A 57671-nucleotide genomic window follows, 5' to 3' on the forward strand; every position below is an offset into this window, starting at 1 on the left:
ACCGAGGTGGTGTCCCAGAAGTGCTCACTGATGCCGAGTCGCTCGACAGACACCGTCTCCGTGCCCAGTTCGTCGCGTGCGGTTCGATGCGCTGCGTCGTCGAGTCGCTCGCCCTTGTAGAGACGGCTTCCCGGCCAGAACCACTCGCCTTTCGCCGGTTCGTTCTGCCGTCTGGTCAGCAGGACGGCGTCGTCGTACTCGACGACGAGGTCGACGCATGGCTGGGCCGTGTATTCGAGACAGGTCGCGAACGTCTCGGTCGGAAGGTACTCGTCGTGAACGTCCGTACCAGTGCTCGTCCGCTCCCGGGAAAGGCCTACGCGTTTCGCAACGATTAAAACCGCAGCACTCGTCGGTGCAGTTGCTATCGCACGGGCCGGTGGGGTAGCCTGGTATCCTTCGGCCTTCGGGTGGCCGTAACCGCGATTCGAATTCGCGCCGGCCCACTAAACCTTACGGCCTTTCAGGAGTCGAGGAAAATCGCCAGATAGCGACGGGTTCAGGGTTCGCTTCGCCGCATTGCGCTCCGAGGTTCACACGCACTCACGGCCACAGGCTACGCCGTCCAGCGATTCTAGAGCCGCGACCACTACGCGTCCGAACAGCCACCACACTCCTCGCGCCCGAGCAACCGTGCGCGCCACAGCAACAGCGCTGCCAGGGAGTAACACAGCGGTCTCTCGATGACCATCCTCTCAAAAAGACTCGCAACCTCAGTCGGAAATCGGTGTTAGCGACTGCTCACAGGAGAGTCATGACCAAGAAAAACCCCTATTATGGGGAGTCTCTGATTCAAATTCGCTCAGCAAGCGAGAACATGATTCTAAGATGTCCGCGCTATCCCTGACGATTCGGAAGTATTCGTCGGAACGGAGGTCATGAACAAGGTCATTTCTAACCTGTCTCACATGTGCCATTTGCCCTACCAAGTCACCGGATAAGACCCCAAACCGCTGTAGCATCTGCTCTTTGTCTGGTTGGCTAAGGTTTTCAAGAAACTCAACAGTATTATTTGAGTCCTGATAGAACTCATCGACTAACTCTCGTTCGATGATTTCCACAGTATGATCTTCGATGACAACCTGCGTTAATGTAAGAAAGGGCATCAGTCGGTTAGCGAGGTGGATCTGATATAGTTCTTCAACATAGTGTTCAGTAATTCCTTTTTCAACCCGATGAGCGTGTCATAGAAACGTTCTCAGAGAAGGAAGCAGGGTGTTGGAACTGTGTCTACGAGCGCCAGCACCCTGCAAGACGTAGCTTCGGTAGACGACTTCTTGAATGTCGCGGCTACCGAGACAGTCCCGCTGTTCGAGCACCTTGAGTTCGAGTTTCTGCTGAATTACGACGTGTTCGCCCCCGCTTTGAGGGGCGAACACGAGTGCATCAGCCACCAGACCTCTTTTGCGGCTTTCTGCACTGCTATTACAAGGACATCTACGGAACGCGTCCGGTTGCACGAGAACTCCAACACGGCCTCGTCTGGTACTACTGCGGACTCGACAAACCTCCATCCAGAGACACGGTTGACCGCTTTCTCACCGACCTCGAACACGTCATCGACGATGTCTTCGACAGGCTCGTCGAGCAGGCCGCCTGTCGGGGCCTGCTCGACTCGACGTACTCTATCGACTCAACGCACATTGAGGCGATTCAGTACAACGACGCGGCGTCATGGAACTACGATCCAACGGCCGAAGATTACTACTACGGCTTCGGCTGTACGATTGTCTCAACCGGTCCAAAGATACCGATTGCAGCGGAGTTCACACAGACCAAGCAAGCAGACCAGGAGACGGCGATGCGCGTCACGCGTAACGCGCTCGCCGTCGATACACCAATTTGGATGCTCGGAGACAGCGCCTACGACGTCCTCGACTGGCACGACCACCTGCTGGCCGCAGGGGTCGTGCCAATCACCCCATACAATCCGCGAAACACCGACGACCCGAAAGACATCGAGTACAGGGTCGAAGACCGCATCGAGGAACACAGCCAGGACGTACAGGCTGAAACAATCCCTCTTGGACGAGACGTACAACCACCGGACAGGAGTCGAACGGACCAACGACGCAGTCAAGGACTGCGGCCTCGGGCACGTCCGCGCCCGAGGCCGCGTCCACGCACGAACAGAAGTGTTCCTTGCACTGTGTCTCCGGCTCGTCGTTGCAATCACCAACTACGACCGAGGAAACGAACCGGGCTGTGAGAAGCCATGAGATGGATTCTATGACACGCTCACCCGATCGTTGATGGCTCTCTCCAATTCAGGATCAGAAGGAGAGATGTCCTCATATCCAGAGATATATTCAATCAAAGTCTCTGAATTGATGATCCAGCGGAGGGTGGCGCGGGAGTCGAACACGATCCAGGGTTCGAAGCGGTATTTCTGGCTGAGCGTCCAGAGTTTCTGGAACGTGCTGAGATGGAGGTCCATGTTATGATGCCCAGTCATGACCTCGGCAATAATCGCGCGAGCACCCGGGAGGTGGGCACCGAGGTCAACATTGTACCCGCCGGGAAATGAGACGTAGGTGTTGATGTCTGCGTCCTTCGTGAGAGCGAGATGTAGCGCCGTGGTGCCGACGCCGACGCGGTGCGGGAGGAGTTCTAGCGAATCACCGGTCATTGCGGGGAGGTCAGAGTGGAGATGCAGCATTTTCTTGCCCTTCAGCGTCGGTGCCCAGGAGACTTGGCGGCGAAGGATACGTTTTGTCTGGAGGTGGGCATCGGTCAGTTCTGAGATATCGAACCAGGGGTAGTCGCCAAAGGCATTCTGGAGTTGCCGGTCGTGTTCCGTGAGCGAGGCGTGGAGCGGGTCAAGAGCGCTGGTGGGGATCGATCCGAGGAATTCGGTTGGTCGTGGGATTTTGTCGAGGATTAGGTGTGTCCCGTTCACGAACTCGCCGTTCCACAGACGGACCATCCGTTCAGCGCCTTCCTTGAGATCACCGCTCAGCGTGACACCTGGGCGTTTGTGTGCGGGAAGTTCCCGCGGATCGAGATCTGTGTTCGGCCCATCACTCGGCCGGCGTTTGAAAATCCCCTTGTAGTGGCCAGGGCTGATCCAGACTGCGGTCGCGGTGTCGCCCATCATGCTGTACATCGGGGTCAGCTGATCGAGGTCGTTGCCCCCGACGTTTCCTTTGTCGTACCAAAGGGGGTAGACTCGGGGATCCGGTTCGACCGGTGTTGGATCGTAATCGACGATCAAGCTGTACGTCGCCTTATCCGCTGGGTGGATGAGACGGAAATCGTGGTCGTCGTAGGGGTTGCCAGAGGGCATGATTGGAGGTGGTTAGTTGATGGTCTCGTTGCCGGCTGCCTGCGGAGGACTGCATCGCTGTGTAGACAAGGCGTTGAGAAAAGGGTTAGACCCCGGTATTCGACCGTATTTGGGGCTCTATCCGTGTTTGAGAAGATGGAAACCGCCGGAAATAACGGGGAATTGCACCTCCGAGTTCGGAGGGGCGGGTGAGCCCGATACGTAGCTTTTCTTCGCTCACTTCCTCGGGCGAATTCTGTTTGATTCCGGTGCTATCCCTCGATTTCCATAGATACCGTGAAACGGCAAATGGCCAGCGTTTATACCGCTGTCAAAACTACAATTTGATACGATAGGGATGCTAGCAATAGACATTGAAACGGTACCAGCCGACCCCGATGCAAATGATACCGATCCCGACTTCCTCAACAGCCGGGAGTTTAGGTTCCTGGGGTCGGTCTCGGTGTCCGATCACGCGAAACAGACGGCCGCGAGATCGAGGTGCTCTTCCGCGAAGACATCGACGAGCACTCGGAAGTCCGCCTCCTCAAGCGCATCTGCGACTGGATTCAGCAGTACGACATCGACACCATCGTCACGTATAACGGGACGAGCTTCGACTTCCGACACCTCCTCGGTCGCGCTGAAATCCTGGCGGAGAAAACCAACGCTGAGCAGTTGCCTGCGACAGTCGCTAAGTCCTTATCGCTGCCGTCACATCGTGACCTCTTCCTTGAGTACCGGCGTCGTCACGATTCGTGGGCCTCGCTCGAAGAGGCACTCGACGAGTACGGACTCGACGTGCCAGACCCGGTGTACTGGGACGACGAGAAAGTCACAAACTCGCGGATCCCACAACTCGGTGCTGACTATCTCTGTGGCCGAGCCGGACTGTCCCCCGACGTCCCGGTTGACGAAGCTCGAGGAAGTCCTCCGGGAGTACACGCGACGAGACATCGAACCCCTGTTCGACCTCGCCGGCGAGATGGAAATCGGGCGACTGCAACGCAGGTGGCAAGAGAAAGCCCTCGCCGGCGCCGAGTGGTAAAAGATAGAAAACCAATGATCGCTGAACGTCGAGAACCTCGAGGAACACCGATGGCCAGCTCGGCCGTACCTCGCCTCGAAATCCAGCTACACGCACTCTCACCACCGGACAATGATTGAAACATCGATCATGCCGGCGTCGTCATCGTGCACACGGTCGATCGCGCCGGTCGGGAAGCATGGTACACAGCGAAGCGACATCCGGCCCCGCCCAATGGTGGGCGGGTTGAGGACATCCTCATCGACATCGACGGCACGATCCCGCGGTATACGATAGAACAGCTCCGGGAGCGCGGCATCGGTGTCGTCGGTCCGCGAGCCGCCCGTCCACAGCGATATGCACCAGAATACCGGCACCAGCCGACAGCCAGCGTAATGAGACTGGCAAGGAGAGCACGCGCGCCCCGTGTTCCGACGGGTCGCGGCCTCGGTGTGATCGCAGCGCCGAAGGGTCACTGCGAGTGTCATCGTCCCACTCAGCGTGACGCTACAGATGGGTGAATAGCGGTGACCCGTTCTGGACTCAGATGACGCCTGTCGAAACAAGGATACCGACGATGGAAACGATCAGTAGTAGAGCCGCACTGGCGGTGAGCGACTTGTTCTCCATCGCTTTCTGGTGGACCGGCATTGCGGCGTACTCGTCACGGAACGTTTCCAGGTTGTCGTCATCGTAGAAGTACTTCGTTTTCAGGGCGAAGCGTTCTGTGACGGCGCACCCAGTACAGACTGGGGTTTGTTCCAGCCGTTCGGTCTTAATGTGAGAGGGGCAGTTGATACTCCCGCAGTTCGCGCAATACGTATAAGTGGATGCTGAGTCATCGTCGCAGTGGACACACCGATGAATGCCGTCGTCGTCGGTAACCCGTGACGGGCCCGCAGCGTAGTATTCGTAAGGGTAGGAGTACTGCTGGAGCTGGACGGACTGTCTGATATTCGGGAGATACACTGGCTCGATGGATTGCACTGAGATATCGGACTGGTTGGGTTCGCAGGTCTTGTCGTATGTGACGTTGTTGTCGCCGGTATAGGTGACCGTCGTTGTGTGATAGTCTTGGAGGCGTTCGATGGCCCACTCCTTATACTCGGTTTCAGTCTGTCCGAAGCGGCGAACCTCGATGTCGTCAAAGAGGTCACTGAATCGTTCTTCGTCGAGATCGATCGTTTGGCGAAGATTGCTGGTCACTAACTCTCCGATGTCAGTATCCAGGATTTCTGGCTGCTGACGCTCGGCCCGAACGACGAATGTATTCGTCTCGTTGATTCGGTGGATGACGCCAACAGAGGTCTCGAAGACGGCGTTCGTCTGTGCGGTTATCGAGAGTACAGGTTCGAAGTCGAACTCGAGCAGTCGGCGTGGGGATGTCGTCTGCGTCGATATTTTCGATGTCTTGGAATGCTTCGCGGACGGGAGCGGCAAGGTCGTTCGTCGGGTCGAACGGGCGGAGTGTTTCGTCACACAGGATTTCGATGCGGCCGTTGTAGAGATCGAGTCCAACATCATCAGCGATGTCGCGGAGGTCGGTCCCGTCGATGAGTTCGATGGGGAAGGGGTCGTCGTTTTGCTCAAGTTCTGTTGCGTACTCTTGAGCAGGGTTCGTGAACCGCCCGGTGGTCACGACCATCCCTCGTTTCGGCCCGTCGTAGTCGTAGGTAGCGATGGCAGAGTGGAGTTTCTGGACGACAGGACGACCGACTGCATCGGTGTGTTTGCATTCAACGACGACAGCGCGACGGGTTCCGTCCACGACTTCTTCCATGACGAGGTCGCGTCCCTCGTCGGCTGTCTTGGCGGCTTGATGAACGTTCTCGTAGCCGAGGTTCCGGAACACATCTTCCATGAGGTCCTCGAATTCGAACCCGGAGAAGTCATCGAGGATCGCCATCAGTGTGAACGTTCCAGTTATGTTTGTCCTATTACTTGAAAATTTTCTGTCGCGTATCGTGTTGTATGCGCTTTGATCCTAAGGGTCGAAGAAGAGTACCCCAGATTCGAAGGGCGGAGCCGGTGAACGAGCAATTAATACGCTATATATAATATTAATTATCCATTCAGCGGCTATATTTATTTCTCATCCGGTTCGAATTGACTCTCTTCTTCGGGAATATTCGCAAAGGAACTAGATTTGAACAATTCTCGCAAATCTGGATCTTTGCCTACTCTATCAAGTATTACCAATTGATCTGATCTGAATACCCTGTCATTCGTTTGATCTCCGATCTGGTCTTTTGCTTCTACCCACATTCGACATCCAAACTCGCCGGTATCGTGCTTATGCCTGAGCCTCGAAATTAGGAAAATAATGTCATGATACATCGGGTTCTCTCCCTCTTGCTTCACCTGAACTTTCGGTTTTGCCTGGAACTTAACTCGCCTCTGCTCGTCCGAGTGCATTGGTTCTATTGTAGCCAGGTGCAGCAGAATCGACTCTTTCCATATTTTCTTTCCCCACTGAAAATGTTGTATCGTCATCCTGCTTGTCAGGGAAAATTTCAGTACATAATCGGATATTAGTTAACTCAGAACGTGTGTAGTTAGAGAGCGTCAAAACAAGGAAATCACCATCATAATCAACATCCTCTATTCGAATATCGCCCTGTAGCTCATACCGATGAAGTTTCCGTTGTTCGTCCAATATATTCTTTTGTTGAAGGTATAGGATAACTAATCCAGCACTTAGTAATGTACCAAATGCCGTATCGAAGGCTGTTAGCCCTTCCATCAGAGAAATTGGCGCTTTGGATGGGGTCAAAGTGATTATCCCGAATCCCAGTAAAAGATATATACCAAGACCGATACCCAAAAGAATCACAGCTATAATTAGCAAGAGCGAATTGAATCTTGAGGAGCCACTCATAATCTGGATTTTTGCAGCTTACCTTCAAATAAATGAGTAACCTGTACTGAACACTCACAGATGACCGCTATGGGGGTTGGGAGGCACTTCTATGACGCGCTGCGAAGGTCGCCAGTTTCGGACTCCCGGGAAGGTGTATCATCAACGCTACCGGGAATAGTGGGAGATCCCGTGGAATTAGTTTGAGTGGTTAGTCACGCAGACATCTAACCCTTGAACTTCGACTGGGCGGACGTCTGGCGCGTCCACGACTGCTTGGCCCTTGTCGAAGGTGACAATCTGGTCTTCGTAGTCAGCAGGGATGCGGATACGCTCGACTACCTCAGGTTGGAGACCGAGATAGATTCGGGTGTTCGTCTGTTTGAGGATTTCATCGTCGATGTCCTGCGGATTCTGCGTGACCATGTAGAGGCCGAATTTGTCTTTCCGGCCGCGTTTCGCTGCCTGGCGGAAGTTCTGGACGAGATATTGCTCGCGGGGACGATCTGTGCTGGAGAGGTATTCGTGGGCCTCGTCGACGCAGAGGAGCAGCGGCGTTCCTTTGATTTGGGGATGTTCGACGCCGGTGTCGATCTTGTTCTCGACGATGTGGGTCATCAAGGCCAGGAGAACTAACTTCTCGGTTTCACCGCGAAGGTGGCCGGTCGGGACGACGGTTACCTGGCCGCGATTGAACATATCGTTCGTGTATTCGTCGAGACTGGTGGTTCCGTGGTCGAAGACACGGTCGTAGATGGGGCCAGTGACGCGGCGTTCGACCGCGGCGAGAATGTTGTCGTTATCGACGATCTGGTCACCGTTCAGATCGAGCCAGGTCTCGAAGTCGTTGTACGTCGGCTCGTCGTCGCTGTCGTCGTCGAATCGACCGAAGTACGCGTTGAGGACGTTCCGAATCGCGTTGAACGTCGGGTCTTTCGGTCGTGACGAGAGCAGGAGTTGAGGGCGGTTTTCGACAACGGAGAAGGGGATACCGAAAGTGCGGGTGTCATCGAGTGTCGGCTGGCTATTCGCTGTGACTGGTGCGAAGACTTGGAGATCGTCGTCCAGACCGCCAACGGCGACGCCCTTATCCTCAAGTTCTCGGGCCTTTTCCAGAGAGTTCCGGGTTGTCATCACGCATTTCGACGTATTCGTCCTCGGGATCGATGACGAACAGATTCAGATAGCGGTGACGGATGTCATCGTCAATGCCGAACGCTTCCTGCTCCTCGGGCGGGACTTCGATTGGGTATTGTTTCGAGACGGCGCACTGCCGGAGGATATTCTTCGAGAAATGCGTTTTCCCCTTCCCAGTGCTGCCCGCGACGAGGACGTGGCGGAAGATTGCGGGTTCGCCTTCGTCAGCGGTTCCGTCTGTTGAGTTCGGGTTCGATAGAAGGTACGTGAGCGGGTTCTCATCGTTGGGGACGAGGTCACCGCTAACGGCCATGTCGCCTATGTAGATGCCGTCACTGGGGATATTGAGGCCGACGCGGAGAACTTCTTCGTCCTCAATAAGATGGACATCTTCTCCGGGTTTCGGCGGTCGATCGACGGTCTGTCTGGTGAGGGCATCTTCGACGCGGTCGTGCTCGACGATGGCGATCGGGTCGAGATGGGAGACGTAGGCGAGGTTTTGTTCGCCGAAGTCACTGTAGCCGCCGCCATCGACCCAGTCATTGATTTCGGTGATCGGTCGGTATTCGAGGCGGTCAATCGCGGCGAGGAGGACTTCGTCTTCGTTCGGCTCGGTTGTCGCGTCAGGGTAGGGGATGCAGACGTAGTTGCCGACGCGGAGACCGTCGCGTTCGTGCTGGTCGATATAGGCGATAATCTGCATTTCGCTCCGCCCGACGAACAACTGTGAGTCTTTGAGCGCAACGTGTCCAAGACTGTCGTCGCCGAGAACAGGGTCTGCCATCGCTTCGTCCTCAGGTTCGGCCGCAATACTGTTTTGGTCGCCGTACTTTGCTGCGATGTCGTCTGTTGAATCAGTCATTGTGGATCACTCCTGGTTGTTGAGGTCGTTATAGCCGCGGAGCTGATTGTAGGTGCGAACCGATGTCGCGTGTTGGAGTTCCCGCCGTAGCCGCTGTCGGTTCTCCCGGCTAATTGTGGCAGCTTCGTCTGCGGCTTCGATCGCAAAGGGAATGCTTCGAGTCGCGGCGATTTCAGCGAGAACTTTCTGTTGGAGTCGCTCACGGTCTGTTTCGTCTCGAACCATCATGAGCGGGGCTTCGACGCGGACGACGGTGTTTTGAAGCGGGATGCGAGCGTAGAAGAACGCCGTCTGGTATTCGGCGGCATCACCGCGACGGAATTCGATGCCGTCGAGACCTTCTAAGGGGACGAACGCGCTATCCGCCTGCGCGGGTGACATCTGGCGCTGGACGAGCCACGTCGTATAGCTGATGACAGCGCCGTCGTCACCGTACCAGTCGTCGGGATTGTACAGAGCGCTGAAGAACAGGTTATCGTTCCCCCAGCGTAACGGCGTGTCTACCTCGTCTGGCGCTTTTGCCTCGATCGCGGAGACGACTTGGGTGCTGGTCGGGGATTTGACGATCCCGGCGACTGGGAGGTCGGCTTGGTCACGGCCTTCGACGACGCGGAGGTAGTTCGTGACGATGTCGTCGATCATGTCCGGCCAGAAGTCGAGCGGTGTCTCTCGGGAGTCCGGGGTTTGTGCGAACATCGTCCAGAGCAACACTCGACTCGGGTACAGCGGGCCGTCGATGAACAGTGGCCCGTTGATGTCGTCTAGGTGGCGGCGGGCGTGCCACCCCTCCGCGTACGTTCGTGCGATCCCGGTCACCCAGTCGGCGAGGTCACGCTGGCGAGACGAGATCGTTGGGAACCGGAATACGTCGGCGTCAACGTTGTCGTACTCCGCGCGGAGGTCATCGATGTCGAATTCCTCATTGTCGAAGTAGACGACGGTCGTCAGGGTGCTTTCCTTGGCGAGGTCAGCACGGTCAGTCCGGCCACCGATCCCGAGTTTGGCGTTGGCAGCCCCGAGTAGGAGGCCGTTGCTGAATTGGAGCGGCTGAGTGGTACTCGCGTCAACGCCGTAGGTCACCGGCCACGGATCATCCCAATCTTGGACGTTGTCAACGAGTTCGTGGTTGATGGCTGGTTGTTCAAGTGCCTCAATGTCGCCTCCGGGGCGGGCAACGTATTCGAACAGATCAGCAGCGGGGCGTTCCTCTTCGTCGGCAGCGTCGTCAACACGACCATCGATGGAGCTGAAGACGTCCCGGAGCGCACCGAGTGTATTCGGATCAGTCATCGTCTCCGGCGACGCCTTCTGTTCCGGACTTTCCGTGACTCGGCGTGACTGTACTCGCATCCTCGGTGGGATCCTTTTGGGCGTGGAGCGCAGCGTCCGCGTTCTGGATGAGCCGGTCGTTGTGGCTCACGACGAGGATCTGTGGGACGTTCCATTCGGAGATTGCTTGGATGACGGAGTGGAGTTCGTCTACGTGGTCGTCGTCGAGGAAGCTTGTCGGTTCATCGAGGATGAACGGTGGGAGACGGTCGCCCCCGGAGCCATCGCGTTTCGCCACAAGGCGGTAGACGCCGGCGCGTAGCGCGAGATTGACGACTGTGCTCTCGCCCCCGCTCGTGACTTCGGGCTTCATGTGGGCGCCATCGCTGGTCACGAGGCTGATTGTGTAATCTTGGTCGATGTGAACGCCGGCGTAGCTCTGGTTCTGGTACAGGTCGTTGAAGACTTCGTTCGTGTAGGCGTTCAGCAGTTCGACGTTCTCCTTGCGTAGGCTGGGTTTTGACGTCCTCGTAGCCCGCGATGATGTCATTGATATCCTCGACGACGGTATCGCCCCATTCTTTCTGCTCGGTGAGTGTTTCGACGCGCTCCTCCTGCTGTTCGACCGTATTGAGCGCCGCATTCTTGTCCGCGCGTTCCTGGACGAGCGTTTCGTGTTCCTCTTCAGCGGTTTCTTTCTCCTCGGCAGCGGCTTCTCGGTATCCTTCGTACTCCTCGATGTCCGACTCCAAGTCCTCAACGTCGATGTCCGCCAGCTCGTCGTCTATCTCTTCGATCTCGTCTTCGAGGTCGTCGATGTCCTCGAGAAGCTTGCGCCGCATTTCGCGGGCGTGTTCGATATCTTGCTCATATTGGTCGATGTCTCCCGCGAGGTCCTCGATCTTCTCGTATTTCTCGCAGGCTTCCTCGACGGGCTCTTTGATGCCCTGAAGCTCCTCGATCTGATTCTCGACCTCTTCCAGATCTCCCTCGAGCTCTTCGACGCTGTCCTGAGCGTCTGCTAGCTCTTCTCGGGCCGCTTCGAGTTCTTCTTTTGCCTCCTCGACTGCTGCCTCTTGGTCTTCAAGTTCACCCTCCAAGCGCTCGATTTCCTCTTGTATATCCTCTAAGTCATCCTCCAGGTCCTCAACGGCTTCTTGCTTTGCCAGCGCGTTGTTGACATCCTCTCGGAGGTCTGAGAGCGCGTCTCGTTGCTCACTCAGTCGTTCGCGTTTCTCGTGTAGGTCTTCGATGTCCGACTGCGTGTCAGTGAGCGCCTGCTCGACGCTCTGGCCGTCGGCTGTGTGTCCACCCTCATGTTCAGCGCCACAAACCGGGCAGATGCCATCGTCGCCGAGGTCGCTCAGTTGTTCTTCTTTAGTCTGGAGGCGCCCAATCTTGTTCCCGAGTTCTTCGCGCTCGTCGGCCAAATCGTCACGTGCGTCTGGGATTTCGTCGTCACGAAGCGTTTCCAACGCAGCATCCTCTGGGACGGGGAGGTCAGCAGTTCGTGCTCGAACCTCGTCAACTGCGGCTTCAGCTTCGTCCTCGGCTTCTGCAATCTCTGACTCCAGCCGTTCTTTCTCCTCACGCTCTGCTTCCAGATCCTCTTCGAGCTGCTCGAATTCGCCTTCGACATCGTCCAAGTCTTCTTCGCGCTCGTCTTTCTCACCCTCCAGACGCTCAACCTCCTGCTTCGCGTTTCGGAGGTCGGCATCGATGCCTGCTTTTTCTTCCTGCTCGTCGCTCAGCTCTGATTCGATGTCTTCGAGCGCCGCTTCGGCCGCCTCAACTGAAGACAAGTCGTATGTATCAATGGCATTGTCGAGTTCTGAGATTCGCTCACGTGCCTCCGTCTGTTGCTGTTCGGCCGTCTCTTTGTTCTCCTTCGCTTCTTCCAAGTCTTCGCCGAGGGACTCGTATTCGCCGCGTTTCTCTTCCAGCTCGTCTGCCAGTTCTTCGCGGTCGTCCTTCAGGTCGTCAACTGTCTCGAGTTGCTCGCGCCAGTCCTCTAACTGCTCATCGATCTCCTCAATGTCGTCTTCATACCCCTCAATCTCGGCTGCCTTCTCGTCGATTTGCTCGCTTAGTTCAGCAATCTCCGCTTGGAGGGTGTCTTTATCAGGAAGGTCATCGAGCTGGTCACGCGCCTCTGCAAGGCGGTTCTTCGCCTCGTCACGCTTGTTTTTCGCCTCCCTGCGCGCCTTGACTGCGCGGTCAATCAAGTCATCGACGCGACTCAGACCGAGGAGGCCGTCAAGAATCTCCTTCCGGGTGTCTTCGTCAGCGTGAACGAGACGCGCAATGTCACCCTGCTGGACGTAGACGCTGCTGACGAACGACGACGCATCCATCCCGAGAAGATCTTGGCTAATTGTGTTCTCGACCTTCCGAACACCGGATACTGGTTCGGTTAGTGCTTCCGACTGGAGTTCACAGGAATCCGTGCTGCCATCGGCGTCGATGACCCACTCGACGGTGTAGTCCTGCCCACCGGCTTCGAACGTGAGCTCAATGCGGCCCTGATCTTCGTTATGGCGGACGAAGTCAGCGAGATTGAAGTCCGCCCCAATCTCGTGCTTGCCGCTCTGGGGGAAGAGTCCGCCGAACACGCTCCGGAAAATCGTCGATTTCCCGGCGCCGTTCTTCCCGTAAATGAGCGTCTCGCCGTCCTCGAAGTCGATCGTTTCGTGCGTGTAGCTCTGGATGTTCTCGATGGTGAGTTCGCGCAGGAGCATTACGCATCACCCTCCGTTTGCTGGCCGTCCTCGATGTCGTCGAACTGTGCTTCGCGCTCTTCCTCGAGAATCTCTGCGACATCATTCCGGACGTGGGATTCCTTGGTTGCGTCCGTCGCCCGAACGACTTCCTCGATGCGTGAACTCGTTGGTTGGATGTCTAACTCGCTAATCGTCTCGTCGATGAGTGATTGGATATCCGCGACGTCAGTTTCCCCACCTTCGAAGTCGAGATCGACGCTTGCGCGGCGTTTGTCTTGGACGTGGACGACGCCAGCGCCCCGAGAGTCAACCAGCTCGTAGACATCTCGCTGGGAAACCGTCGTGTCGTCCCCGTGTAGTTCGACGACGACAAGCTGCTCGTCGAGGACCTCGTCGGGGCTGAGCGCTTCGTCAAGGCGTTGCTCGACGAGTCCGAGGCCATCCTGTTCGCCGAATTGCACCGGGACTTGGAGGAAGTCACGTGGCGCTTCACCCGCCGGAGTATCGAGTGTACGTCGCCGGATCTCGAGGTCACCGGATTCGACTTCGAGCATCAGGGCACCCCGTGGCGCTGATTCCTTTGTGGAACAGCGCTCGGTCGAGCCGGGATAGAACGCCTGGACGCCGTCTACTGTTTCCTCTGTGTAGCCGTGATAGTCGCCGAGTGCGATCGCTGTCGGAGTGATATACAGTCGGTCGATGACCTCTTGGAGTTCGTAGTTCGCCTGTTGCGGCGGGACAAGTTCCTCGAAGAGGTGATGCATACAGACGATAGTCACGTCGGCTGAGGCCGGTGGCTCCTCCAACTTGAACTCGTAGGTATTCCAGGATGGCGCCCGGATGGCGTCGATACCGTAGAGGGCGACGTCGTCGTTCACGAGGATTGGTGTCTCGTCGAGATGGTGAACGAGGTCAAAACGGTCGATGAGGTCGAGCCACTGCTCGTCTAATTTGCGTTCGTGGTTTCCGACGATTCCGTAGAAGGGGATGCCGGCGTCGTTCAGTTTGGCGAGCGTGTCGAGACACCGGTTCACATCTGGGACGCCTGGCTGTGGGTCATCGAATAAGTCGCCCGTGTGGATGACGGCATCTACCTGTTCACCGATGGCGAGGTCGATCGCTGCGTCGAAAGCGTCAGCGAAGTCCTCTCGACGGGTGTCATCGCCGTATTGGCGTTTCCCGAGGTGCGTGTCGCTAACGTGGAGGATACGAGTCATGACTCTTGAGTGGAATAACAAGTAGTAGGGTCATAATGCTGGTCCAATCGGAGTGAAAGTGATTAGTATCATCAATTGGCTTCTTACTCGGCCGGTGGGGCAGGCTCAGAACCCGGAGGAAGATGTCTCCGGAGTGATGCAGAGCCACTCCTGGAACCGGTCTGAGTTTCCGATGACGATTGAACGGCCACGACGCCAAACGCAGATGTCCTCTCAGAACTAGCTTCCATCGAATTCCTTCTTGGCTTCTTCTACCGCTGTCGTGATTCGGTCGGTCAACTCCTCTTCCCACTCTGTTCCGATACTTTGATCGTAGAGACGAATCAGTCGGAAGAATCCGAGAAGCATTAGCTCAGATTCCGTTTCGTCCAGAAACTCGTCTTGACTTTGGGAAACACCTCCAGTAAATTCAAATCCTCCACTGCCCCGACCATCCCGAAATCAACGAGAGCCGCTGCAATGTCCCGCTCTAAATGAGTATGGCCTGGGTGATCCTCATCAATTCCATCTTCTAATACCTCGCTTAGGAACTCTATAGACCGACCACTCAGGAATCCAGTTCGGTAGGTTGTCGTCCTCGGCGGTACGCTATCGCCCTCTGAATCATCTGTTAGTGGTTCTCCACACTGACCGCAGTAGTAGTGGGCCTCTTCAGTTTCGTTGCCACAGTTCGTGCAGTACGGCATATCTGGATATAGGATGATTCAGACAATGATGGTTATCTCGCAGAAGGGGAATAGCGTCAATAGAGGGTCGTGGTGACTGAACCGAACAGTGAGGACCAATACACCAGGCTGCCTGAGCTCGTCCCTTGAGTGTGGAACCTATTGCTCCCAGATTTATGCAGCTGTCTCCGAATTATGAGCTATGAGTGGCGGGATTCCGTATGAGACAACGCTCACGATGCAGTCATATGTGCAGATGCGCGACAAAGCTGAACTTGATTTTTTGGATGTGTTCACTCCGTCAACACGCTTAGAACGGGAACTTGGTTGGGACATGGAGATTCGGAATTTGAAGGGGGTTGTATTTCAGTTCAAGCGGCCGAAACTCTCGAAGGATGGGACGCGGCGGTTTTCTATACGTTACTCCAATCAAAATCCGCCACGCCAACTCGCTACTGTCAAAAACTACGCCGTAAAGTACGGGGAAGACATTGCCTATTATGCGCTGCCGCTTGTGACAGAGCATGACGAGTTAGAGGCGACTCTTCTCCGCACAGCCTTCGTGAAGGCGCTTGCAATACCCGAGTACACCTCCGTTATCCATATCCCAAAACAGTATTGTCAGGACGGGAGTCGGAATTCGAACGAATCGATTACGCTATTGCAGTTACCCGTGGGATACGGACACTCGCTGGAAAGAATCGATTGCACCTTCAGATGTTTTCGGCTGGGAGGACCTCTACGAACGTATCGAACGATGTGACGTCGGGTTCAAAATCCGCTATCATAACGAATCACAGAGAGAAAGGTATCACGACGATCATCGATACCTTCCGCACAACGACGAAGAGCACTGGACTGACTATAGTACTGAGGAACTTTTCGGACTTGCCCAAGAGAGTGCGCCGTACATTACACGGTTTGGGTCAAGTGAGGACGTATTTGGGTAGCAAATCTTTGATTGTTTGGTCGGGTGAGAGATCGATAGCCAGTGATCTCACCTCTGGCTAATCCAATTCACGCCGTCCGGTGTTTCATAGGCCGTGGATCCCACACGATGACCCATTAACATTTAATCATAGCCGATTCTTGAATCGGGCTATGGATTCACAGGCTGATAGAAGCCAATTTTCTGACGTACCTCCATCCTCTGAGCGCGACGCGGAGCAACTGATAGAGGAAATACGCGGATATCGGCAGGCTCAGCGTACGGCGACACCCGACGAGGAAGTTGCGAAGTTCCAACGGATGCAGGAAAGGATTTTGGAGAGTTTAGACGACGCCTCTCAGGTCATCCCCGAACTGCTACAAAATGCAGACGACGTGGGTGGAGACTGTACAGAGGCTACTCTACAGCTCACAGATGATGCATTGGTCGTTACCAACCACGGTGAGCGAATGACTGAAGCCGAAATCGCTGCGCTCGGGGAGTTCACAAGAAGCACCAAGCACGATCTTTCTTACATCGGCCATTTCGGTATCGGCTTCAAGACCGTTTTCAGTGTAACCGACAGTCCACGCATAGAAACCGGATACACGAGCTTCAAATACGACAAGTCGGATTCGGAGCTGCCGATTTCAGATTCAGGCGAGTACGTAGATGGTACGCGGATACGGCTTCCATTCGCTGACGACTTATCAGAGACGCGTTGGGAAACGCTCAGAAGCAAACTGGAATCGATAGACCGACTTCTGCCATTCCTGAATAATCTGGAATCCATTCGTGTTGAGGTTGATGGGGAAACCAGGATCTACGAACGTATTGAGACGGGAGGTAATACCCGCACTATTCAAGAACGAGTCCCGGAGGACAATTCCGTTCGTACCGTTGCCCGATATCGACTCTTCTCGGAATCATTAACGACCGATTCTGAGGTTTTTGAGATGTTGGCAGACGAACGAGAGTTCAACGCCGCAGATCTTGAGGAACGAAACGTAGAATTGGAGGTCACAGTCGCCATTCCGGTTTCCGATGAGGGTGCCCCAGTGTCACACCAAGATAGTCGGCTCTTCTGTTATTTCCCTGCCAGCAATGATACCCTTCTCCCGTTCGATGTTCAGGCTGATTTCCTATTGAAGTCTAATCGAGAAGAGATTCGTCCGGGACATCCGTTGAACGAACGGTTCCTCTCAGTAGCAGGGGGACTCGTTGAAACGGCAATCTCTGAATTCAAGGCTGATGATATTGCCCCTGAGGCATTGCTGGAACTGGTCCCGGACCTTGCAGAAGACCGGCCTTCCTATCTCGACCCGCTCCTAAAGCGAACCAGAGAATCTGTCTCAAGACAGGAAATCGTTCCTGTTGCATCTGGAGATGTCTACCGACCGGAAGACGTAGTGATCCTTCCAGAAGAGTTGCGCCCGCTTCTTCCGCTCGGTGAGTTTGCACAAGCGTATTCTGACGCTGAGGTCCACCCGGAAGAGGATCTTGAAGACCGATATTACGAACGCTTAGAGGTGCTGGACAGGACTCAATCGCTCTCGATGGCGGAAACGCTCGAGGAGCTTTCGGATATGGATCTCTTGCAGAGCCTCGAAGTGTCCGACATCGTTGGTTCTTGGCCGCGGTCGAGAGGTATCTGGATGGTCTTAATTCGTATAGAGAGGAGGAAAAAGCGGAGATCGAGCGGACAATAGCCGCTTTGGAATCGCTGCCAGTATTTTCATTCCAAGGACGGACCGAGTTGGAGGGGCGACATACGCTGACCGAAGCAGGAGATACTATATATCGGCCAGCCCGACAGGATGAATCGGTTTACGAAGCGTTCTATGACGAGTTAGACCTGTTGAGTGGCGATTTGGTTGCAGAGCTGCGTTCTCAAACCATCTCAGACACAACGACAGGACGGGTTCAGGACCTGCTTGCGGATCGATTGGGTATTGAGGAACTCACTCATCGAGATATCGTTCGAGACGTCATCAACGAAGCGTTTTCGAGCCCCGGAGAGCTTCCCGATGAGACGTTAGATGATTACCTCGAGTACGTCCGTGACCATGCTCGAAGACATCTTGACGCTTCTGAGATCAGGCTACGAGCGAACGATGGCACGTATGTAGAGCCTGAATCACTCTATCTCCCAACCGCGTATAATGAAGGCCGCTACCGCTCAACTCTTCTCTTCAGTACTCTATCTGACAAAAAGGCTGTTAGTGAATCCTACCTTGAGCGAGTCTCCGAGGAAACAGAAACGGACACGGAGAGTTGGCGAACGTTCTTCGTTGATCTTGGAGTTCAGAACTATATTCCGGTTTCCAAAGACGCCGACCAGTGTACGAAAGAGACATTCCAGTCGGCCGCCGAGATTCGTGAATTCCTGACCGAACACGACGATGAAGGAACTGATGTCCGGAAAGACAAAGATACGGTTCCGTATGGTGGACGGGGCTGTTCTTGGATGCGTTCGACGGATGCTCGTCATGGACTCGTCGATTGGGCCTTTTCGAGTTCGTTCGAGAAACGGTTCCAGGAAGTGGTCAAGGAGAACCCGGACTTAGGGGCTGAATTCGCTAGGATGCTTGATGCGAATTGGGAAGAGGTCTACCAAGATGCTGCGTATCGGGAGTATTACTTCTCGGTCAGTGATAATGGATACGCGACGAGGACGGAGACAAGCAAGTGCCCGACGACGTTCACTCGCTTCCTACGATCTACCGAGTGGCTTCCTGGAGAGGATGGAGAACTCTATCAGCCGAGTCATCTATTTGAGCATAATTCTGTCACAGAACGAGCGGACGTAACGTTGCTCGCTGAGTCCGTTGCGGACATCTCATCGGAACTTTACAATCTATTGAACGTAAGAGATGATGTTGGGATCACTGAACATAAAATCGGCATTGAGCAGGCGGTTGCCGAGCGCACAGAACGAGATTCTGATGCGGTTGATTCTGAGATTCGATCGCATCTGCATTCTTTAGCCGATCAGGTAGAAACAGCTTCTGAGGACGAAAAATCGCAGTTATCCGATGAGCTTCAGGATTGTCCATTTATTTACATCCCTGAGGCGGATCCGGAATTCCGGACGCCCGAGCGAGTTGCATGGAGCGAGGGGTTGGGAGAGTATATCGTCCCAATCAACACCTACTACCGGGGTCTACACGATTTGCTGGTAGAGGTACTTGATATCCCGCCAGAGCCGACACTGGACACCTATATTGAGTTCTTCCAATACGCCGACGAGCAGCGTTGGTCGGCTATCGAGGAGGCGTGGCGCGAAATTGTTCGTCGGGTAGTCCGTGATGACTCTCCCGAGCAGGATGCCACGGATATTGCTACAAAGCCAGGGAAACAGGCTTGATCCCAAATGCGAATGAGTCTCTTGTTCCGTACGACGAAATCGAGTATGTTGCTCGACGGGAAGGAGTAACTGAGAGACTCCCCGATTCAATAGCAAATGCTGTTGCGTTTCCTTCATACGACCAACGGTTCGATCGTGACGAGATAATTGACTCCTTGACGGCGATCCTTGATGCTGATGCATTGGAAGAGGCGATGGAGCAGACTGTCACAGATCCGCCATATGAAGAAGAAAATCGAATCCTGTACGATGATTTCGCCCAAAGTCTTGAGGTCGGGAACAGTGTCCTCAGGGATCGAGATGCGATGCAAGCGGCAGAACGTCTCGTTTCTGTCGCAGATTACACTCTTCAGCAGGTAACCCGCATCACCTGTGAATACCGTCTCAAAAGCCAACAGCGAGTAGACGGGCATGAAGTAACGGTCTACATAGATGAGGAGAATGAACATATCCTTATCAAGGATGCAGAGGCTGCTCGACTCGACCTCGTCGATGCGCTTGCAGCAACTCTTGACCTGACAGGCGCTGACAAGAACGCGTTTGTTGAATTTGTAAAGGGGGCTGTAGGTAAGCCTCCAGAGCTAATCGATGCATATCTGGAGGGTGAAGATATTTCACGGATCCCAATTGCCGCTGATACGACTGAAAGTTCAGAGGCGAAAAAGAACGAGGAGGTCATGCGGCAGACAGAGGAAATGGCTGGAGATGTTGAAGAAGAGACCAGCCAAGGGGCTAATTCTGGTACCCTAATAGACGATACTTCCGACCGGAGTCCTGAGGTCGAAGATACTTCGATTCAAGTGACCAATATCACCACTTCAAGTGGTTCGCAGGATTCGGTTGAGATGGGAGATGTGACCGCCGAAGTAGAAGAGAGAGACGACACGAAGAAGGAGGGATCTAGTTCCGAGGAATCGACGGGTACTAGTTTCGATGAGGATGATCTCAGCCCAACAACGCCCACGGACCAGGGGAATTCAGGCGGGGGTGGGACGCGAGCGAATACGGTTGGCCGTCAAGGTGAAGAATTCGTTATGGACTATTTGAAGGAGCTACTCGAGGAGGCCTTCGACGCGAACCCAGAAAGTGAGGAAATCCAGAGCGGATTCTGTCTTAGGGGGGAACACGATGGTGAGACTCAAGAGATCCAGATCGCTTTCGTTCCAGATAAGAGCGACCCTCATTGTGATATCCTCGTCACTGGGGCTTCGCTGCGGCGCAAAGAGGACGAACTGTTAGTTGAGTCAATCACTGCTAATGCACGAGCCTTAGTGGAGGTCAAGTCGGCAGCTGCTGAGAGTCGGACATTCGAATTGAGCGGTCTCGAGCATAGGGATGCGCAGAATCACTCCGGGGACTACTTTATTGTCCGCGTTGTTGACACCGAGAGCGAGAAGCGGCGAGTGGAGACAGTATTTGATTCGGTTCCGGAGTTGGAAACCCGGGTCACAAATGATAGTCGTCTAAAGTTAGAGAACTACACATACAACTATTCGCTGGTATTGTCTTATTGACAACAGTTTGGGTATCTCGAATTGATTATAAATAAGTACAGTTCAGCTATTCCAAGTCCTGCCTAGTCAAAACTGGGCAGGTGTTCGCGCCGCTGGTTCATTTTCTGCCGTGACGATCGCGCGTCATAGTGCTCATCGAGTGTTTCCTTGCTTACGTTCATTCTGTCGGACACAACTGTATCGGGCACGTCTTCTGATAGGAAATGCGTGATCGCGCCACGCCGAAGCGCGTGCGGCGACCGCGATGACGGACATTTACTCGCCTCGTACCGTCGGTCCCGCGCGTCGCACTCTTCAGGATCTCGGTCATGCGGACATTCCTCTCCGGCCACACACGGGCGGGTCAGCTGGTACGTATAGTAGCGAAACGTGTTCGTCGTCATCCGGCCATGCCCAGTCGCCAACAGGGGCTTCCGTCCGTGCTCGTCAGTCACCTCCGGGCGCTGTTCCTCGATGTAGTCGCGTAACACGCCGACCAGCTGCGACGACAATGCGATATCCCGCTCGCCGTGCGCTCCGTTCTTCAGCGGCGTTCCGGTATCGGGACGGTGGCGGATTTCGATGTACGCGTTTCTGAGGCGCACGTCGTCGAGGTCGATTGCCAGGAGTGAGCCAGTGCGCGCGCCGGATTCCCAGAGTAACCGTGCGATCACATGCTCGTGGGTCGCGTACTCGTACTTGTCGAGATACGCGAGAAGGTCTGCGGCCCGCTTTGAGGGAAGGATGTCGCCGCTCTGTTTCTCGTTGGCGTCTAACGTCGGACTCGTCACTGATTCGGCGACGCCGTCCCGTACCGCGTCGATGTCTTCGCAAAATCGGAGGAACACGCGGAGCGTGTCCATCTGGCTCTTCAGGGTGGGTGGGCTCACCTCGGCTTTCCGGTAGAGCTTGAATCGATGGGTGTCCCGGCCGGTGATTTCGTTCAGGTTCTCGATATCCCGCTCGTCGCACCATTCGACGAATCGCTGAAGCCGGTAGCCATGCGACTGGAGCGTGGCTTCTGAAACCTCGTCACGTCGGTCTTGTTTGTACATCGAGACGCCGTCCTCTGGAGTCAGTGGTTCGAGATCGCCGGAGTCGTTGGGTTCCATGGTTTGCTCAGCCTTGCGCTCCGATCCACGGGGATTCCGTACGGCCACGGTGGATGGCGTTGCCAGGGTGGCCCGGGGGCTCGGAAGCCCGGAACGGCGCGACCGAAGGGAGCGCCGCATGCCCGGACCGAGGCAACCGCCTCACGGTTAGCGCTGGTGTTCCGTGGAAGCCCGCCCGGCACGCCGGTAGGCGTGCCCGGCAGGACCCGCGAAATCGGAGTTGGAACGTGGACTGGAGCGCCGGCCCATTCTCCGCAGAGTGACCGACCAGTGAGAGCCACCACCTACATGTAGTCTAATCAGTACTGCAAGAGAGCAGATCTCTCGCGGTCCCCCGTCCGGATATCCCACACCCGAATAGAAGAGCTTATTCGGGGACTGCCGGTTAAATATAGCGCGCGTGGAGAACACTCGCCAATAACGCATCATTTACGGGACCCAGCAGCTATCCGGGTCGTACTGGCAGACCCCCCAATCAAGACTATTCGATATTAAATATATCTGTCATAGTGTCCCGAAGGCCTTCAACAAGGCACTCACGTGTCCTCTCCGCCGGCAAACAGCCCCTCTAGAACCCAGTAATCTCATCGTAGTAGTCCGTTAAGACATTGTTTCGGTAGTATGGTGAATATTACCATTATCTAAGAGGATAGAATAAATCTACAATATGTTTCCGAGGTTAGAGGTCAGTGGGACCGGTTCTGTTCGTTCTGGAAGTATAGATCCCCCCTCATCAAAGTGATGATTCATTAACTTTTCTAAGTTTACCGCACATGTCAAAAGAAGACATCGCCCATGATGGGCGCGAACCGGTCGACGGCCAAATGGGGGGCAGTGGGTATCTGGTCACGCCGCAGAGCGATGCGGAACCGGAGATGAGCGTCGTAATGCCGACACTCAACGAGGAGGAGGGTATCGTCGAGTGTGTCAGGCGGATTCGGACGGCAATCGAAGCGCTCGAGATATACACGGAGATCGTCGTGAGTGACAGTTCGACGGACCGAACACCGACGATAGCACGTAGCCTCGGTGCGAGGGTCGTCACGCCGGATCAGTACGGATACGGCTACGCCTATCGGTACGCCTTCGACCGGACACGAGGGGAGTACATCGTGATGGGCGACGCGGACACGACGTACGACTTCGAATCAATTCCACGGCTACTCGAACCCGTCCGGAACGGCGATGCGGACATCTGTATGGGTAGTCGATTGAAGGGAACAATCGAGAAGGGGTCGATGCCGACGTTGCACAAGCACATCGGGAATCCGCTGTTGACCAAGTTCCTCAACAGTTTCTACGGAGCAGGCGTTAGCGACGCTCACAGTGGATTCAGAGTGTTTTCGCGGGAGGCGCTCGAAACGCTCGATCTACGATCGAACGGTATGGAGTTCGCCAGCGAGATGATAATGGAGGCCGGGGCGAAGGGGCTCGAAATCGCCGAGGTCCCGATTGTCTACCACGAGCGTGAGGGCGAAGAGACGCTTGAGAGCTTCGAGACGGCTGGCGACACGTTCGGTTCATGCTCGTCAACGCTCCCGACTACCTATTTGCCTATCCGGCAATCGGTGCCGTGACGGCCGGGGTAGTCCTGATTGCGCTGTCGCTCGTAGGGATAACTCTCGGGAGTGTGACGTTCGGCCTGGGGACGCTGATGAGCGGGGTGGTGGCCACGCTCGTCGGGTACCAGATCCTGGCGCTCGCGCTTTTCAGCTCCATCGCAGGGGATCCGATTCAAAATACGGACAACCGGCTCATAGAGAACGTCCGACATCGGTTCCAGCTGGAACAGGTGCTCCTCGGTGGCATCATAGTGGCTGGCCTCGGCCTCGCGTGGTTCGGCCACGTGATGGGTCAGAGCGATGCCATCGAGACGGTCGGTTCCTCAACCATTGGAGCGTTACTACTTGCGTCGACGGTCGTGGTCATCGGGCTACAGACGGTCTTCAATTCGTTTTTTCTCACACTGATCGACCGGCAATGAGCAGTACTGTCCACTCCGGCCCTGGCCGTCGAAAGGGAGCGGTATTACAAAAGGGGTTGTCGGCCCCCGTCCCAACCGACACAGACATGAGTCGATCGGTGCACTCGTCGGCGGCCCACCAGTGTGGTCTGTCCGACGTCGGGTTGGGACGGGGAACCTCGAGACGTTGGAATACGGGGGGGAGCCTCGCGTTTCAACAACCACCGGTAGTGATCCAGGAACGACTCTCACAGGCATCGATCGGAGCAGACTACACGATCATCGCTGGGCGTGGTTCACCGTGAAGATCGCGTTCGTCTACGATGCTGTCTATCCCTGGGAGAAGGGTGGGGCACAGAAGCGGGTGTGGGAGATCGCTCGCCGACTCGCGTCGGACCACGAGATCCACATGTTCGGGATGAAGTACTGGGACGGGCCGGCCGTCATCGAACGAGAGGGGGTGGTCCTCCACGGGGTGTGTGAACCTTACGACCTCTACACCGACGGCCGTCGGTCGATCACGCAAGCGATACAGTTCTCGCTGCACCTGGCCCGACCGTTGCTGTCCGAGGAGTTCGACGTCATCGACTGTCAGCAGTTCCCCTACTTCCCGATATTCGTCTCATCCCTCCACGAGACTCTGACCGGGTCCTCGCTGGTCGTGACGTGGTACGAGGTCTGGGACCAATACTGGATGGACTATCTCGGCTACAAGGGCGTGTTCGGGCGGTCGATAGAACAGATTACTGTCAGGTTACCGGACGAGATCGTCTCGATTTCGGGCGCGATCCAGGAGGACCTTCGCGGTATCGGGCGGCGGTCGAACGTCTCGGTGGTTCCGAACGGCGTGGACTTCGACGGCCTCCAAGCGGTCCCCGAATCCGACGCTGATCCGGACATCGTGTACGTCGGCCGGCTCTCGGAACACAAGAACGTCGATCTACTGTTGGATGCGGTGGCACAGATCACTGCCTCCTCGACGGCCGACGTGTCGTGTACAATCGTCGGCGACGGCCCGGAACGCGAGCGTCTAGAGGCACATGCCTGCGAGGTGGGCGTCGCGGAGCAGGTCACTTTCCGCGGCTTCGTCGAAGCGGACGACGACGTCGTCGGGATCATCAAGTCGGCGACGGTCTTCGTGTTGCCCTCGGAGCGGGAGGGGTTCCCCAACACGATTCTCGAGGCGAACGCGTGTGGCATCCCCGCGATCGTCGCCGATTACGAGGAGAACGGCGGAACAGCGGTCGTCGACGACGGTGTGAACGGGTTCGTCGTCGAGCCCACACCTGAAGCCTTCGCCGACCGCATCGAACACGTGCTGACCGACGAGACGGCACGGGCCGACCTGGCGACCGACGCACGGGAGTTCGGAAAGCGCCACGATTGGGACCGGATCGTCGACCAATTAGCCGATAAATACCGGGATCTAGCGTGAGACGCTGCACGGGCACTCCGCGAAAGTTGTACATACCAATGGGTATCTGCTGAAATTTTCATCCGCTATGGCAACTGCCGAAACGAGAGCGGTGGTAACCGGGGGTGCCGGTTTCATCGGTTCATAGCTCACGGAACGACTACTTTCCGACGGGCGTGACGTGCTCGTCATCGACTCACTCGAAACCGGACGGAACGAATTCGTTCCACAGGCCGCCGAATTCAGCGAACTGGACCTTCGTTCGGATACCCTCGAGACAGCGCTCGAGGGGTTCGACCCACACGAGATCTTCCACCTGGCCGCGATCCACTACGTCCCGTACTGTAACGAGAACCCGGGCGAGGCGTTCGACGTCAACATCATGGGGACGCGAAACCTTTTCGAGTCCGTAAAGGAGATCTCGACGGTCGAGACAGTGGTGAACACGTCGTCCGCAGCGGTCTATCCGTCCAGAGAGCGGGCGCTGTCGGAAGACGTCACTCCCGACCCGATGGACGTCTACGGCAAAACGAAACTGGTCGGTGAGGACCTCGCGAACCGGCTCGGGACCGAGTCGGAGGTGACGACCGTCTCCGCTCGGCTCTTCAACGTCTACGGCCCACAGGAGACGAATCCGCACCTCATCCCCGCGATCTTGGAACAGATCCGCGACGGGAGTGAAACGATCGAGCTCGGGAATCTCTCGCCGAGACGGGATTTCGTCCACGTCGACGACGTCACGCGTGCGCTGATGGCGCTGGCGGACCTCGACGAATCGGCGCCGAGAGCGTTCAACGTCGGCTCCGGGAAGGCGTGGTCGGTGCAGGAGGTCGCCGAAGCCGTCGGCTCGGCCCTCGAGTCCGACATCGAAATCGAACAGGAGGCGTCGCGAGTCCGCGAGAGCGACCGACCCCACCTGGAGGCCGACATCGACCGCATCGAACGAGAGACCGACTGGTCACCACAGATCGGGCTCCGAAAGGGACTCAGCGACCTGCTCGAACACCAGCAGCCGAAACAGGAGCCGGGACGTGGCGGTGGGACTCGAACGTCGCGTTCGACCTACTTGGAGCAGCGGGCAACGCAGAGCGGCCCGGGGAAGCAGCGTCCAGAGGGCATCCCGAGGACGACACAGTACGAATGACACGCCACGATCTGGGACCTAATACAGCATCCATGACCGATACCACGATACCATTTGCCGGGGACGACGACGCACCGAGTACCGAACGTCCGACTGGCGGCCTGCCCAGCGTCGAGGAGGGACGCCGATGTTGAAAATCGGCGTCATCGGCTGTGGCTACGCCTCGAAGAACTACCACTTCCCGGTCATCGAAGCGATCGACGAGGTCGAGCTGGCCTGGGTGGCGGATGTGGACGCCGACAGCGCCCGTACCATCGGCAGCAAGTACGGCGTCGAGTGGTACACGGACCCAGAGACAGCGGTCGAGGCGACGCCAGACGTGGTCCACGTGAACACACCGCCGTTCACCCACGCGGACCTGACGGTTTCTGCGCTCCGCGCGGGTGCACACGTGCTCGTAGAGAAGCCGATGGCGATGACCGAAGGAGAGTGTGAATCGATGATTAGCGTAGCCGAGGAAACCGGACAGAAACTCAGCGTCGTCCACAACAACCTCTTTTTCGACCCGATGGAGGAAGTATTAGACGACGTCTACGCAGGCGAGTACGGCACCATCCACAGCGTCAGGTCTTTCATCGGCGGCGCCCCGAACCCTGACGACATCCCGGGGAAAGACCGGTCGTGGGTGGACGAGTCGCACGGTGGCCCGATCGGCGACCGACTCCCGCACCCGACGTATCTTGTCACCCACTTCTTCGACGACGTCTCCGATCCCTGTGTGAACGTCGACCTGACCGACGACGGGACACTCATGGGGGCCAGCGTCCAGGTCGCCGACGGGGACCGGTTCGGGAGCATCCACGTGACAGAACGGGCACTCCCCGGGAAGTCGATCATCATCACCGGAAGCGAGAAGATGGCTGTCGTCGACCTGTTCAACTACTCGGCAGTCACGTACGATACACTCGACCGGTCGCCGTTCTCGATGGTCCTCGACAATTTCGGCGCCGCCGGCCAGCTCACGAAAGGGACGGTAGAGAACGCCATCGACTACGCCAGAGACGTCACCTCGGAGGGGAGCAAATACCCCGCACCGGGACACTACAATCTGATTCGCAGGTTCGTGGCGTCGATCGAATCCGATACACCGGTACCGATAGATCCAAGCGAGGGAGTGAAAGTCGTGAGGGTACTCGACCAGATAGACCGACAGGCCAGAGCACAGAGTGAGACAGGACAGAGAGCCGCAGACGAGCCGAGCTAACTCTTGCACACAGCGACGGCGCCACAAATTGTTCTATGAGATAGCAACAGGAGAGTCAGCCCCAGTCCGCAGAGACCTACGGGACGGGAGCAGTGGGCGGTCACCGCGACAAACCACACGGCTCAACCAGTGGATGTATGCGGGGACGGTGCCTTGGTCGGGCAGATATGCGCCAGTTCGTCGTCGTCGGTCACGACGCACCCACCACACCCGACTTCTCGCTGGACGACCTCGCCGGGGCCGCCGGTCGCCTGGACGTGCTCTGTCGCTGTGTCAACAGCGCCTTCTTCCTGAGCCACGACATCCGGAAAGACGTCCGCACCCACCTCGTCCTCGGCGACGAGTACACGGTAACCTTCGACGGGCGCGACCTCCGGCGACTCAATCCCGACGAGCGCTCGACGGCCGCCCTCGTTCGCAACGCCCTCGAAGAGCGTGCAGAGGCCATCGGCCACATGCCGGTCGAGACGTCACCGGGCGTCGCCCTGACGCGCCGTGGGTTCGAGGGGACCATCGAGGACGTCGCCGCCCGTGGGACGGTCGTCCAGCTCCACGAAGACGGCGCCCCCGTGGTCGACATCGAACCGCCCGAGAATCCGGTGTTCGTCCTCTCGGACCACCACGACTTCGAGGCGAGCGAAGCAGACCTGCTCGTAGATTACGCCGACCAACGCGTCTCACTGGGCCCGCGGGCGCTCCACGCCGACCACGCCATCACGGTCGCACACAACTACCTCGATACCGAGGGTTTCAGGGCCTATTGACGGGGTTTCGACCGTTTTCAAGGGCCCTGAGCACGAGTCACAGACTATACATACCCGTTCTGTAAACAACCGGCCATCCACAGAGCATGACGATTCGAGTGCCACTCCTGCCACGTTGGCTCCGCTGGAGTTTCGTCGTCGGCATCGCCGGGTTCATCTTCTACACGTCGATTCTGACGGTGCCGCCGGAGACGGTCATCGACGCTGGCAAACCCGAGCTCCTGCCACTCGACAAGTGGCGCCACTTCGTCGCCTACGCCGTCCTCGCGGGAACCGGCGTCTACGCCACGACGGACTGGAACCAGTCGATGCGACGGCGTGCACTCCTCGTCGTCGGCCTCGTCGTCGTCTACGGCGTCGGCATCGAGTTCGGCCAGTCGCTGATCCCGAACCGGTACTTCTCGCTTGGGGACGCCTACGCTAACGCGCTCGGGGCCGTCCTCGTCACGCCGTGGTACCTCGTCAGGCGACACGTCGAGTTCGTCGAAGTCCGAACCTGGGTGGCGGAGTTCGCGCCCACGGCGGGGACGCGACAGAAGTAGCCACAGTCGGCGTCTCCTGCCGGAAGAACTTTCCCGCACCACTCGTTGCACCTCGTATGGTCGGGCCCCCTAGCAACGCAGACAGTACAGTCGAGCGCCAGTCCTCCGGTCGCTGGCCGGTCGCACACCGATGACGGACCGCGATGCACTGAGCCGGCGGACGGTCCTCGGCGCACTCGCCAGCGCCGGTGCGACCTCGGTCGCGGGCTGTGGCGCACTCCAGGGCGAGAGCGACAGCGAAGCCACGGAGGTCGAGGACGACCGGGCCCATGAGCTCGCAGCGCAGTTCGCCCCCGTACTGTACTTCGACGAGCACGAGCCGTGGTTCCCGACGGACCCGCGACCCTTTACCAGCGAGCAGGACGGCGAGACCGTCGTCACCGGGTTCGACGCCCTCGACGGCTACCACGAGCAGTTCACGGGCGACCAGCCGCCGAACCCGACGGTCTTCTACAACGTCGTCCAGTACGAGGACTCCCCGCTCGCGGCGGTCCAGTTCTGGATGTACTCCGCGTTCGACCAGTTCACCACGAACTTCCACTGGCACGACTGGGAGGTGCTGCACGTCTTTGTCGACACCGACGCCGTGGCGCCACAGCTCTTCGTCGCCAGCTCGCACTCCCGGAAGGTGCCGAACAACGAGTTCCTGGATCCCGACGCCGAGAGCGTCCCGCGCATCCTCTCGGAACTGGGCTCGCACTCGAGTGCGCTCTCGCTCAACGACATCGCCGACCGGTTCCAGCGGTTGCCGACGGGGGACTCCTTCGCCGACATCACGAACCGGCCCATCGAGACGCTCGAAGACATCGCGTCGATTCCGCTGGCCTACGGCCTCCCGCGGGACGAGGGACGGGTGCTGCCGTACGTACTGCCCGAGCTGGACGGCGCGCCCATCTACGAGGACGACCGTCTGCCCTCGGTCGAGCAGTCGGACCTCGTCGACCAGGACCTGACGATCCGGTCGTTCGACGCGCTCTCGTCGCCGCCGACGACGCTGCCAGAGCGCGCGACGGGACTGGTGTTCGACCACGAGGAGCGCGGGGGCGACCCCGACGTGGCGTACTCGCTGGTGCCGACGAGCGAGATCGAGCACATCACCGACTTCACCGGGCCACAGTTGAGTTTCGAGTTCGCCGTCCCGCAGTTCGCCGAGGACGCCATCGCCGGGCACATCACGACCACGGGCGCACCCTGGGGCCAGCCCCGCTATGCGAACCCCGCGGCGGACATCTCGGAGCCGGCCCACCGGGCGGCGCTGGCCGAGCGCTACGACGCCATCGGCGCGCCGTCGTCGGTCAACACCGTCGTCGCGAACGTCACAGAGGCGGTCACCACCGACGACGCGCCCGCCGGCGAGGGGCTGACCACCCAGTCCTCGCCCGTCGAGGCGTTCGTCTTGCTCGAGAGCGAGCCCGAGGCCGCGCCGACGTTCGGTGGCATCGCCGCACTGCGGGACGTTCCGGCCGGTGAGCACCGCCTCACGGTCAACGGTGCTGGCCAGGCACCACACAGCGAGACGGTCGCCGTCGAAGACGGAGGCGACGAAGTGCGCCCGGTGACGGCCGCGGGCGTCGAGGGCGAGATCCCGCTCGTCGCCCGCGAGTCGGCCACGAAACTCGAGGTCGACAGCGAGGGCACCGACAGCGACCTCACCGACCTCGCCGTCGAGGACGACTTCGCCAGCCGGCTGTACGACGCGCCGCTCGTCGGTCCGGACGCCGTCTACGTCCACCGCGGCGGCGCGTACACGACGGAGGTCCGGGACAGCGACGACGAGGTGGGGGCGTTCCGGGTGAATCCCGACCCCGAGGCCGACGACGGCGTCCGCATCGACGAACCGAACACCGGCAAGGCGTCGCTGGCGCGGTTCCTCGCCGACATCAGCGACGAGACCCGGGCCGAGATCGCCGCAGTGGCCGACAGCGACGGCGACGACGAGGACGGGACGTCCGGCGGCGGACAGGGACAGACCGGCGGCGGGCAGTCGAATGCCGTCCGGGGCCTCGCGCAGGCGCTCGGGGCCGTCGCCGAGGCGGCCCGACGCGCGGCCGAACGAGCCGAAAACGGCGAGCGGGGCCGGGCCGACGAGAGCCTCCGGACGGTCGTCGACCGGCTCAACCGCGTCACCGAACGGCTGTCGGAAGCCCGCAGCGATCTCCCGAACGGGCTGGGGAACGCGACGGAGCGACGCCTCGAACAGGCCACCCGCCGTTCCGAGCAGGCCCGGAACGCCGACAAACTCTGACGCCCGTTGGCCGGGACCGGCACGGGTAAGTCCGCGACGCCCCCAGCCACAGCCATGACCGACGATCTCGCGTGGGAGACGCTCGAAAGCGACATCGCCTACACCTGTCCGGGGTTCGACGTCGTCCACGAGGCCGTGCGCCTGTCCGACGGGACCGAGACGGACTTCGACTTCTTCCGCGAGGGCGACAGCGTGGTGGTCCTGCCCTTCACGCCCGACGGCGACGTGGTCGTCATCGAGGAGTGGCGCCAGGCGGTCAAGCGGGTCAACTACGGCCTCCCGGCCGGCAGCGTGGAGTCTCACGACGGCGAACCGGCGGACGCCGTCGGCCGCGAGCTCGCCGAGGAGACCGGCTACGAGGCGGGGTTGGTGGAGTACCTCTACAGCGCCGAACCGGCCAACGGCTTCGCGGACTCGGAGTTTCACTACTTCGTCGCCCGCGACTGCGAACCGACCGCCGAACAGGATCTGGATTTCAACGAGTCGATTCACGTTGCGACGACGGACTTCGAGTCGCTCGTCGAGGGCGTTCGAGACGGTGAACTGCGAGACGGACGCTCTGCGGTCGGGATTCTCTACTACGCGCTGTTCGAGCGGTGAATCGTCCGAACGTTTATTCGGTAACGGAGTCTACCGAGTTACTATGGCGACGGCGGTCAAGGTCGACGAGGACGCGAAAGATCGGCTCGAAGAGCTGCAGGCCGAGATTCGGCTGGAGACGGGGCAGAAAGTCACGCAGCAGGAACTGCTTTCCCGACTCATCGACGACGCGTACGAGTCCCGTGAGGACGTCATCGATTCCTTTCGTCGACCAACGGTTCCACTGAACGAGGAGGAGAAAGCGGCGATGCAACGAGGCCGGTTCAGTTCCGGCGTCGATACCGACGAAGAAGATATCGACGATATCCTCTACGGATGACGGTACTGGTCGATACTGGGGTCCTGTACGCGGATCACGATACTACATCGTCGCGCCACGAAGCGGCCAGCAACGCACTTCAAACCCTCTATGACGGCGAATTCGGCCAACCGTACGTGATCGAATACGTGTACGACGAGGCAGTGACACTAACGCTCAAACGCAGCAACTCGATCGACGCTGCGACACAGATCGGGCACCGTCTTCGCGGAGTCGAACAGTTCCCCGAAGTCTACGAGTTGCTGTACGTTTCGCCAACGTTGTTCTCCGAGGCGATCGAGATCTTCGAACGCGACGACGACCAGCAGTTGAGTTTCACGGACGCGGCGCTCGTCGCACAGTACCGCGACCGAGATATCGACACCCTGCTGAGCTTCGACGACGACTTCGACGGCATCGTCGACCGCCTCGACCCCATGGACCTGTAGCCCCGGAACACAACCCTTAGGCGCGCCCCCGCCCGACGACGGACAATGACGAACTTCGAGGTCCGCCAGTACGACGCTGCGGGCCGCCTGGGGACGCTGGAGGTCCCACGCGCCGGCGTCACCGTCGAGACGCCGACCATCCTCCCGGTCGTGAACCCGCACGTCCAGACCATCGACCCGGCGGCGCTGGAGTCCGAGTTCGGGGCCGAGATACTCATCACGAACAGCTACATCCTGCACAAGTCCGACGAACTCCGCGAGCCCGCGCTGGAACAGGGCCTGCACGACCTGCTGGACTTCTCGGGGGCCGTCATGACCGACTCGGGCTCGTTCCAGCTCGCCGAGTACGGCGAGATCACCGTCACGACCGAGGAGATTCTGGCGTTCCAGCGCGACATCGGGAGCGACGTCGGGACGCCGGTCGACATCCCGACGCCGCCGGACGTCGACCGCGAACGGGCCGCGGCGGAGCTGTCGACCACCCAGACCGACTCGAGCGCGCCGCGACTGTCGACACCGGCGAGATGCTCGTCAGCGCGCCCGTCCAGGGCTCGACGTATCCGGAGCTCCGCGAGCAGGCGGGTCGCCACGCCGTCGAGACCGGCCTGGACGTCTTCCCCCTGGGTGCGGTCGTCCCGCTGATGAACGAGTACCGCTACGCCGACCTCGCGGACGTGGTGGCGGCGTGCAAACGCGGCCTCGGCGAGGTGGGGCCGGTCCACCTGTTCGGCGCGGGCCACCCGATGATGTTCGCGATGGCCGCCGCGCTGGGCTGTGACCTCTTTGACTCCGCCGCGTACGCGCTCTACGCCCGCGACGACCGCTACCTCACGGTGCGGGGGACCCAGCAACTCGACGACCTCGAGTACTTCCCGTGTCACTGTCCGGTCTGTACCGACTACACGCCCGGGGAACTCGACTCGCTCGACGAAGACGTTCGGGAGGATCTGCTGGCCCGGCACAACCTGCAGGTCACCTACGCCGAGATCCGCACGGTCAAGCAGGCCATCCGCAGTGGGAACCTGCTGGAACTGGTCGACTCGCGGGCCCGCGGCCACCCGTCGATGGTCGACGGCTACCGGGCCCTGCTGGACCACGCCGCACAACTCGAACGGTCGGATCCCGCCTCGAAGCACGCCATGTTCTACACCTCACACGAGAGCGCGCGTCGACCCGAAGTGCTGCGCCACCACGACCGCCTCGACCGGTTCGACATCGACGGCGACGAGGTGCTCCTGACCGAGGGCGGGTCGAACGACCGCTACGACGAGACGTGGGGCGTCCTGCCGCCCTTCGGCCCCTATCCTCGGGAGCTCTCCGAGACCTACCCGCTGAACGCCGAGACGCCCGAGCGAGCAGACGGGGCCGCGTGTGAGGCGGCCGCCGACGGCGTGGCGCGGCTGGTGGAGTCCCATCCCGAGGTCTCGTTCACACTGGTCCACGACGACTGGCCGGCGACGGCGCTCGCTCGGGTTCCCGATGGCGTCAGTGTACGGGACCTCCACGAGCGGGAGTGAGATGTGGCCACTCAGTCGACGAGGGCGACAGCTCGGATGGGCGACCCCGATCCCTCCTCGATCTTGAGTGGGAAGGTAAACAGGAGCGATTCCGGCGGCAACTTCTCGAGGTTGGTGAGGTTCTCGATGATGTACGTTTCGTTCCCAAGCAATTCGTAATGGGCGGGGAACTCCTCGGCTCCAGCGGCGTCGATGGCGGCTGTGTCGCAGCCGACGAGCCTCACATCGCTCTCCGTGAGGTAGGCGGCAGCGTCCGCAGCGAGTCCCGGCCAGTCGCTGAGAAATTCGTTCGCATCGTCGTCTGCAGACCAGTACCGATCCCAGCCGAACTGGAAGAGGACACGATCGCCAGGCTCGATGGGTACGTGCTCCGCTTCCCACTCTTCGATGTGCTCGCGGGAGACCGTCTCGCCGGGACCCACGTCAGTCACGTCAATGGTCACAGCCCGTCCCACGAGGCGATGTATCGGGACCGACGCGATGTCGTAATGCGCCGCTCCGTCGGAGATGAAGTGGAGGGGGGCATCGACGTGTGTCCCGGTGTGTTCCCCCATCGAGATCCGGTAGTGACACGCTGGATCCCCCCGGTCGTAGGACTGGTAGAGCGTATGGCCATACCGAGCGTGGCTCGGGACCGACGGGATGCCCTCCTCGAGGGAGTGGGTCAGGTCGACCCACTCAGCTTGGGCGAACAGCTGGACCGCCTCCGAGACAGTGGATTCGCTGTCACTCATGCGTAACTCCTCGTCTCCGGGTCGCTCGTCCGTGCTCGTGACACGTATCGAGAACGTACATTGTAGCTGATAGTATACCGTGCTCCAATTAAATCTAAGGGAAACCGACTTGTTTGTCCGTAGTCACTTGACGATGTCTATCTTGTCTCGATCCATCGACATCGCGACGGCGAAGATGACGACGAATCCGAGGATGATCTCCTGGATGAACGACTGGATGCTCAGCAGGTTCATCCCGTTGGTCAGCACGCCGATGACGAAGACACCGAGAATGGTTCGGTGGGGCCCGCCAACGCCACCGGTCAGTGCAGTGCCACCCATCACGATGGCTGCGATGCTCTGGAGGAGGAGGCCCTCACCCATGCCCGGCGTCGCCGAGGAGATCCGTGCAGTCAAGAGGACGCCGGCCAGCCCACAGAGGGTCCCGGAGACCACGAACGCACCGATCTTGTACCGATCGACGTTGACCCCCGAGAAGTCCGCGACCCGCTCGTTCTCACCCAGTGCGTACGTGTAGCGCCCGAAGGTGGTCTTCCAGGCGAGGAGCGAAACGAGTATGTAGAAGATGATACCCCAGACGACGAGGTTCGGGACCTGCGGGATCGTGTTGCCGATCGCGATCTGTCTGATCCCGGGTGAGTTGAAGGGGATCGAGTACCCGCCAGTCATCAGGAGGGCCGTGCCGCTGAAGACGGACAACGAACCGAGGGTCACGAGGAACGAGGGAATCTTTGCTTTCGCGAACACCACGCCGTTCAGCAGGCCGACGCCCGTCCCCGCAAGTACCCCCAGGAGGAGAGCGAGTAAACCGAGATTGAAGTCGTTGATCAGCATCGCTGTAATGACGCCGCTCAGAGAGACGATAGACGCCACGGACAGATCGATACTCTGTTGCAGGATGGGAAAGGTTCCGGCGAGCGCCACGAACAACAGGATGATGCTGTTCATCATCACGTTCCCGACCAGATTCTCGTAGGTCAGAAACACGTTCGAGGTGGCGGTGAAGATACCCATCAGTATCAACAGCATCAAGAACGGTCCCAGATCCACGAGGATGTCCGTAACCGAGCGGTTGTTCCGATACTCACTAAGCCAATCGAATACTGGGTTTCCACGTGTTTCTCCTGACATTGTTAGATCATCTTCTTGATTATCTCCGATTCGGTTGGTTTGTCGCCGCGCGGTGCATCGATTACGTCGACGAGTTCGCCCTCGTGCATCACGCCGATCCGGTTGCTCATCCCGATCAGTTCGGGGAGCTCGTCGGCGATGAATATCATCCCGACGCCGTCCGTGGCGAGCTGCCTGAGGATCTGGTAGACCTCCTCTTTGGCACCGACGTCGATACCGCGAGTCACGTTATCCATGACGAGGACAGACACCTCCCGCTGGAGGTTCTTCCCGAGCACGACTTTCTGCTGATTCCCACCGCTAAGCTGGATGAGTGGGGACTCGATGCCTGGCGTCTTGACGTTCAGTCGGTCGACGACCTCCTCGGCCATCTCGTCTTCCTTGTCGAAGTCGATGAGCCAGGGCACCGACCCGAGCCCCGGGACGTTGTCTGCGACGAGGTCGGTACCGAGACTCGGGAGCGAGACGTTCACGCGCAGGGGCTGGTAGAGGAGTGTCCCTTCAGACTGGCGTTCCTTGGGGACGTAACCGATCCCCTTCTCGACCATCCTGTGGACCGACCCCGGTTCGACCGATTCCCCTTCGATGGAGATCTCGCCTTCGTCCGGCGTGTCGACGCCGCTCAAGACACGGCCGAGGGCGCTCTTCCCGCTACCCATGACGCCACAGATGCCGAATATCTCACCTGCACGGACGTCGAAGGATACCGAATCGAAGTGGTTCTCTTTGCTCAGGTCCGACACCGAGAGGCAGACCTCGTTGTCCTCGACGCTGCGCTGGTCGGAGACCTGATAGTACTCTTCGGAGACTTCTCTGCCGACCATACTCTGCTGGAGTTTGTCCTCGGTGGCATCCTCCCGGGAAAGATGGTCGACGACTTGGCCATCGCGGAGAACGTAGATGCGGTCGCTGATCTCGAGAACCTCGTCGAGTTCGTGTGAAACGAAGACGAACGAGGCCCGATCACGCAGGTCGTCGATACGGTCGAACAGAAGATCGCGTCCGTCTTCCTCGAGGCCCGCAGTCGGCTCGTCGAGCAGTATGATCGGGTGGTCGGTGTGGACCGTCTCGGTGAACGCTTTCGCGATGCTCAGCATCTGCCGGTCGCTGAACGAGTAAGACGAGACGCGTTTCTCGAGGTCGAGGTCGATTCCGAGCGTGTCGAGAACGTCCTCACCCTCACGTTTGAGCGTGTCTACGTCCAGGACTCCCGCCGTAGAGTAGTCCGGAAACTGCTCTAAGAACAAGTTCTCGTATCCCGAGAGATTTGGAATGACGTTGTGTTCTTGATGGACGATGGCGATGCCGTGGTGAGAGGCCTCGCGGGGGGTCGTGATCGTGACTTCGTCGCCATCGACGAAGATACGCCCCCGGTCCTGTTGGTAGATGCCACTGAGGATGTTCAGGAGGGTGCTCTTTCCCGCACCGTTTTCGCCAACAAGCCCGACGACTTCGCCAGTCTGGAGTTCGAAGTTGACGTCGTCGAGGGCGACGACGTTCGTAAACTCCTTGCGGACGTTCTCGACCCTGAATCTGACGGTCGAATCAGAGTCACCCACGGCCTCGTCTTCTGTAGAATCTGTCTCTACACTCATCGTGAGGGGCGTTGTAATCTGCGTTCGGATGTCGATAATGTGGTGTGCATACTAATTTGAAACAGATCGAAATGGCGGCAGTCAGAGATACGGGTTCATGCCGTTCTCGTTGCGCGTCCTGTAGTCTTCCTCGACCTGATCGAACAGCTGCGTGTCGTCGTACGCGTCCGGGATATCGAGGTTGTTCGGCCTGTTATCCTCGGTCCATTTGAGCTGCTCCCATTCGGATTTTCGGATCGGCACGAGTTCGTGTTGGGGGTCCCAGTCGTCCCCGCTCTCGTGGACCGACATCGCCTTCCAATCGTAGGGCGAGTGACCGTCGCTGTACGCGACGTCCATGTACCGGTCCGGCGTGGCGAACCTCGTCTCGAGGTCGCTGAACTTCGACTGATCGAGCCCGGGTTGAGGACCGTGAGGGTCCGAACCCACAGCATCCGTTCCGGTGTCTTGGGCCGCCACCCGTGGAGCCAGTCCCACGCCTTGGCGACGGCCCAGCCGCCTTGCCAGAACGGCGGCGCGGCTTGCTCTTGAACCTGGTACGGTTCCCCGGAGTCAGGACCGTTGTTGTTGAGATACTCGATGTTCGAGAGCGCGCCGTCGAATCCGGTGAACGGAATCGCCATGTCGTTCTCCGAGAGGATCGACGCCGCACCCAGGCCGAGGGTACCGTTGTTGCAGTAGACGCCGTCGATGTCGTCGCCGTAGTTCGAGACGAACGCCGACATGACCTGGCGTCCCTTCTTCCGTGTCCACCCACCGGAGTACTGGTGTGCCAGCACGTTGATGTCGGGATATTCCTCGGCCGCCTGCTTGAACCCCTCATAGCGGTACGATCCGATGTGACCCTTGGGCCCGAGGATGACGACGACGTTCCCCGACCCGCCCATCTCTTCGAAGAGGACCTTCGCGGGGATCGCGCCTGCGTGGTAGGTTTCGGGGATCTGGTACTGGACGAATTCCGGCCCGACAGACTCCGGAACCAGCCACTTACCCATCGACCAGTATTCGAAGAACGGCACTCCCTAGGCCACAGCAGTTTCGGCGAGCGATTTCACACCCGAGTCGCTCGGCGCAGTTGCCGCCACCATATCGGCACCGCTGGTGATCGCGCCTTCGATCTGAGAGATCTGTTTGCTCAGCTGACCGCCGTGGTCCTGGGCGCTTGCGGTCATCCCGAAGTCGTTCGCTGCCTCCTTCATCCCATTTCGGAAGGCCTTCCAGAGGTCGATCTTCAGGCTGTCCGGGGACATGAACGCCTTGTCGATCTCCCTGTCGTAGCCACTCTGTTCGGTCGTCTCGTCGCCGCCGCCGTCAGAACCGCCCGACCCGTCAGAACCGCCACCGCCGTCAGAGCTGCCCGACCCGTCAGAACCGCCGGAGCCACCGGAACCGCCATCGCTGCCTCCGCCGCATCCTGCCAGAGACCCCATCATCGACACGCCAACGACTCCCCCGACCTTCTTCAGATACGTGCGTCGTTTCCGTTTTCTGCCAAACGAGGTGGTATCATCCGACATGCGGTTGAGCATCATAATACATGAGTAAAAAAATTTCCGGTATTTCTCATATTCGAATATTAGTGTGCTGACCGCCCAGATCTCTCAGATACTGTTACTATCAAAAAATTTTGAAAGTGTTTGTCAACTTCATACACGCGCTATTGTGTGGTATTCAATGAAGCGGGAAAGATCAGGCCGTGGATTTTGTGGTGCTCTATATACATAACAGCCGCCAGAGCGGGAGTCGGGTGCAGGTCGATGTGGGTATCGTGTAGCACGAGCGGATTTCCAGGCCGATGATGGCACCGGCGATTCAGTCGAACGTTGGGGGCTGTCGCTGTCGAAAGTGCTGAATTACTCGATCGCTGTTGGGTTCCTCGATGTACTGGATATCAGATATGGCCGAAAAGCTGTCACCGATATAGAAACGAAAGACGATCCACAGGCCAGCTCTGTCGGATTCCTCCCACGGATGGATCCGTGGGCTTCCTCCTTGTACATCTGTGAGTACTGAAATCGCAGTAACTGTGCTGACCACCTTTATTTGAGTCGAATGACAAGAATATAGTGGTATGTCACAACAAGTCACGAACGAGCTCGAGGTCGACGAGTACACGCTGGGCCTGGTCGGGCCAGAGCAGGAGTGGGCCGGAACGGTGGCCGACGGCGGGACCGTCAGGACACACACGCCGCCGGCCTGCTGGGGCCCGATGATCACACCGGACTTCCGCGGCGGCCACGAGGTCACGAAGCCCATCCGCGTCGACGGTGCTGAGGTCGGCGACGCCATCGCCATCCACATCAACAGCATCGAGATGACGAGCGTCGCGACCAGCACCGGGTCGATGAAAGAGCGGGAGGGGGCCTTCGGCAGCGACCCGTTCGTCGACCACAAGTGCCCTGAGTGTGGCGAACCCTGCCCGAGAGCGTCGTCGAGGGCACCGGGGAAGACGCTATCCGGTGTGCCGAGTGTGGCGCGAACGCTTCGGCCTTCGGCTTCGAGTACGGCATCACGACGGTCTTCGACCACGAGAACGAGGTGGGCCTCACCGTCGACCAGGAGGCCGCCCACGAACTCGCCGAGAACGCCAGGGAGAACATGGCGCTGCCCGAGAACTGCCGGCAACACCCCATCCTGCTGTACGAGCCCTCGGAGATGCCGGGGACACTCGGGCACCTCCGCCCGTTCATCGGCAACATCGGGACGACGCCACCGATCGAGCTGCCGGACTCCCACAACGCCGGCGACTTCGGGCAGTTCCTCATCGGCGCCGACCACGAGTGGGGCCTCGAGGACGAGACGGCCCTCGCCCAGCGCACCGACGGCCATATGGACATCAACGCCGTCCGCGAGGGTGCGGTGCTGATCTGCCCGGTCAAGGTCGACGGCGGGGGCATCTACGTCGGCGACATGCACGCCAACCAGGGCGACGGGGAACTGGCGCTGCACACCACCGACGTCAGCGGCCACACCGAGTTCGACGTCGAGGTCGTCAAGGACCTCGACATCGACGGGCCAATCCTCCTCCCCAATCAGGCGGACCTCCCGCACATCGCCCAGCCGTACAGCGACGCCGACGTCGCGGCCGGCGAGGCGCTGGGCGAGCAGTACGGCGTCGACGTCGAGACCGACATGGGCCCCATCCAGGTCGTCGGCTCCGGCGCGACGGTCAACGACGCGACCGACAACGCCTTCGACCGCGCCGGGACGCTGCTGGACATGTCCGAGGGCGAGGTCCGGACCCGCTGTACGTTCACCGGCGGCGTCGAGATCGGACGCCTGCCCGGCGTCGTCCAGTTGAACATGCTCGCGCCGATGGATCGCCTCGAGGAACGCGGCCTGGCCCACCTAGTCCGTGACCAGTACGACCTCTGAACGGGGCCACCACGGGGGCGGTTTCGAGACATCAGTTCGTCCGCTGGCGAGGCGAACGACGGCCCCGGTGAGGCCGTCGGCGGCATGACGCCCGGCGGTGCGGAGGCGACGGCCGGCGCCGAGACAGCGACGAACGAGACCGCCCGCGCCGAGCCCGCGGCGAATGCGGCCGACAAGTACACTACCCTGCTGTCGCCCCCACGAGACTGACCTCGGCCCTCCACTCACCGAGTGACGCTGGCTTCTTCACGCCGCCACGGGTGAGCCAGCACCGACTTGTATCGCGCCGCCGTACCGCTGGGCATGAAGAAGTCCCTCGAGGAACACGCCGAGCGCTTCTCCGAACACGCCGCCGACTACGACGAGAGCCGACTCCCCGAGTACCGCGCCTGTGCCGACCTCGTCGTGGCCCACGCCGACCCCCGTTCCGACGACGTGGTGCTGGATCTCGGCACCGGGACGGGCGCTATCGCGCTCGCCGTCGCCGGGGTCGCCGGCGAGGTCATCGGGCGTGACATCAGCAAGGGGATGCTCGAGAGAGCCCGCGAGAAAGCCGCCGACGCTGGCATCGAGAACGTCGCCTTCGGCGATGGGCGCTTCCGCGACCCGCAGGTCCCCGACGGCGTGGACGTCGATATCGTCACCTCGAACTTCGCGATGCACCACCTCGGCGACGACGAGAAGCGCGGGGCCATCGACGTCATCGCCGGCCTCGGACCCCGGAAAATCGTCCTCGGCGACGTGATGTTCTTCGGGCACCCGGACCCCGACGAGCCGTTCTACAGCCCCGAGGTCGACGACCCCGCGACCGTCGGCGTGCTCGCGGACGCCTTGACCGACGCCGGCTACGCCATCACGGCCGTCGAGATGGTCGCCGGGCAGGTCGGCGTGCTGGTGGCCGAACGGCCGGACTGACCGTCGTACTCAGTGCAGCTGCTTCGTGATGTCCGACGAGGAGACCATCCCGATGTAGTCGTCGTCGACGACCGGGAGGTGATTGATGCCGAAGTTGGTCATCATCGCCGCCGTCTCGCCCAGCGGGAGGTCCGGCGGGACGGTCTCTACGTGTTCGGTCATCAAATCCGAGACCAGCAGGTCGTCGGTGTCCATCCCCTCGGCGACGGCGTCCAGGACGTCCGTGCTCGTGATGATGGAGGGCGGCGCGGTCGTCACGAGCAGCGCGCTGATGTCCATGTCGCGCATCACAGCGGCCGCCTCGACGACTTTCGCGTCCGGCGAGATGGTCTCTAACGGCGTGGTCATGATGTCCTTTACCAGAGTACGTTCGTTACCCATGTGAGCAGTAGTCTCGGGCCGGGGATATTGCTTTTTCCACACCGCTGTCACTGCGATGCCGCCGGTTCGAGCCGGCTCCCGTCTCGCGGGCAGTAGTCGTGCTCCTCGACGGTCGACCGGAACCCACAGCGGGGACACTCGCGAACCGGCCGCGTCTCCTCGCGTCCCAGCCCCCTGAACAGGAACGGAACGAACGGTACGAGCAGGAAGACGAGCAGGGTGTCGAAGGACCACCACAGCGCCACCGTGACCGCGAGACTGCCCCCGAGGCCGACGAGTGCCGTCAGCGTCCGTGACCCGACCATGTGTACCCGTTCGGCTGCGACGGCGAAAAGCCCAGGCGTCCGTGTGCCAGGCAGAAGTCCGATAGCCACTCGACCATGCACGGGCAATCGCCGAAGAGCAAGATAGTTACTCGCCCGCGGCCGACGCTACCCCATGACCGACTACTTCGAGGTCCACGAGCGCGACGCCGCCGCGCGACTGGGCGAACTTCGCCTCGCCGAGTCCGTGACGACGCCGGCGCTGGTGGGCGACGTGGACGCGGACACGCCGGATGCCGTCCACACCCTGCTTCGCGACGGTGGGAGTCTCTGGGCCCAGGACAACCCAACGCCGGAGGGCGACGACAGCGCGGTGACGGTGCTCCCCTACCGCGGCCTGCCGGCCGGGACGCCCGACGAGGTGGCCGACGCCTTCGCCGGCGACTACCCCGACATCGAGTTCCCCAGCGCGGCGGTGGTGTCACCACAGACTGCGGGTCAGCACCCGGCCGACGTCACCGTTCTCTCGGGGGCCCCGGGCTACGTCGGCCACGGCGAAGCCTTCGTCGGCGCCGTCACGGCCGTCCGCGAGGCGACGCCCAGCGACACGGCGCTCTACCTGCCCGGCGTCGCCACCCCACGCAACGTCGCGACGCTGGTCTACGCCGGTGTGGACCTGGTGGACCCGGACCGAGCGGTCGTCCGCGGGACCGAGGGACGCTATCTCACCACCGACGAGGCGTACTTCCTCGAGGACCTCGAGGAACTCCCCTGTGCGTGTCCGGCCTGTCAGGTGCCCCGCGACGAGTTCGACCCCCAGGACTGCGTCGAACACAACGTCAACGCGCTGGCTGCGGAACTCCGACGCGTCCGGCGCCGCGTCCGCGACGGCCGCCTCCGCGACTACGTCGAGGGCCAGGCCCGCCAGGACAACTGGCTCACGGCGACTGTCCGCCTGCTCGACCAGCAGTACGGCTACGTCGAGCAGCGCACCCCGCTCATCCGCCGCGCACAGCTCTCGGCGGCCACCGAGGACGCCATCCGCCGGGTCGAGATCCAGCGCTTCGCCGAGCGCGTCACCGAGCGCTACGTCCCCCGGTTCGACGACCGACCGCTCGTGCTCGTCCCCTGTTCGGCGCGCAAGCCCTACAGCGACTCCCAGAGCCACGAGCAGTACCACGACGCCGTCCACTGGCGCGCGCACATGGTGTCGATGACCTCCCCCATCGGTGTCGTCCCGCAGGAGCTCGAACTCACCTACCCCGCACAGCACTACGACTCGGTGGTGACCGGCAACTGGAGCGCAAACGAGATCGAGTTCGTCAGCACCGTCCTGGAGCGGTATCTCGAAGACGCCGACTACCCCGAGATCATCGCGCACGTCCCCGGCGAGGGGTACCGCGACATCTGTGAGCGCGTCGAGGCGTCGCTGGGCCTCGAGTTCACCTACACCGTCGCCGACCACCCGACGACGGCCGACTCGCTGGGGAACCTCGCCGCCGAACTCGAGGGGTGGGACACATACCGGAAGTCCACCCGCGAGGCCAACACCGTCCGCGCCGTCGCGGACTACCAGTTCGGCGAGGGCGCTGGCGACGCGCTCTTCGACGACATCCAGACGGCGGGCCGCTATCCCCAGTTACGGGCCGACAGCCCAGACGGCGAGCAGCTGGCCGCGCTCGCCCAGCAGTACGGCGTCCTCTCGCTGACGGTCGCCGGCGCCCGCCGCTGGATCGAGAGCGACGTTCCCGCGAAGGTCGTCGACATCGAACCGTTCGTGCCCCACGGATCGGTCCTCGCGCCCGGCATCACCGACGCCAGCGACGACATCCGCGTCGGCGACGACGTGATCGTGCGGGGCGACGCCGCCTTCGGCGTCGGCCGCGCCCAGATGAGCGGGCCGGAGATGCGCGACTCGACGCGTGGTATCGCCGTCCAGATGCGCCACGTCGAGGAGCAGTAGTGAACGGCTATCCGACCGTCACGTTCTGGCCGTCGTAGACCGCTGCCTGCGAGACGTCGACCTCGCGGGTCTCGCCGTCCCGAATCGTGACGGTGTAGGTCCCGGGGTTCGCGACGGTCACCGCGAACGCACCCGTCGCGTTCGCCGTCGTCTGGCGCTCGTACTCGAACGACGTCCCGGAGACGCTGACGTCAGTTGTGAGCGTCACCGTGGTGTTCGCCGCGGCGGTCCCGCGAACGGTGGCCCCAGGGACCAGTGCGAACGCCTTGTGGCTCCCGCTCTCGCTGGCGTAGACGGGCTGGAAGTGTCCAAGGCCACTGACCTCGCCGTTTCGACTGCCCATGGCGTTGTGCATCCGGCCGTACATCGTCTCGGCCGGCAGGTCGGGCCCGTCGGTCGTGGCCACGTAGCCGACCCGGCCCGAATGACGGTCGTAGACGCCCGCTGGTGACTGGGAACTGAGAAACTGCGGGTAGTTGCTCCGAGCATAGGCGTAACTTTCCGCTTCGCCGTTCACGAAGTAGTTGTACATGCGGTTTTGCCCCCACCGGCTGAGGACGTAGTTCTGATTGTATTCGAGTTCGCGCTCGGCAGCGTTCGTCTCGATCGCACTCGCCGCCTCGTAGGTGCCGTCCTCGATGACCACCTGGCTCGTCTTGACCGGGACCTGCAACATGCCGAACCCGCCAAACAGCAGGAAGAGGACGACCAGCGCGCCGAGCGTCCGCGTCTCCGGGACGATTACGTCGACGACGTCTCGACCGCCGTCAGTCGAAAGCGGCCGTGCGAGGTCGATCCACGACGCCACCCACACGAACGCGACGCCGGTGAAAAGCGCCGCGAAGGTGGCCAGTTCGCCGACGAAGCGCACCTGAATGGTCGCGAGTCCGAACAAGAACCACGCGTAACTGCTGGCGACGAGCCACCCGAGCGACCCCTCACGTGCTTGCTGGACGCCCCAGCCCATCGCGGGGAGCGAGAGAACGAGCGTGAAGCCAAACAGGAGCAGGAAGCCGAAGGAATCGGCGTTGAAGAGGCCGTACGTCTCGGCGATGGCGTCCGAGCGAAAGAGCGTATCGAGACGACCCTGTACGGTCGCCCACTGTGCCGGGAGACCGAAACGGAGCACGAGGAACCCGACGATACCCAGGCCGACGTCGATTCCGGCCAGTTGTCTCGTGGTGCCGCCCATCTGACGGACGACCGCGGCGGTCAGCGAGACCGCCAGTATACCGACGGTCAACAGTGCCGGCGTCGATGCGACGAGTGTTGTCTGCCACCCAGCAATCGCGTGGACACCCCAGGCGAGGATGGCCCCGAGCGTCGTCCCTGCGAGGACCGGGGCGTTCGTGCGGAGCGACGAGCGGTCGGCCGCGACGTCGAGAATCGTCTTCCCGGTCAGAGCGATACCGACTGGCAGAATCAGTAGCGGCCCGGCCTCCCAGGCGAGGACCTGTCCGGCCAGACCGAGTCCGAGTCCACCGGCTGCGAACCAGCGTCCCGGTGTGCGTAGCGAGTCTCTGTCTACGTCGGCCGTTAGCAAGACCACGAGCGCCAGCGTCGTCAGGCCGAGCCACGGGTAGTCGAAGGCGTGATGGTCGGCGAACCCGAGGCTGGTGCGGAACGCGTGGCCGGGGATGAACGCCAGGAAGAGCACGGAGGCCAGGCCGACACGACGGTCGTTCGTCACCCGAAGCGCGAGGGCGTAGAGCAAGACGGCAGAGACGAGCGCCGAGAGCACCGGGTACCACGCGAGCACGTGTCCGATGGCCTCGGTGCTCCCGCCGAAGAGACTGGCGACCCACCAGAGGGTCGCGACCATCAGCGGTTCGCCCTGGACGAGGCCGCCGGGCATTGCGGAGAGCGCGCCGAAGTCGGCCGCGCTCCCGGCCTGGGCGGCGACCTGTTCGACGTGATACCGGTAGAAGTACGGGTCGTTCCCCGAGAGGACGATGTCGCCGCCGCGGTATATCGAGCCGACGACGTAGGCACGGGCCACGGCGACGACGGCCAGCGCGGCCACCAGAAGGCCCACGGCTCGCGACTCGAATTCGAGGTCTGTGAGCGAGGGAAACGAGTCGGAGAGGGCTCGCGACCCGGAACCAGCTTCGGCGGCAGGTTCCCCGTTCAGGACCGCTCGGACTGCCTGCGGGTCGGCGACGCGGTACTGGCCGTGTACCTTCTCGACGACGCCCTCAGAGACGAGTTCGCCGAAGAGCCCCGAGTCGACGGGGACGTCGTCGAAGTCCCAGCCATCGGCCTCCTCGTCGACGACGAGGACCGCCTCCGCAGCGGATTGCAGCTCGGGGCGGTCTTCGAGGACCGCCGCCCCGGACTCGTCGTTCATGTATCGGTTCTTCGCTGTGGAGCGAATAAATCCATCGGGACGTGGAAGTGAGTGGGAACGTCGGCGTCGGGTCCGATGGCTGTCGACACGGCGCGCTCTGCGCACCGCTCCGTTTATTCGGCGCGACGGCCATCCCTCAGTATGGATCGGTCGGCAATTCGCCGGTGGATTCCGGCGGCCGGGTTCGCACTCCTCTTGCTCGTCACTTCGCTGGTGCCGATACCGGCGAATGGTGACACGGCAGTGCCGACGCTGCTGGGCGTCGGTCTGGACAAGTGGGTCCACGCGGTCAGTTACGGCGTTCTCACCGGGTTGCTGGCACGGGGACGACAGAGCCAGGACGTGGCCGGCGTCACCGCGGTCGTCCTCGTCGCCATCGGCTACGGGGCAGGTGTCGAGGTCCTGCAGGGCTTCGTCCCCTCCCGGGGAACCAGCGGCGCGGACGTCCTGGCGAACGCCGTCGGTGCGGTACTCGCGGGGGCCGCGGTGCTGGGGTCGCTCAAAGCGAAACTGAGCCCCCGGTAGCCCCTTTGTGTCGGCGAGGGTAGACGTAGTATGATCTCCCGGCGGCAGTTCCTCGCCATAACAGGTCTCGCGTGCGTGCCGGTAACGGGCTGTCAGACCGACGGCGAGCCGACCGACACTGTGACCGACGAACCGTCGACGTCACCGACCGCGACGGAGCGACCCACCGAATCGGACACCGGCGCACCGACGCCGGACGAAGATCCGACCGAAGCGTCGAGTGGCCTGCGAACGTGGACGCCCGCGTGGTCCTTCGACCCCAGTTTTGGCTCCATCCTGGCGCTGACCGAACACGACGGGGCCCTCTACGCGACGCTCGGAGACGATGACGGTCGATCGGCCGTCGCGCGACTCGACACTGCGGGGCGATCGTTCCACTGGCAGACCCAGTTCCCCGGCGGGGCGCTCACCAGCACCCACCTCCGACAGACGAACGCCCGCGACAAGTGGAGTCTCACGTTCGGCGACGGTTCGCTCTACGTCGTCACGGGCGAGACACAGACCGAAGGCGAGTCGTGGACCAGCCTGCACGCCCTGGACCCGGCGACGGGCGACGAACGCTGGTCGCTCCAGCGCGAGCGGGAACTGGCAGTCGCGGGCGTCCGGGACGGCACCGTCGTCGCCGGTGGCCTCGAGTTCTACCATCCCGACGCCACACACGAGACGCCGGACGAGCCGCTGACGACGGTCGTCTACGGAATCGACGCCGCGAGCGGCGACGTGCGCTGGACGGCGGAGTTCACCACGGTCGAGGCGGCAACCACCGCGGCCGGCGGCGTAGGCGTCGCGTCGGCGTCGGGACTCACGATGCTCGGTCTGGACGGGAACGAGCGCTGGGCGGAATCGACCGGGAGCGCCCGAGCCGTGGTCTCGGTCGGTGAGACAGTCGTCACCGCAGTCGCGGACGGCGACGGGTCGATGCTCCGTGCGTTCGCCCCCGACGGCACCGAACGGTGGCAGAAGCGCCGGCTGGTCGAGGAGTTCCTGGCCGACGGCGACGTGCTGTACGGACTCGGCGAGGAGACGGTCGCTGTCGAGGCAGACGGGACCGTCGCCTGGCACGTCGACGGCTACAGCCAGTGGCCGCTGCTGGCACCCGACGGGGAGACGCTGTACGCACGCGCCGCCGCGATGACCAACGCCGTCGACGCCTTCTCGCTGCCGGAGGGTGGCCGTCGGTTCCGCTACGAGACGCCGTCGAACAACGGCTGGCCGGCCGGCGCGACGGAGCAGATGGTCGTCGCGGAGGCCATCACGCCCGAGAAGGCCGACTTCACGAGCCTGTTCGCCGTCGACGAGCAGTCGGGCGACCCGCTAGCGGTTTACCGGCCGGGGGACAACGTCTTCGACGTCGCGGGGCTCGACGGGGTCGCCTACGCCAGTATCGGCGACCGTCTCCTCGCCTTCGAGCGGCCGGGCTGACGACGGGTAACGAAGCCGATTTACGCGCCCGTCGGCTACCCCTGCCCAATGAGCAAGCCCAGTCCCGACGGCTACGAGCAGGGCAAGGGCATGGACGCCCACAACGCGGTGATGCGCGAGATTCGGTCGCGCAACGACTCGACCTACGACCCCCGGGAGCCGACCCGGGTCTGGCTCGACGAGGACAACACGCCCGACGGGGTGTACCAGAGCCTGACGATCATCCTCAACACCGGCGGCTGCCGGTGGGCCCGCGCCGGCGGGTGTACGATGTGTGGCTACGTCGCCGAGTCCGTCGAGGGCGGCAGCGTCGCCCACGAGGATTTGATGGCCCAGATCCAGCACTGTCTGGACCACGAGGCAGAGAACGCCGACGCCGAGTCGGGCCTCGTCAAGATATACACCTCCGGGTCCTTCCTCGACGAGCGCGAGGTGCCGGCCGAGACCCGGCAGGCCATCGCCGAGACGTTCGCCGACCGCGAGCGCATCGTCGTCGAGTCGCTGCCGGACTTCGTGCAGGCCGACCGCGTCGGCGACTTCGTCGACGTGGGCCTCGAGACCGACGTGGCCGTGGGGCTGGAGACGGCAACGGACCGCGTGCGCCACGACTCGGTGAACAAGTACTTCGACTTCGCCGACTTCGAAGACGCCTGCGAGGCCGCCCGAGAGGCCGGTGCCGGCGTGAAGGCCTATCTCCTGATGAAGCCCCCCTTCCTCACCGAGTCGGAGGCCGTCGCGGACATGAAACGCTCCGTGCGGAAGTGTGCCGCCGTTTCCGGCTGTCACACCGTCTCGATGAACCCCTGCAACGTCCAGCGCTACACGATGGTCGAGGAACTGTACCACGACGGCGGCTACCGCCCGCCGTGGCTCTGGTCGGTCGCCGAGGTGCTGGAATCGACCGCCGACGTCTCCGGGAGCGGAGCGACCGGAGGCTCGTCAGACTCGTCTGACGGTGAGGACGTCATCGTCGTCTCGGATCCCGTCGGCCACGGGAGCGACCGCGGCCCGCACAACTGCGGCGAGTGTGACGACCGTGTCCAGCGAGCCATCAAGGACTTCGACCTGCGGCAGGACGAGACGGTCTTCGAGCAGGTGTCCTGTGAGTGCGAGGCGACGTGGGAGGCCGTGATGGAACGCGAAAAGGGCTACTCGCTGCCGCTGGCGCGCTGAGGACTGGCTTTTCGGCTCGCGTCAGAGCACGTCGTCGAGGTCGTGTTTCTCTTGCATCCGGTCGGCCTCGACGGCGTAGCGCTCGCGCGTCTCGGCGTCGTCGACGACCCCGAGGTTGTCCGGCGAGACGGCCATCGAGACTGGTGTCTCCCGGTGGTCGCCGGTGTAGGAGGTCAGCGCCCGCTCCTTCCGGAAGTCACGCCGGCCGTCCGGCGTCGCGTAGGTGAGGATGATGAGGTTCTGCTCGTCGTCGGAGTAGGTCCGTTCGACCAGCCAGACCCTGACGGACTCCTGTGTGGTCGCGCTATCGGTGTCCATAGGTGACAGTACGCCAACTATCGAAAAGTAAGTGTCGGCGCCGTCGGGCGTTCGAGCGGACCACTTTCACTTTCACTCCGGTTGGATGGCCCTTTTGTGATCAGGGGGTCTACCGTGTCGTAGGGGCCGCCGGGACCGTCACACGCTCCAGATGGCCCCGTTCCCATCCATCTCCCTTTGGATTCCACGCGGTGAGCGACGGCATCGCCGCGCCTCGGGGTTCGAGCGGGACGGAACGACGATGAGCGTTGCTCCCGTCGCTCGGTCGCGGGAGAGAACAGCAGCGAGTGGGTCCTTACTCCGCGAAGCCTTCGAGCACGCCCTGCCCGTCGGTGCGCCCCAGGTCTTCGAGAGACGCCCGCTCGGGGTGGGGCATCATGACCGCGACGTGGTCGCCCGCGCCGGTGACGCCCGCGACGGCGTGTTTCGAGCCGTTGGGGTTGGCCTCGGACGTTACCGCACCGTCCGCGTCGCAGTACCGGAAGAGGATGCGGTCCTCGGCCTCCAGGTCCGCGAGGCGCTCGTCGGTGATCTCGTAGCGGCCCTCGCCGTGAGCGATGGGGAGTTCGACCACGTCGCCTTCCTCGTAGTGGTTGGTCCACGGCGTGTCCGCGTTCTCCACGCGCAGGTGGACGTGTTCACACTGGAACCGGGCGCTCTCGTTGGTGGTGAACACGCCAGGGTCAGCGACGACTCACACCCGATCTGCGCGCCGTTACAGACGCCGAGCACCGGAATGCCGTCCTCGGCAGCGTCCTTGACGTCCTGCATGATGGGCGAGCGAGCGGCCATCGCGCCGGCCCGGAGGTAGTCGCCGTAGGAGAAGCCGCCGGGGAGCATGATACCCTCGACGGAATCTGGCAGCCCGTCCTCGTGCCAGACGAGTTCGGCGTCGAAGCCCAGCGACGCCAGCGCCCGGACCGAGTCGCGGTCGCAGTTCGAGCCGCCGAATTGGATCACTGCGATCGTCATTCGGCCTGGTCGACCTCCACGTCGTAGTCGTGGATGGTCGGGTTCGCGAGCAGGCGTTCGGCCATCTCCGCGGCCCGGTCGGCGGCCTCGTCGGCCGACGCGGCGTCGATGTCGAGCTCGAACTGGTCCGCAGACCGGAGGTCCTCGAGCTCGAAGCCCAGCCGTTCGAGCGAGTGCTGGGTCGTCTCGGCCTCGGGGTCCAGAACGCCCCGTTTGAGTCGGACGGTCACCGTTGCGGTGTAGACGGTCATTACACGCAAGCGGGCGTGGGGCGGAGAAAACGCTTGTGTTATCCCATCGGCGTCCACTCGGTCGGTTGGTCGGGGAGGCCCTGTACCCGGATCTCCGGCCCGTCGTCCCCGCCGCGGACGTCGATCCGACCGTCGAACGACTGGGCGATGCTGCCGACGACCTGGTCGTCGTGTGCCTCGGGGTCGATGACACAGACGCTCAGGCCGTCGGCGGTCCGGACGCGGCTGGTGACGATGTTCACGAACCGGAAGACCGAGCGAACGTCCTCGCTGAACACCAGCAGCGGCGTCAGCGTGTAGATGCCCGTCCTGACGGCGTCGTAGCCCCGGGCGTACATCTCCTCGTACTGCCCGGAGTACTCGATGCCGATACCCGTGAGGTCGGCGGGCGACGTCACCGCCGTGACGGACTCGCCGAGTGCCTCGTCGTCCGCCCGGTTGCAGTCGACGACCCGGACCCGGCCGCCGGAGACGTCACAGCCCAGCGCGTCGAATCCCGCCAGGATCTCGCCGGCACTCGTGTCGGCGGCGACGACGACGATGCCGTCGGCCGAGTCGGCCGCGAGCAACCGCAGCGCCGCCTCGCGGGTGCCATCGAGGATCGGCCCGGCGACCAGGATGTTGGTACCTGGGTCGACGGGGTTCAGCGGCGTCCCCGCGAACGTATACCGGCCGTCGTGACGCTGACCCATCTCACGTCACCCCGGCACCGAGTCGGCGGCGCAGCGACAGCTGTTCTTCGACTTCGTCGGCGAATCGCCGGATGTCGGCCCGCTCGGCGGCCGTGTACGAGCGGGGCTCGTCGTCGATACAGCAGACCGCGCCCAGGGCATTGCCCGCCTCGTCGGTTATCCGGGCCCCGGCGTACGAGCGGATGTCGAGGTCGTCGAGTCGGTCGTTGGCGGCAAAGCGAGGGTCCTCGTGCGTGTCGTCGACCACGGTCACCTCATCGGAGAGGATGGTGTGCGTACAGATGGAGTCCTCGCGGGCCAGCGTCCGCCAGTTGGCCCCCTCGCAGGCGACGAACCGCTCCTCGTGTTCGTCGACGAGTCCCACGAAGGCAACGTCGATGTCGAAGTGCGTCGTCATCAGCGCCGTGAGGCGCTCGAACGTCTCCTCGGCGGCGAGCGCCTCGACGTCGTACTCGCGGACGGCCGCGAGGCGATCGGCCTCCCGGTCCGGGACGGGGAACGCGGCGTGGGTCGACTCGGCGGCCGCGAGCGCGACGACGTCGGCGAGTCGCTCGCGGGCAGCGGGAATCGACCGCGGGACGTACTCGACGACCTGGTCCGGCCGGCCCCTGGGCAGATCGGACGGCGACTCGTCGGTAAAGAGGATACAGACACAGTCGTCGTGTGCCAGTCGGACCGCATCGACGACGTCGAAGGCGTCCCCGTCCGGGAACGAAAAGGCCGTGACCACGCAGTCGACTGACTCGTCGACGGCCGCGTCGACATCCGCGACGGTGGCCGCGCCGACGACGTCCAGGTCCGCGCCGGCCAGCGCCTCGAGCGTCGCCGCCCGTGCAGCGTCGTCCGGGTCGGCACAGACCACGGTCGGGTGGTGCTCGCTCACACTGCACGGGAAACACTCGAGCGTAATAGTTGTGCTGCCACTGCAGGAAAACGAAGCCTTTTGCTTGGGGCACGACCAACAGAGCGCCAATGAAACACATCGAGCGCCGGAGGTGGTGGGCGTGACCCGGAACCTGACCGAGATAACCGTCGTCGGCGACGACGACACGGGGCTCATCGCGGAGGTCACCTCCCTCCTGTTCGAACGGGGCATCAACATCGAGGACCTAGACCAGGCCGTCCGGGAGGGCGTCTTCCGGATGACCATGCACGTCGACACCGCCGAGATGGTGACGACGGAGGAGAAACTCCGCGAGGACCTGACCGAGCTCGGGGACGAGCTCGACGTCGACATCCAGGTCCGGTTCCCTGCGGACCGCGAGACCCAGTCCATCGCCGTCCTCGTCACGAAGGAATCCCACTGTCTCGAAGCCCTGTTCGAGTCCTGGGCCAACGGCGACCTGGGGGCCGACATCGAGGTGGTCATCGGCAACCACAGCGACCTCGAACCCCTGGCCGCGAAGTACGACGTCCCCTTCCACGACATCGGCGACGAGAAGGGGACCCCCGACGAGGCGGAACTGCTCGAGTTGCTCGCCGAGTACGACGCCGACCTCATCGTGCTGGCCCGCTACATGCGCATCCTCTCGCCGGACGTGGTCTTCCGCTACGAGAGCCGCATCATCAACGTCCATCCCAGTCTGCTGCCGGCGTTCCCCGGTGCCTCCGCCTACATGCAGGCCATCGAGGAGGGCGTCCGCATCGCCGGCGTCACCGCCCACTACGTGACGACGGACTTGGACCAGGGGCCCATCATCACCCAGCGGGCCTTCAACGTCCCCGACGACGCCTCGGAGGAAGAGCTCCAGCAGCTCGGCCAGCCGCTCGAGGCCGACGCGCTGCTCGAGGCGATTCGGCTCCACCTCGACGACGAGGTCACCGTCCACCGCGGCCGGACGAAGCTGCGGGACCCCGAGGAGACGGAGGCCCAGCTGGGCGCGCCGGAGGAACTGGACAGCCTCAATCCCGACCGCCCCATCGACGGCCTCGGGGAGTTCGTGGCCGGCGAGGAGCCGGAGGCCGAAGCGGACGATTAGGCGAGCGAGTGTCCGCAGGACACTCGGTACAGGCGAGCGGTGGAACCGCGAGCCAGTCCGAACCGCTATAGCGTGTTCGGACACGTAAGCGGCCGGTTCGTAGAAGCCGACGATTAGGCTGGCGAGCGTCCGCGGGACAGTCGACGACACTCATGGGGCGAACCGACTCGAGACGCGCCCCCGTCGACGCCACCGGCGGCGCCGACGACCCCGCCCGAGAGCAAGCCCAGGCCGCCGAGCAGACCGCTTCGGACCCGGGTCGCGTTCAGCAACTATCCGGTGGTCGCCCCGCCGAGGCCGACGGCCAGCACGAACGGGCCGGCGAAGGCCCAGGTCTGGAGGCCGGTGCCCACGCTCCGGGCCGTCGCGAGGCCCACTACCGGGAGGGGCGCGAGCGTCACCGCGCCCGGGACGAGCGTGGCGACGACGCCCGCGACGACGCTGCCGGCGGTGTCGAGCGTGCCCGTATCCGGATCCCGACACGCGGTGGCATATAGCAGGGAGCTGAGCGGGTACGCGGGGTAGTCACAGCGTAAACGACTCGCCGGTGGTTTCTGGTTCGGAAACGTTTATTCGCCGTCCGGTACCAGGTCGTGGTATGAAAATTCTTGTCACAGTCAAGCAGGTCGCGGTCGTCGACGACGAGTTCGAGATCGACGGACTCGGGATCGACGACCGGTACGTCACACACGACCTCAACGAGTGGGACGAGTACGCCGTCGAGGAGGCCGTCCAGATACAGGAGGCCGCCGACGAGGACGTCGAGGTCGTGACGGTGACGGTGGGCCCCGAGGAGAGCGAGGAGACGATCCGCCAGGCGCTGGCGAAGGGGGCCGACCGCGCGGTGCGGGTCTGGGACGACACGCTGGTCGAGGCCGGATTGCTCGACCCGGCGACCAAGGCCCGCGTCGTCGAGGCCGTCGCCGCCGAGGAGGACCCGGACCTCGTGCTCACGGGCGTGCAGTCGGCCGACGACGGCTTCGGTGCGACCGGGGTGACCCTGGCCGAGCGACTGGGCTTCGAGTGGGCCGCCGTCGTCAACGACCTGGAGCTGGACCGCGAGGCCGGCGTCGCCGCCGTCCACCGCGAGTTAGAGGGCGGCATCGAGGAGCTGGCCGACGTCCAGTTGCCCGCCGTTCTGACCATCCAGACCGGCATCAACGACCCGCGGTACGCCAGTCTCAGGGGGATTCGTCAGGCCCAGAGCAAGGAACTGGCTGTGAAGTCCCTCGAGGACGTCGGCCTGTCGCCGGCCGACATCGAGAGCCCGCTCGAACAGACGTCGCTGTACGAACCCACCAGCGAGAGCGACGCGACGGTCTTCGAGGGGAGCGCCGAAGAGACGGCCGGCGAACTGGCCGCGGTCCTCCGTGAGGCGGGGGTGGCGAACTGATGACGGTACTGACCGTCGCCGAGCACCGCCGCGGCGAGCTCCGGCCGGTGAGCCTCGAACTGCTCAGCGTCGGCCGCCTGCTCGCCGAGGAGACGGGAGACGAGCACCACACCGTCGTAATCGGCGGCGACGTGGAGACGTTCGGTCGGAAACTCGACCGCGAGGGCGTCGAGACGGTCTACACCGTCGACGAGGGCGAGGAGTTCAACCACGACGTCTACGTCCAGGCGGTGACCCAACTGGCCGAGGCCCTCGACCCGTCGCTGGTGGTGATGCCAAACACGGTCAACGGCCTCGACTACGCCCCCGCTGTCGCCAGCGACCTGGGCCTGCCGCTGGTGACCGACGTGGTCGACGTCGACTACGGCGAGCGACTGACCGCGACCCGCGAGCTGTACGGGTCCAAGACCGAGACGACCATCGACGTCCACGCCGAGGCGGCCGCGCTGACGGTCCGACCCGGCGAGTGGCCCGCCGCGGAGGGCGTCAACGGCTCGTCCGTCGAGCCCTTCGAGGTCGACGTCGACGAGTCGGCGGTCCGCTCGACTGTCACCGGCTTCGAGGAGGTCGGTGGCGGCGACGTCGACATCACCGACGCCGACGTGCTGGTCTCGGTCGGGCGCGGCATCGGCGAGGAGGAGAACCTCGACCTCGTGTTCGACCTGGCCGAGGCGCTGGACGCGACGGTGTCGGCCTCCCGGCCGCTCATCGACAACGGCTGGCTGGAGAAGGACCGCCAGGTCGGCCAGTCGGGGAAGGTGGTCACGCCGGACGTCTACATCGCCGTCGGCATCTCCGGGGCCGTCCAGCACGTCGCCGGGATGAAGGGCGCCGACACCATCGTCGCCATCAACACCGACCCCAACGCGCCCATCTTCGACATCGCCGACTACGGCATCGTCGACGACCTCTTCGACGTGGTGCCGGCGCTCATCGAGGAGTTCGGCGGGTAACTTGAGCATCCGGCGGCTCTGCCGCCGGTTCACCGGTCGCGAGCAACGCGAGCGACCGGCCTTTTTCGCCCACGTTTTTCAACGAGCGGTGCGCGAAGCGCACCCGAGGCCGAAAAAGGTGGTATTGGCATCGTCGACGACCTCTTCGACGTGGTGCCGGCGCTCATCGAGGAGTTCGGCGGGTAACTTGAGCATCCGGCGGCTCTGCCGCCGGTTCACCGGTCGCGAGCAACGCGAGCGACCGGCCTTTTTCGCCCACGTTTTTCAACGAGCGGTGCGCGAAGCGCACCCGAGGCCGAAAAAGGTGGTATTGGCATCGTCGACGACCTCTTCGACGTGGTGCCGGCGCTCATCGAGGAGTTCGGCGGGTAACTTGAGCATCCGGCGGCTCTGCCGCCGGTTCACCGGTCGCGAGCAACGCGAGCGACCGGCCTTTTTCGCCCACGTTTTTCAACGAGCGGTGCGCGAAGCGCACCCGAGGCCGAAAAAGGTGGTATTGGCATCGTCGACGACCTCTTCGACGTGGTGCCGGCGCTCATCGAGGAGTTCGAGGGATAACAACGTAGCACAGGTCCGCTATTGCTCGTACGGATTTTCGGGTGTCGTGAGACGAGTGACTTCGGGGACGCTGTCGAACCCATCGTCGAAACTGTAGAGGTAGTCGACATCTGTTCGGTCCATCGCTGCAACGATGACGGCATCCGTCAGCGAGAGTGATTCGTAGCGTCGGAACACGGAGCGACCAGCGTCGAAGTCGGACTTCGAGGTCTGCTGGAGGGAAAACCCGCTGCTCTCGAGTATCGCATCGAGCGTTTCGGTCGCGACGTCGTGTCCTGCTCTCGCCTGAAGGTAGTTGACGACTTCCTCCAGAACGTCGCTGAGGACGTACGCTATCGGGAGTGTTCCGTGGTCCATCGCCCGCGTGATCGCGTCCCCGCGCTCGTGATTCTGATCGCGGGAGAGTCGGGCCGCGATGAGAACGTTCGCATCCACGGCGACTGCGGCCATCAGTAGTCCCCGGCGACGAGGTCGTGGTCCTCGGCGGCGTCGGTCGGTTCGCCGATGTCGACCGGGTCGAGCCCTGAAAACGCACCGTAGTGTTGCTTGACGAGTTCGACCGAGAGAGTCCCGTCGTCGACGCGCCACCGAATCTTGTCGCCCGCCTCGACGCCGGCCTCTCGCCGTACCGCTGCCGGGACCGTCACCGAATAGCTCTCGTTGACCGTCGTT

Annotated in this window: 48 protein-coding genes, 1 tRNA gene and 8 pseudogenes (1 of these 57 running past the window's edge); 29 read left to right on the forward strand and 28 right to left on the reverse strand. The window is 61.5% G+C overall.

Annotated features, from left to right (window positions below; all coding sequences use genetic code 11):
* Positions 1–373 precede the first annotated feature (373 nt).
* Both P1K88_RS00005 and P1K88_RS00010 read left to right on the forward strand, forming a co-directional pair.
* Positions 374–446: transfer RNA gene (locus P1K88_RS00005), tRNA-Pro, on the forward strand.
* A gap of 935 nt (positions 447–1381) precedes the next feature.
* Positions 1382–2219: pseudogene (locus P1K88_RS00010) on the forward strand (transposase).
* Positions 2220–2227: 8 nt separating this feature from the next.
* On the opposite strand, the gene P1K88_RS00015 reads toward P1K88_RS00010, so the two are convergent.
* Both P1K88_RS00015 and P1K88_RS00020 read right to left on the reverse strand, forming a co-directional pair.
* The gene (locus P1K88_RS00015) at positions 2228–3286 is read right to left on the reverse strand and encodes a hypothetical protein (RefSeq protein ID WP_276411597.1); all 1059 of its coding nucleotides are present in this window, start codon (positions 3284–3286) and stop codon (positions 2228–2230) included.
* A 450-nt stretch (positions 3287–3736) separates the two neighbouring features.
* On the reverse strand, positions 3737–3895 hold the full coding sequence (locus P1K88_RS00020; RefSeq protein WP_276411599.1) for a hypothetical protein: 159 nt from the start codon (positions 3893–3895) through the stop codon (positions 3737–3739).
* Here P1K88_RS00020 and P1K88_RS18350 point away from each other — a divergent pair.
* Positions 3848–4432 (forward strand): hypothetical protein, encoded by a 585-nt coding sequence (locus P1K88_RS18350; protein WP_419181082.1) that lies wholly within the window; start codon positions 3848–3850, stop codon positions 4430–4432. The two genes, P1K88_RS00020 and P1K88_RS18350, sit on opposite strands and share 48 nt — an antisense overlap.
* A gap of 403 nt (positions 4433–4835) precedes the next feature.
* Here the strand turns inward: P1K88_RS18350 and P1K88_RS00030 are convergent.
* The 10 genes and pseudogenes from P1K88_RS00030 to P1K88_RS00075 form a co-directional block, all read right to left on the reverse strand.
* Positions 4836–6198, reverse strand: a pseudogene (locus tag P1K88_RS00030) (restriction endonuclease).
* 179 nt (positions 6199–6377) lie between these two features.
* The gene (locus tag P1K88_RS00035; protein WP_276411603.1) at positions 6378–6707 is read right to left on the reverse strand and encodes a hypothetical protein; all 330 of its coding nucleotides are present in this window, start codon (positions 6705–6707) and stop codon (positions 6378–6380) included.
* Entirely contained in the window at positions 6679–7170 is a 492-nt protein-coding gene (locus tag P1K88_RS00040; RefSeq protein ID WP_276411605.1) for a hypothetical protein, read from the reverse strand. The genes P1K88_RS00035 and P1K88_RS00040 overlap by 29 nt, the downstream gene beginning before the upstream one ends.
* 177 nt (positions 7171–7347) lie before the next feature.
* Complete coding sequence (locus tag P1K88_RS00045; RefSeq protein WP_276411606.1) at positions 7348–8283, reverse strand: ATP-binding protein; 936 nt, start codon at positions 8281–8283, stop codon at positions 7348–7350.
* Complete coding sequence (locus P1K88_RS00050; RefSeq protein ID WP_276411608.1) at positions 8243–9148, reverse strand: ATP-binding protein; 906 nt, start codon at positions 9146–9148, stop codon at positions 8243–8245. The genes P1K88_RS00045 and P1K88_RS00050 overlap by 41 nt, the downstream gene beginning before the upstream one ends.
* Before the next feature lie 6 nt (positions 9149–9154).
* Positions 9155–10438 (reverse strand): DNA double-strand break repair nuclease NurA, encoded by a 1284-nt coding sequence (locus tag P1K88_RS00055; RefSeq protein WP_276411609.1) that lies wholly within the window; start codon positions 10436–10438, stop codon positions 9155–9157.
* Positions 10431–10715: a hypothetical protein gene (locus P1K88_RS00060; protein ID WP_276411610.1), complete on the reverse strand. Its 285-nt coding sequence runs from the start codon at positions 10713–10715 to the stop codon at positions 10431–10433. The genes P1K88_RS00055 and P1K88_RS00060 overlap by 8 nt, the downstream gene beginning before the upstream one ends.
* Entirely contained in the window at positions 10660–13155 is a 2496-nt protein-coding gene (locus P1K88_RS00065) for an AAA family ATPase (protein ID WP_276411612.1), read from the reverse strand. Before P1K88_RS00065 ends, P1K88_RS00060 begins: the two co-directional genes overlap by 56 nt.
* Entirely contained in the window at positions 13155–14354 is a 1200-nt protein-coding gene (locus P1K88_RS00070; protein ID WP_276411519.1) for a DNA repair exonuclease, read from the reverse strand. The genes P1K88_RS00065 and P1K88_RS00070 overlap by 1 nt, the downstream gene beginning before the upstream one ends.
* Before the next feature lie 347 nt (positions 14355–14701).
* Positions 14702–15040 (reverse strand): hypothetical protein, encoded by a 339-nt coding sequence (locus P1K88_RS00075; RefSeq protein ID WP_276411613.1) that lies wholly within the window; start codon positions 15038–15040, stop codon positions 14702–14704.
* A 181-nt stretch (positions 15041–15221) separates the two neighbouring features.
* On the opposite strand from P1K88_RS00075, the gene P1K88_RS00080 reads away from it, so the two are divergent.
* The 4 genes from P1K88_RS00080 (at position 15222) to P1K88_RS00095 (ending at position 20828) form a co-directional block, all read left to right on the forward strand.
* Entirely contained in the window at positions 15222–15782 is a 561-nt protein-coding gene (locus P1K88_RS00080) for a hypothetical protein (protein ID WP_276411615.1), read from the forward strand.
* Positions 15783–16120: 338 nt separating this feature from the next.
* The gene (locus tag P1K88_RS00085) at positions 16121–17656 is read left to right on the forward strand and encodes an ATP-binding protein (RefSeq protein ID WP_276411616.1); all 1536 of its coding nucleotides are present in this window, start codon (positions 16121–16123) and stop codon (positions 17654–17656) included.
* Entirely contained in the window at positions 17578–19314 is a 1737-nt protein-coding gene (locus P1K88_RS00090) for a hypothetical protein (protein ID WP_276411618.1), read from the forward strand. Before P1K88_RS00085 ends, P1K88_RS00090 begins: the two co-directional genes overlap by 79 nt.
* Positions 19311–20828 carry a protein NO VEIN domain-containing protein gene (locus P1K88_RS00095; protein ID WP_276411619.1) on the forward strand — a complete coding sequence of 506 codons (1518 nt, stop codon included), beginning with the start codon at positions 19311–19313 and terminating at the stop codon, positions 20826–20828. Before P1K88_RS00090 ends, P1K88_RS00095 begins: the two co-directional genes overlap by 4 nt.
* 62 nt (positions 20829–20890) lie before the next feature.
* On the opposite strand, the gene P1K88_RS00100 is transcribed toward P1K88_RS00095, so the two are convergent.
* Entirely contained in the window at positions 20891–21919 is a 1029-nt protein-coding gene (locus tag P1K88_RS00100; protein ID WP_276411525.1) for a tyrosine-type recombinase/integrase, read from the reverse strand.
* A gap of 824 nt (positions 21920–22743) precedes the next feature.
* Here P1K88_RS00100 and P1K88_RS18355 point away from each other — a divergent pair.
* The 11 genes and pseudogenes from P1K88_RS18355 to tgtA all read left to right on the forward strand — a co-directional run bounded on the left by P1K88_RS18355 (position 22744) and on the right by tgtA (position 34059).
* A pseudogene (locus tag P1K88_RS18355) lies at positions 22744–23903 on the forward strand (glycosyltransferase family 2 protein).
* A 280-nt stretch (positions 23904–24183) separates the two neighbouring features.
* On the forward strand, positions 24184–25317 hold the full coding sequence (locus P1K88_RS00115) for a glycosyltransferase family 4 protein (RefSeq protein ID WP_276411528.1): 1134 nt from the start codon (positions 24184–24186) through the stop codon (positions 25315–25317).
* 139 nt (positions 25318–25456) lie between these two features.
* A pseudogene (locus tag P1K88_RS00120) lies at positions 25457–26440 on the forward strand (NAD-dependent epimerase/dehydratase family protein); the annotation flags it as partial.
* Between the two features lie 127 nt (positions 26441–26567).
* Positions 26568–27644 carry a Gfo/Idh/MocA family protein gene (locus P1K88_RS00125; protein ID WP_276411626.1) on the forward strand — a complete coding sequence of 359 codons (1077 nt, stop codon included), beginning with the start codon at positions 26568–26570 and terminating at the stop codon, positions 27642–27644.
* 167 nt (positions 27645–27811) lie between these two features.
* Positions 27812–28408, forward strand: coding sequence for a tRNA (pseudouridine(54)-N(1))-methyltransferase TrmY (gene trmY, locus P1K88_RS00130; protein WP_276411533.1), 597 nt, complete (start codon positions 27812–27814; stop codon positions 28406–28408).
* Between the two features lie 86 nt (positions 28409–28494).
* Positions 28495–28950: a VanZ family protein gene (locus P1K88_RS00135; protein WP_276411537.1), complete on the forward strand. Its 456-nt coding sequence runs from the start codon at positions 28495–28497 to the stop codon at positions 28948–28950.
* 130 nt (positions 28951–29080) lie between these two features.
* On the forward strand, positions 29081–31195 hold the full coding sequence (locus P1K88_RS00140; protein ID WP_276411627.1) for a hypothetical protein: 2115 nt from the start codon (positions 29081–29083) through the stop codon (positions 31193–31195).
* Between the two features lie 54 nt (positions 31196–31249).
* The gene (locus tag P1K88_RS00145; RefSeq protein WP_276411540.1) at positions 31250–31795 is read left to right on the forward strand and encodes an NUDIX hydrolase; all 546 of its coding nucleotides are present in this window, start codon (positions 31250–31252) and stop codon (positions 31793–31795) included.
* Positions 31796–31838: 43 nt separating this feature from the next.
* Positions 31839–32114: a hypothetical protein gene (locus P1K88_RS00150; RefSeq protein ID WP_276411541.1), complete on the forward strand. Its 276-nt coding sequence runs from the start codon at positions 31839–31841 to the stop codon at positions 32112–32114.
* Entirely contained in the window at positions 32111–32542 is a 432-nt protein-coding gene (locus P1K88_RS00155; protein WP_276411628.1) for a type II toxin-antitoxin system VapC family toxin, read from the forward strand. The genes P1K88_RS00150 and P1K88_RS00155 overlap by 4 nt, the downstream gene beginning before the upstream one ends.
* A gap of 45 nt (positions 32543–32587) precedes the next feature.
* Positions 32588–34059 (forward strand): annotated as a pseudogene (tgtA, locus tag P1K88_RS00160) (tRNA guanosine(15) transglycosylase TgtA).
* A gap of 11 nt (positions 34060–34070) precedes the next feature.
* On the opposite strand, the gene P1K88_RS00165 reads toward tgtA, so the two are convergent.
* From P1K88_RS00165 to P1K88_RS00185, 5 genes and pseudogenes are all read right to left on the reverse strand, one after another.
* Positions 34071–34793 carry a cyclase family protein gene (locus P1K88_RS00165; RefSeq protein ID WP_276411630.1) on the reverse strand — a complete coding sequence of 241 codons (723 nt, stop codon included), beginning with the start codon at positions 34791–34793 and terminating at the stop codon, positions 34071–34073.
* 123 nt (positions 34794–34916) lie between these two features.
* Positions 34917–35822, reverse strand: a complete 906-nt coding sequence (locus tag P1K88_RS00170; RefSeq protein WP_276411549.1) for an ABC transporter permease — start codon at positions 35820–35822, stop codon at positions 34917–34919.
* Positions 35823–35926: 104 nt separating this feature from the next.
* The gene (locus P1K88_RS00175) at positions 35927–37519 is read right to left on the reverse strand and encodes a sugar ABC transporter ATP-binding protein (protein ID WP_276411632.1); all 1593 of its coding nucleotides are present in this window, start codon (positions 37517–37519) and stop codon (positions 35927–35929) included.
* Between the two features lie 81 nt (positions 37520–37600).
* A complete protein-coding gene (locus P1K88_RS00180) occupies positions 37601–37858 on the reverse strand; it encodes a hypothetical protein (protein WP_276414170.1) in 258 nt (85 codons plus the stop codon).
* A gap of 272 nt (positions 37859–38130) precedes the next feature.
* Positions 38131–39051, reverse strand: a pseudogene (locus P1K88_RS00185) (sugar ABC transporter substrate-binding protein); the annotation flags it as partial.
* Between the two features lie 539 nt (positions 39052–39590).
* On the opposite strand from P1K88_RS00185, the pseudogene P1K88_RS00190 reads away from it, so the two are divergent.
* From P1K88_RS00190 to P1K88_RS00200, 3 genes and pseudogenes are all read left to right on the forward strand, one after another.
* Positions 39591–40894, forward strand: a pseudogene (locus tag P1K88_RS00190) (acetamidase/formamidase family protein).
* An 84-nt stretch (positions 40895–40978) separates the two neighbouring features.
* On the forward strand, positions 40979–41104 hold the full coding sequence (locus P1K88_RS00195) for a hypothetical protein (RefSeq protein WP_276411552.1): 126 nt from the start codon (positions 40979–40981) through the stop codon (positions 41102–41104).
* 93 nt (positions 41105–41197) lie between these two features.
* The gene (locus P1K88_RS00200; protein ID WP_276411633.1) at positions 41198–41809 is read left to right on the forward strand and encodes a class I SAM-dependent methyltransferase; all 612 of its coding nucleotides are present in this window, start codon (positions 41198–41200) and stop codon (positions 41807–41809) included.
* Between the two features lie 9 nt (positions 41810–41818).
* Here the strand turns inward: P1K88_RS00200 and P1K88_RS00205 are convergent, their stop codons facing one another.
* Both P1K88_RS00205 and P1K88_RS00210 read right to left on the reverse strand, forming a co-directional pair.
* On the reverse strand, positions 41819–42190 hold the full coding sequence (locus P1K88_RS00205; protein ID WP_276411555.1) for a CBS domain-containing protein: 372 nt from the start codon (positions 42188–42190) through the stop codon (positions 41819–41821).
* Between the two features lie 47 nt (positions 42191–42237).
* Positions 42238–42495, reverse strand: coding sequence for a hypothetical protein (locus P1K88_RS00210; RefSeq protein WP_276411556.1), 258 nt, complete (start codon positions 42493–42495; stop codon positions 42238–42240).
* Positions 42496–42628: 133 nt separating this feature from the next.
* On the opposite strand from P1K88_RS00210, the gene arcS reads away from it, so the two are divergent.
* The gene (gene arcS / locus P1K88_RS00215; protein WP_276411558.1) at positions 42629–44416 is read left to right on the forward strand and encodes an archaeosine synthase subunit alpha; all 1788 of its coding nucleotides are present in this window, start codon (positions 42629–42631) and stop codon (positions 44414–44416) included.
* Positions 44417–44423: 7 nt separating this feature from the next.
* Here arcS and P1K88_RS00220 read toward each other — a convergent pair whose 3' ends face one another.
* The gene (locus P1K88_RS00220) at positions 44424–46763 is read right to left on the reverse strand and encodes an STT3 domain-containing protein (protein WP_276411636.1); all 2340 of its coding nucleotides are present in this window, start codon (positions 46761–46763) and stop codon (positions 44424–44426) included.
* Between the two features lie 141 nt (positions 46764–46904).
* Between P1K88_RS00220 and P1K88_RS00225 the strand changes: the two genes are divergently transcribed.
* The 3 genes from P1K88_RS00225 to P1K88_RS00235 all read left to right on the forward strand — a co-directional run bounded on the left by P1K88_RS00225 (position 46905) and on the right by P1K88_RS00235 (position 49883).
* Positions 46905–47288: a VanZ family protein gene (locus tag P1K88_RS00225; protein ID WP_276411564.1), complete on the forward strand. Its 384-nt coding sequence runs from the start codon at positions 46905–46907 to the stop codon at positions 47286–47288.
* A gap of 120 nt (positions 47289–47408) precedes the next feature.
* Positions 47409–48710 carry an outer membrane protein assembly factor BamB family protein gene (locus tag P1K88_RS00230; RefSeq protein ID WP_276411566.1) on the forward strand — a complete coding sequence of 434 codons (1302 nt, stop codon included), beginning with the start codon at positions 47409–47411 and terminating at the stop codon, positions 48708–48710.
* Positions 48711–48758: 48 nt separating this feature from the next.
* Positions 48759–49883, forward strand: coding sequence for an archaeosine biosynthesis radical SAM protein RaSEA (locus P1K88_RS00235; RefSeq protein WP_276411568.1), 1125 nt, complete (start codon positions 48759–48761; stop codon positions 49881–49883).
* Positions 49884–49904: 21 nt separating this feature from the next.
* On the opposite strand, the gene P1K88_RS00240 is transcribed toward P1K88_RS00235, so the two are convergent.
* The 5 genes and pseudogenes from P1K88_RS00240 to P1K88_RS00260 all read right to left on the reverse strand — a co-directional run bounded on the left by P1K88_RS00240 (position 49905) and on the right by P1K88_RS00260 (position 52999).
* Positions 49905–50201: a DUF7967 family protein gene (locus tag P1K88_RS00240; protein WP_276411570.1), complete on the reverse strand. Its 297-nt coding sequence runs from the start codon at positions 50199–50201 to the stop codon at positions 49905–49907.
* 295 nt (positions 50202–50496) lie between these two features.
* Positions 50497–51173, reverse strand: a pseudogene (gene purQ, locus P1K88_RS00245) (phosphoribosylformylglycinamidine synthase I).
* Positions 51170–51424 carry a phosphoribosylformylglycinamidine synthase subunit PurS gene (gene purS / locus P1K88_RS00250; RefSeq protein WP_276275443.1) on the reverse strand — a complete coding sequence of 85 codons (255 nt, stop codon included), beginning with the start codon at positions 51422–51424 and terminating at the stop codon, positions 51170–51172. Before purS ends, purQ begins: the two are co-directional and overlap by 4 nt.
* Positions 51425–51462: 38 nt before the next feature.
* Positions 51463–52116 (reverse strand): DUF7504 family protein, encoded by a 654-nt coding sequence (locus tag P1K88_RS00255; protein ID WP_276411638.1) that lies wholly within the window; start codon positions 52114–52116, stop codon positions 51463–51465.
* A gap of 1 nt (position 52117) precedes the next feature.
* Positions 52118–52999 carry a GAF domain-containing protein gene (locus tag P1K88_RS00260; RefSeq protein WP_276411578.1) on the reverse strand — a complete coding sequence of 294 codons (882 nt, stop codon included), beginning with the start codon at positions 52997–52999 and terminating at the stop codon, positions 52118–52120.
* Positions 53000–53120: 121 nt separating this feature from the next.
* Here P1K88_RS00260 and P1K88_RS00265 point away from each other — a divergent pair, with 121 nt between their 5' ends.
* From P1K88_RS00265 to P1K88_RS00280, 4 genes are all read left to right on the forward strand, one after another.
* Positions 53121–54095, forward strand: a complete 975-nt coding sequence (locus tag P1K88_RS00265) for a formyltetrahydrofolate deformylase (protein ID WP_379786644.1) — start codon at positions 53121–53123, stop codon at positions 54093–54095.
* A gap of 152 nt (positions 54096–54247) precedes the next feature.
* On the forward strand, positions 54248–54592 hold the full coding sequence (locus P1K88_RS00270) for a hypothetical protein (RefSeq protein ID WP_276411579.1): 345 nt from the start codon (positions 54248–54250) through the stop codon (positions 54590–54592).
* A 101-nt stretch (positions 54593–54693) separates the two neighbouring features.
* A complete protein-coding gene (locus tag P1K88_RS00275; protein WP_276411640.1) occupies positions 54694–55488 on the forward strand; it encodes an electron transfer flavoprotein subunit beta/FixA family protein in 795 nt (264 codons plus the stop codon).
* Positions 55488–56441, forward strand: a complete 954-nt coding sequence (locus P1K88_RS00280) for an electron transfer flavoprotein subunit alpha/FixB family protein (protein ID WP_276411581.1) — start codon at positions 55488–55490, stop codon at positions 56439–56441. The genes P1K88_RS00275 and P1K88_RS00280 overlap by 1 nt, the downstream gene beginning before the upstream one ends.
* Positions 56442–57017: 576 nt before the next feature.
* On the opposite strand, the gene P1K88_RS00285 is transcribed toward P1K88_RS00280, so the two are convergent.
* Complete coding sequence (locus tag P1K88_RS00285; RefSeq protein ID WP_276411582.1) at positions 57018–57449, reverse strand: type II toxin-antitoxin system VapC family toxin; 432 nt, start codon at positions 57447–57449, stop codon at positions 57018–57020.
* Positions 57449–57671, reverse strand: the 3' portion of a protein-coding gene (locus P1K88_RS00290) for an AbrB/MazE/SpoVT family DNA-binding domain-containing protein (protein ID WP_276411584.1). The gene runs 23 nt beyond the window's last position; only the last 223 of its 246 coding nucleotides appear in the window; its start codon lies beyond the right edge, outside the window — the gene reads right to left on this strand; its stop codon occupies positions 57449–57451. Before P1K88_RS00290 ends, P1K88_RS00285 begins: the two co-directional genes overlap by 1 nt.

The organism is Haloarcula halobia (genome assembly GCF_029338255.1).
Taxonomy (GTDB): Archaea; Halobacteriota; Halobacteria; order Halobacteriales; family Haloarculaceae; genus Haloarcula; species Haloarcula halobia.

Coding starts and splice junctions, on each gene's coding strand:
- P1K88_RS00205 (WP_276411555.1), bottom strand. CDS start 42,190: ATGGGTAACGAACGTACTCTGGTAAAGGACATCATGACCACGCCGTTA.
- P1K88_RS00155 (WP_276411628.1), top strand. CDS start 32,111: ATGACGGTACTGGTCGATACTGGGGTCCTGTACGCGGATCACGATACT.
- P1K88_RS00040 (WP_276411605.1), bottom strand. CDS start 7,170: ATGAGTGGCTCCTCAAGATTCAATTCGCTCTTGCTAATTATAGCTGTG.
- P1K88_RS00170 (WP_276411549.1), bottom strand. CDS start 35,822: ATGCTGTTGATACTGATGGGTATCTTCACCGCCACCTCGAACGTGTTT.
- P1K88_RS00100 (WP_276411525.1), bottom strand. CDS start 21,919: ATGGAACCCAACGACTCCGGCGATCTCGAACCACTGACTCCAGAGGAC.
- P1K88_RS00070 (WP_276411519.1), bottom strand. CDS start 14,354: ATGACTCGTATCCTCCACGTTAGCGACACGCACCTCGGGAAACGCCAA.
- P1K88_RS00135 (WP_276411537.1), top strand. CDS start 28,495: ATGACGATTCGAGTGCCACTCCTGCCACGTTGGCTCCGCTGGAGTTTC.
- P1K88_RS00275 (WP_276411640.1), top strand. CDS start 54,694: ATGAAAATTCTTGTCACAGTCAAGCAGGTCGCGGTCGTCGACGACGAG.
- P1K88_RS00280 (WP_276411581.1), top strand. CDS start 55,488: ATGACGGTACTGACCGTCGCCGAGCACCGCCGCGGCGAGCTCCGGCCG.
- P1K88_RS00165 (WP_276411630.1), bottom strand. CDS start 34,793: ATGAGTGACAGCGAATCCACTGTCTCGGAGGCGGTCCAGCTGTTCGCC.
- P1K88_RS00080 (WP_276411615.1), top strand. CDS start 15,222: ATGAGTGGCGGGATTCCGTATGAGACAACGCTCACGATGCAGTCATAT.
- P1K88_RS00225 (WP_276411564.1), top strand. CDS start 46,905: ATGGATCGGTCGGCAATTCGCCGGTGGATTCCGGCGGCCGGGTTCGCA.
- P1K88_RS00180 (WP_276414170.1), bottom strand. CDS start 37,858: ATGGACGTCGCGTACAGCGACGGTCACTCGCCCTACGATTGGAAGGCG.
- P1K88_RS00175 (WP_276411632.1), bottom strand. CDS start 37,519: ATGAGTGTAGAGACAGATTCTACAGAAGACGAGGCCGTGGGTGACTCT.
- P1K88_RS00055 (WP_276411609.1), bottom strand. CDS start 10,438: ATGACTGATCCGAATACACTCGGTGCGCTCCGGGACGTCTTCAGCTCC.
- P1K88_RS00220 (WP_276411636.1), bottom strand. CDS start 46,763: ATGAACGACGAGTCCGGGGCGGCGGTCCTCGAAGACCGCCCCGAGCTG.
- P1K88_RS00270 (WP_276411579.1), top strand. CDS start 54,248: ATGGGGCGAACCGACTCGAGACGCGCCCCCGTCGACGCCACCGGCGGC.
- P1K88_RS00145 (WP_276411540.1), top strand. CDS start 31,250: ATGACCGACGATCTCGCGTGGGAGACGCTCGAAAGCGACATCGCCTAC.
- P1K88_RS00050 (WP_276411608.1), bottom strand. CDS start 9,148: ATGACTGATTCAACAGACGACATCGCAGCAAAGTACGGCGACCAAAAC.
- P1K88_RS00140 (WP_276411627.1), top strand. CDS start 29,081: ATGACGGACCGCGATGCACTGAGCCGGCGGACGGTCCTCGGCGCACTC.
- P1K88_RS00285 (WP_276411582.1), bottom strand. CDS start 57,449: ATGGCCGCAGTCGCCGTGGATGCGAACGTTCTCATCGCGGCCCGACTC.
- P1K88_RS00035 (WP_276411603.1), bottom strand. CDS start 6,707: ATGCACTCGGACGAGCAGAGGCGAGTTAAGTTCCAGGCAAAACCGAAA.
- P1K88_RS00240 (WP_276411570.1), bottom strand. CDS start 50,201: ATGGACACCGATAGCGCGACCACACAGGAGTCCGTCAGGGTCTGGCTG.
- P1K88_RS00150 (WP_276411541.1), top strand. CDS start 31,839: ATGGCGACGGCGGTCAAGGTCGACGAGGACGCGAAAGATCGGCTCGAA.
- P1K88_RS00255 (WP_276411638.1), bottom strand. CDS start 52,116: ATGGGTCAGCGTCACGACGGCCGGTATACGTTCGCGGGGACGCCGCTG.
- P1K88_RS00045 (WP_276411606.1), bottom strand. CDS start 8,283: ATGACAACCCGGAACTCTCTGGAAAAGGCCCGAGAACTTGAGGATAAG.
- trmY (WP_276411533.1), top strand. CDS start 27,812: ATGCGCCAGTTCGTCGTCGTCGGTCACGACGCACCCACCACACCCGAC.
- P1K88_RS00200 (WP_276411633.1), top strand. CDS start 41,198: ATGAAGAAGTCCCTCGAGGAACACGCCGAGCGCTTCTCCGAACACGCC.
- P1K88_RS00235 (WP_276411568.1), top strand. CDS start 48,759: ATGAGCAAGCCCAGTCCCGACGGCTACGAGCAGGGCAAGGGCATGGAC.
- purS (WP_276275443.1), bottom strand. CDS start 51,424: ATGACCGTCTACACCGCAACGGTGACCGTCCGACTCAAACGGGGCGTT.
- P1K88_RS00065 (WP_276411612.1), bottom strand. CDS start 13,155: ATGCTCCTGCGCGAACTCACCATCGAGAACATCCAGAGCTACACGCAC.
- arcS (WP_276411558.1), top strand. CDS start 42,629: ATGACCGACTACTTCGAGGTCCACGAGCGCGACGCCGCCGCGCGACTG.
- P1K88_RS00075 (WP_276411613.1), bottom strand. CDS start 15,040: ATGCCGTACTGCACGAACTGTGGCAACGAAACTGAAGAGGCCCACTAC.
- P1K88_RS00015 (WP_276411597.1), bottom strand. CDS start 3,286: ATGCCCTCTGGCAACCCCTACGACGACCACGATTTCCGTCTCATCCAC.
- P1K88_RS00085 (WP_276411616.1), top strand. CDS start 16,121: ATGGATTCACAGGCTGATAGAAGCCAATTTTCTGACGTACCTCCATCC.
- P1K88_RS00195 (WP_276411552.1), top strand. CDS start 40,979: ATGACGCCCGGCGGTGCGGAGGCGACGGCCGGCGCCGAGACAGCGACG.
- P1K88_RS00210 (WP_276411556.1), bottom strand. CDS start 42,495: ATGGTCGGGTCACGGACGCTGACGGCACTCGTCGGCCTCGGGGGCAGT.
- P1K88_RS00125 (WP_276411626.1), top strand. CDS start 26,568: ATGTTGAAAATCGGCGTCATCGGCTGTGGCTACGCCTCGAAGAACTAC.